General features: G+C 66.9%; 53 protein-coding genes (1 of these 53 running past the window's edge). 36 read left to right on the top strand and 17 right to left on the bottom strand.

Translation table 11 applies throughout. The features are described from left to right. Positions 1-285 precede the first annotated feature (285 nt). The 5 genes from AC3DET_RS17835 (at position 286) to AC3DET_RS17815 (ending at position 3,751) form a co-directional block, all read left to right on the top strand. Complete coding sequence (locus tag AC3DET_RS17835) at positions 286-504, top strand: hypothetical protein (RefSeq protein ID WP_488392492.1); 219 nt, start codon at positions 286-288, stop codon at positions 502-504. Positions 505-1,413: 909 nt separating this feature from the next. Beyond that, positions 1,414-1,764, top strand: a complete 351-nt coding sequence (locus AC3DET_RS17830; RefSeq protein ID WP_337732700.1) for a hypothetical protein — start codon at positions 1,414-1,416, stop codon at positions 1,762-1,764. A 69-nt stretch (positions 1,765-1,833) separates the two neighbouring features. Then, complete coding sequence (locus AC3DET_RS17825) at positions 1,834-2,271, top strand: hypothetical protein (protein ID WP_337732701.1); 438 nt, start codon at positions 1,834-1,836, stop codon at positions 2,269-2,271. A 64-nt stretch (positions 2,272-2,335) separates the two neighbouring features. Beyond that, a complete protein-coding gene (locus AC3DET_RS17820; protein WP_488392491.1) occupies positions 2,336-2,791 on the top strand; it encodes an Imm26 family immunity protein in 456 nt (151 codons plus the stop codon). A 690-nt stretch (positions 2,792-3,481) separates the two neighbouring features. Next, on the top strand, positions 3,482-3,751 hold the full coding sequence (locus AC3DET_RS17815) for a DUF2798 domain-containing protein (RefSeq protein WP_337732703.1): 270 nt from the start codon (positions 3,482-3,484) through the stop codon (positions 3,749-3,751). A 300-nt stretch (positions 3,752-4,051) separates the two neighbouring features. Here AC3DET_RS17815 and AC3DET_RS17810 read toward each other — a convergent pair whose 3' ends face one another. Continuing rightward, entirely contained in the window at positions 4,052-5,209 is a 1,158-nt protein-coding gene (locus AC3DET_RS17810; RefSeq protein WP_337732704.1) for an NAD-dependent epimerase/dehydratase family protein, read from the bottom strand. After that, entirely contained in the window at positions 5,206-6,246 is a 1,041-nt protein-coding gene (locus AC3DET_RS17805; protein WP_488392490.1) for a Gfo/Idh/MocA family protein, read from the bottom strand. Before AC3DET_RS17805 ends, AC3DET_RS17810 begins: the two co-directional genes overlap by 4 nt. A gap of 121 nt (positions 6,247-6,367) precedes the next feature. Between AC3DET_RS17805 and AC3DET_RS17800 the strand changes: the two genes are divergently transcribed. Together AC3DET_RS17800 and AC3DET_RS17795 are read left to right on the top strand one after the other, a co-directional pair. Then, complete coding sequence (locus AC3DET_RS17800; protein ID WP_488392489.1) at positions 6,368-6,793, top strand: hypothetical protein; 426 nt, start codon at positions 6,368-6,370, stop codon at positions 6,791-6,793. Positions 6,794-6,880: 87 nt separating this feature from the next. Further along, positions 6,881-7,273, top strand: a complete 393-nt coding sequence (locus AC3DET_RS17795) for a Na+:solute symporter (protein ID WP_488392488.1) — start codon at positions 6,881-6,883, stop codon at positions 7,271-7,273. Between the two features lie 22 nt (positions 7,274-7,295). Here AC3DET_RS17795 and AC3DET_RS17790 read toward each other — a convergent pair whose 3' ends face one another. Beyond that, positions 7,296-7,964 (bottom strand): response regulator transcription factor, encoded by a 669-nt coding sequence (locus AC3DET_RS17790; RefSeq protein ID WP_192203304.1) that lies wholly within the window; start codon positions 7,962-7,964, stop codon positions 7,296-7,298. A 116-nt stretch (positions 7,965-8,080) separates the two neighbouring features. Continuing rightward, positions 8,081-10,024 (bottom strand): acetate--CoA ligase, encoded by a 1,944-nt coding sequence (gene acs / locus AC3DET_RS17785; RefSeq protein ID WP_337732708.1) that lies wholly within the window; start codon positions 10,022-10,024, stop codon positions 8,081-8,083. Between the two features lie 321 nt (positions 10,025-10,345). On the opposite strand from acs, the gene AC3DET_RS17780 reads away from it, so the two are divergent. From AC3DET_RS17780 to AC3DET_RS17770, 3 genes are all read left to right on the top strand, one after another. Further along, complete coding sequence (locus AC3DET_RS17780; RefSeq protein WP_488392487.1) at positions 10,346-11,731, top strand: DcaP family trimeric outer membrane transporter; 1,386 nt, start codon at positions 10,346-10,348, stop codon at positions 11,729-11,731. Positions 11,732-11,742: 11 nt separating this feature from the next. Next, positions 11,743-13,404, top strand: a complete 1,662-nt coding sequence (locus tag AC3DET_RS17775) for an MFS transporter (RefSeq protein WP_488392486.1) — start codon at positions 11,743-11,745, stop codon at positions 13,402-13,404. A gap of 123 nt (positions 13,405-13,527) precedes the next feature. Then, on the top strand, positions 13,528-13,908 hold the full coding sequence (locus AC3DET_RS17770) for a tautomerase family protein (RefSeq protein WP_446539530.1): 381 nt from the start codon (positions 13,528-13,530) through the stop codon (positions 13,906-13,908). A 6-nt stretch (positions 13,909-13,914) separates the two neighbouring features. Here AC3DET_RS17770 and AC3DET_RS17765 read toward each other — a convergent pair whose 3' ends face one another. Then, positions 13,915-14,247: an EF-hand domain-containing protein gene (locus tag AC3DET_RS17765; RefSeq protein WP_488392485.1), complete on the bottom strand. Its 333-nt coding sequence runs from the start codon at positions 14,245-14,247 to the stop codon at positions 13,915-13,917. A 120-nt stretch (positions 14,248-14,367) separates the two neighbouring features. Here AC3DET_RS17765 and AC3DET_RS17760 point away from each other — a divergent pair, with 120 nt between their 5' ends. From AC3DET_RS17760 to AC3DET_RS17745, 4 genes are all read left to right on the top strand, one after another. Continuing rightward, the gene (locus AC3DET_RS17760; protein ID WP_446539541.1) at positions 14,368-15,201 is read left to right on the top strand and encodes an ABC transporter ATP-binding protein; all 834 of its coding nucleotides are present in this window, start codon (positions 14,368-14,370) and stop codon (positions 15,199-15,201) included. Further along, positions 15,194-16,021: a bifunctional DNA-formamidopyrimidine glycosylase/DNA-(apurinic or apyrimidinic site) lyase gene (gene mutM, locus AC3DET_RS17755; protein WP_192203250.1), complete on the top strand. Its 828-nt coding sequence runs from the start codon at positions 15,194-15,196 to the stop codon at positions 16,019-16,021. Before AC3DET_RS17760 ends, mutM begins: the two co-directional genes overlap by 8 nt. Before the next feature lie 83 nt (positions 16,022-16,104). Further along, positions 16,105-16,671, top strand: a complete 567-nt coding sequence (locus tag AC3DET_RS17750) for an ECF-type sigma factor (RefSeq protein ID WP_142122751.1) — start codon at positions 16,105-16,107, stop codon at positions 16,669-16,671. A 24-nt stretch (positions 16,672-16,695) separates the two neighbouring features. Further along, positions 16,696-19,500, top strand: a complete 2,805-nt coding sequence (locus tag AC3DET_RS17745; RefSeq protein WP_488392484.1) for a serine/threonine-protein kinase — start codon at positions 16,696-16,698, stop codon at positions 19,498-19,500. Positions 19,501-19,506: 6 nt separating this feature from the next. On the opposite strand, the gene AC3DET_RS17740 is transcribed toward AC3DET_RS17745, so the two are convergent. Continuing rightward, the gene (locus AC3DET_RS17740; protein WP_337732715.1) at positions 19,507-20,130 is read right to left on the bottom strand and encodes a thymidine kinase; all 624 of its coding nucleotides are present in this window, start codon (positions 20,128-20,130) and stop codon (positions 19,507-19,509) included. 31 nt (positions 20,131-20,161) lie between these two features. Further along, a complete protein-coding gene (locus AC3DET_RS17735) occupies positions 20,162-20,869 on the bottom strand; it encodes an SEL1-like repeat protein (protein WP_337732716.1) in 708 nt (235 codons plus the stop codon). 97 nt (positions 20,870-20,966) lie between these two features. Between AC3DET_RS17735 and AC3DET_RS17730 the strand changes: the two genes are divergently transcribed. The 3 genes from AC3DET_RS17730 to AC3DET_RS17720 are packed head-to-tail and all read left to right on the top strand — an operon-like array spanning position 20,967 to position 23,797. Beyond that, positions 20,967-22,943 (top strand): UvrD-helicase domain-containing protein, encoded by a 1,977-nt coding sequence (locus AC3DET_RS17730; RefSeq protein WP_488392483.1) that lies wholly within the window; start codon positions 20,967-20,969, stop codon positions 22,941-22,943. Between the two features lie 58 nt (positions 22,944-23,001). Then, positions 23,002-23,388, top strand: coding sequence for a hypothetical protein (locus AC3DET_RS17725; protein WP_488392482.1), 387 nt, complete (start codon positions 23,002-23,004; stop codon positions 23,386-23,388). A gap of 34 nt (positions 23,389-23,422) precedes the next feature. After that, complete coding sequence (locus AC3DET_RS17720) at positions 23,423-23,797, top strand: VOC family protein (RefSeq protein ID WP_488392481.1); 375 nt, start codon at positions 23,423-23,425, stop codon at positions 23,795-23,797. Positions 23,798-23,813: 16 nt separating this feature from the next. On the opposite strand, the gene AC3DET_RS17715 is transcribed toward AC3DET_RS17720, so the two are convergent. Genes AC3DET_RS17715 through AC3DET_RS17705 form a run of 3 tightly spaced genes read right to left on the bottom strand, consistent with a single transcriptional unit; the run spans position 23,814 to position 25,891 of the window. Continuing rightward, complete coding sequence (locus tag AC3DET_RS17715; RefSeq protein WP_488392480.1) at positions 23,814-24,752, bottom strand: hypothetical protein; 939 nt, start codon at positions 24,750-24,752, stop codon at positions 23,814-23,816. Beyond that, the gene (locus tag AC3DET_RS17710) at positions 24,727-25,254 is read right to left on the bottom strand and encodes a phospholipase effector Tle1 domain-containing protein (protein ID WP_488392479.1); all 528 of its coding nucleotides are present in this window, start codon (positions 25,252-25,254) and stop codon (positions 24,727-24,729) included. Before AC3DET_RS17710 ends, AC3DET_RS17715 begins: the two co-directional genes overlap by 26 nt. A gap of 16 nt (positions 25,255-25,270) precedes the next feature. Beyond that, complete coding sequence (locus tag AC3DET_RS17705; RefSeq protein WP_488392478.1) at positions 25,271-25,891, bottom strand: hypothetical protein; 621 nt, start codon at positions 25,889-25,891, stop codon at positions 25,271-25,273. Between the two features lie 159 nt (positions 25,892-26,050). Between AC3DET_RS17705 and AC3DET_RS17700 the strand changes: the two genes are divergently transcribed. Then, complete coding sequence (locus AC3DET_RS17700) at positions 26,051-26,593, top strand: DinB family protein (RefSeq protein ID WP_488392477.1); 543 nt, start codon at positions 26,051-26,053, stop codon at positions 26,591-26,593. A 3-nt stretch (positions 26,594-26,596) separates the two neighbouring features. On the opposite strand, the gene AC3DET_RS17695 is transcribed toward AC3DET_RS17700, so the two are convergent. Further along, positions 26,597-27,250 carry a YceH family protein gene (locus AC3DET_RS17695; protein ID WP_488392476.1) on the bottom strand — a complete coding sequence of 218 codons (654 nt, stop codon included), beginning with the start codon at positions 27,248-27,250 and terminating at the stop codon, positions 26,597-26,599. Positions 27,251-27,367: 117 nt separating this feature from the next. Between AC3DET_RS17695 and AC3DET_RS17690 the strand changes: the two genes are divergently transcribed. The 4 genes from AC3DET_RS17690 (at position 27,368) to plsB (ending at position 33,008) form a co-directional block, all read left to right on the top strand. Further along, positions 27,368-28,276: a 5'-nucleotidase, lipoprotein e(P4) family gene (locus AC3DET_RS17690; RefSeq protein ID WP_488392475.1), complete on the top strand. Its 909-nt coding sequence runs from the start codon at positions 27,368-27,370 to the stop codon at positions 28,274-28,276. Continuing rightward, complete coding sequence (gene pyrF / locus AC3DET_RS17685) at positions 28,273-28,998, top strand: orotidine-5'-phosphate decarboxylase (RefSeq protein ID WP_488392474.1); 726 nt, start codon at positions 28,273-28,275, stop codon at positions 28,996-28,998. Before AC3DET_RS17690 ends, pyrF begins: the two co-directional genes overlap by 4 nt. A 257-nt stretch (positions 28,999-29,255) precedes the next feature. Next, positions 29,256-30,197, top strand: a complete 942-nt coding sequence (locus AC3DET_RS17680) for a hypothetical protein (protein ID WP_488392473.1) — start codon at positions 29,256-29,258, stop codon at positions 30,195-30,197. Positions 30,198-30,323: 126 nt separating this feature from the next. Then, the gene (gene plsB / locus AC3DET_RS17675) at positions 30,324-33,008 is read left to right on the top strand and encodes a glycerol-3-phosphate 1-O-acyltransferase PlsB (RefSeq protein WP_488392472.1); all 2,685 of its coding nucleotides are present in this window, start codon (positions 30,324-30,326) and stop codon (positions 33,006-33,008) included. 86 nt (positions 33,009-33,094) lie between these two features. Here the strand turns inward: plsB and AC3DET_RS17670 are convergent, their stop codons facing one another. Further along, complete coding sequence (locus AC3DET_RS17670; protein ID WP_192203264.1) at positions 33,095-33,814, bottom strand: N-acyl amino acid synthase FeeM domain-containing protein; 720 nt, start codon at positions 33,812-33,814, stop codon at positions 33,095-33,097. Between the two features lie 276 nt (positions 33,815-34,090). Next, a complete protein-coding gene (locus tag AC3DET_RS17665) occupies positions 34,091-34,324 on the bottom strand; it encodes a YdcH family protein (protein WP_225591212.1) in 234 nt (77 codons plus the stop codon). Positions 34,325-34,347: 23 nt separating this feature from the next. Here AC3DET_RS17665 and ttcA point away from each other — a divergent pair, with 23 nt between their 5' ends. The 4 genes from ttcA (at position 34,348) to AC3DET_RS17645 (ending at position 37,952) form a co-directional block, all read left to right on the top strand. Further along, positions 34,348-35,271: a tRNA 2-thiocytidine(32) synthetase TtcA gene (ttcA, locus tag AC3DET_RS17660; protein WP_488392471.1), complete on the top strand. Its 924-nt coding sequence runs from the start codon at positions 34,348-34,350 to the stop codon at positions 35,269-35,271. Between the two features lie 162 nt (positions 35,272-35,433). Beyond that, the gene (locus tag AC3DET_RS17655) at positions 35,434-36,336 is read left to right on the top strand and encodes a recombination-associated protein RdgC (protein ID WP_488392470.1); all 903 of its coding nucleotides are present in this window, start codon (positions 35,434-35,436) and stop codon (positions 36,334-36,336) included. Between the two features lie 81 nt (positions 36,337-36,417). After that, on the top strand, positions 36,418-37,206 hold the full coding sequence (locus AC3DET_RS17650; protein ID WP_488392469.1) for a YgjP family zinc-dependent metalloprotease: 789 nt from the start codon (positions 36,418-36,420) through the stop codon (positions 37,204-37,206). Positions 37,207-37,352: 146 nt separating this feature from the next. Then, positions 37,353-37,952: a hypothetical protein gene (locus AC3DET_RS17645; protein ID WP_488392468.1), complete on the top strand. Its 600-nt coding sequence runs from the start codon at positions 37,353-37,355 to the stop codon at positions 37,950-37,952. On the opposite strand, the gene AC3DET_RS17640 is transcribed toward AC3DET_RS17645, so the two are convergent. Next, positions 37,953-38,798 carry an alpha/beta fold hydrolase gene (locus AC3DET_RS17640; protein WP_488392467.1) on the bottom strand — a complete coding sequence of 282 codons (846 nt, stop codon included), beginning with the start codon at positions 38,796-38,798 and terminating at the stop codon, positions 37,953-37,955. Further along, positions 38,795-39,757 carry a ferrochelatase gene (gene hemH, locus AC3DET_RS17635; RefSeq protein ID WP_488392466.1) on the bottom strand — a complete coding sequence of 321 codons (963 nt, stop codon included), beginning with the start codon at positions 39,755-39,757 and terminating at the stop codon, positions 38,795-38,797. The genes AC3DET_RS17640 and hemH overlap by 4 nt, the downstream gene beginning before the upstream one ends. Positions 39,758-39,928: 171 nt before the next feature. Here hemH and AC3DET_RS17630 point away from each other — a divergent pair, with 171 nt between their 5' ends. The 4 genes from AC3DET_RS17630 (at position 39,929) to tatC (ending at position 42,339) form a co-directional block, all read left to right on the top strand. Continuing rightward, entirely contained in the window at positions 39,929-40,786 is an 858-nt protein-coding gene (locus AC3DET_RS17630) for a lipid-binding SYLF domain-containing protein (protein ID WP_488392465.1), read from the top strand. Positions 40,787-40,870: 84 nt separating this feature from the next. After that, positions 40,871-41,092 (top strand): Sec-independent protein translocase subunit TatA, encoded by a 222-nt coding sequence (gene tatA / locus AC3DET_RS17625; RefSeq protein WP_062353690.1) that lies wholly within the window; start codon positions 40,871-40,873, stop codon positions 41,090-41,092. A gap of 24 nt (positions 41,093-41,116) precedes the next feature. Further along, complete coding sequence (tatB, locus tag AC3DET_RS17620; RefSeq protein ID WP_446539509.1) at positions 41,117-41,587, top strand: Sec-independent protein translocase protein TatB; 471 nt, start codon at positions 41,117-41,119, stop codon at positions 41,585-41,587. Continuing rightward, positions 41,584-42,339, top strand: a complete 756-nt coding sequence (tatC, locus tag AC3DET_RS17615; RefSeq protein ID WP_488392464.1) for a twin-arginine translocase subunit TatC — start codon at positions 41,584-41,586, stop codon at positions 42,337-42,339. The genes tatB and tatC overlap by 4 nt, the downstream gene beginning before the upstream one ends. 36 nt (positions 42,340-42,375) lie before the next feature. On the opposite strand, the gene AC3DET_RS17610 is transcribed toward tatC, so the two are convergent. Then, a complete protein-coding gene (locus AC3DET_RS17610) occupies positions 42,376-43,257 on the bottom strand; it encodes a BPSS1780 family membrane protein (RefSeq protein WP_488392463.1) in 882 nt (293 codons plus the stop codon). 32 nt (positions 43,258-43,289) lie between these two features. Next, the gene (locus tag AC3DET_RS17605; protein ID WP_446539508.1) at positions 43,290-44,015 is read right to left on the bottom strand and encodes a glutamine amidotransferase; all 726 of its coding nucleotides are present in this window, start codon (positions 44,013-44,015) and stop codon (positions 43,290-43,292) included. Positions 44,016-44,098: 83 nt separating this feature from the next. On the opposite strand from AC3DET_RS17605, the gene glyQ reads away from it, so the two are divergent. From glyQ to AC3DET_RS17575, 6 genes are all read left to right on the top strand, one after another. After that, entirely contained in the window at positions 44,099-45,028 is a 930-nt protein-coding gene (gene glyQ / locus AC3DET_RS17600) for a glycine--tRNA ligase subunit alpha (protein ID WP_446539507.1), read from the top strand. A 145-nt stretch (positions 45,029-45,173) separates the two neighbouring features. After that, positions 45,174-47,270 carry a glycine--tRNA ligase subunit beta gene (gene glyS, locus AC3DET_RS17595; protein WP_488392462.1) on the top strand — a complete coding sequence of 699 codons (2,097 nt, stop codon included), beginning with the start codon at positions 45,174-45,176 and terminating at the stop codon, positions 47,268-47,270. A gap of 545 nt (positions 47,271-47,815) precedes the next feature. After that, the gene (locus AC3DET_RS17590; RefSeq protein ID WP_488392461.1) at positions 47,816-49,600 is read left to right on the top strand and encodes an autotransporter assembly complex protein TamA; all 1,785 of its coding nucleotides are present in this window, start codon (positions 47,816-47,818) and stop codon (positions 49,598-49,600) included. Positions 49,601-49,680: 80 nt separating this feature from the next. Next, positions 49,681-53,427 carry a translocation/assembly module TamB domain-containing protein gene (locus AC3DET_RS17585; RefSeq protein ID WP_488392510.1) on the top strand — a complete coding sequence of 1,249 codons (3,747 nt, stop codon included), beginning with the start codon at positions 49,681-49,683 and terminating at the stop codon, positions 53,425-53,427. Between the two features lie 5 nt (positions 53,428-53,432). Then, positions 53,433-54,485, top strand: a complete 1,053-nt coding sequence (locus AC3DET_RS17580) for a winged helix DNA-binding domain-containing protein (RefSeq protein WP_488392509.1) — start codon at positions 53,433-53,435, stop codon at positions 54,483-54,485. Between the two features lie 73 nt (positions 54,486-54,558). Further along, on the top strand, positions 54,559-56,192 hold the 5' portion of the coding sequence (locus AC3DET_RS17575) for a S46 family peptidase (RefSeq protein ID WP_488392460.1). It continues 511 nt past the right edge of the window; 1,634 of the gene's 2,145 nt are visible here — the first part of the coding sequence; the start codon lies at positions 54,559-54,561; its stop codon lies beyond the right edge, outside the window.

The raw sequence follows: 56,192 nt of genomic DNA, 5'->3' as shown, positions 1-56,192 counted from the left end.
GACGCCCCCGGCTCAGAGAGAGACCCGTTCCTTCTGGCATTCGTGGCTGCCATTCTTGCGTATCCTGCCCCGGTGGCTCTTGGCAACATCATGTTTTGGACCAAGAGAAATGTGGCTACTATTCGCTCACTTCGCAATTGGACTCTTGTATCCTCCACGGGCCCAGTTGCCACTGCCCTGCTCGGCGCTCTCAACTTCTCACGATGAGTGCTTCCGTAGCGCCTAACAATTCATTCAAGCCGAACCCGCTTCGCGGGTCGGCTTAATTCCGGTGTTAGGTGCGCAATGGCAACTCCCACCATCAAAGAGCAGAGCCCTGAGGTGTTGGCGTCATTGCCGCTCGAAGATCTGAACCGAGAGATCAATCGCTGCGTGTATGGCTACACCAACGGGGGCACTTCGCAGGGACGCAAGTCATTCTTCAAGCGCCTCGTCATGCTTGAGCAAATTCGGGAGAACACTCACGGCATTCCAGCTAAGCAACGTGCGTTCCGGGTGCGTTGACCAGATGCGCGGGCTCTGCGGTTGGTGCGCACCTAACAATTCGTTCAAGCCGATGCCGCTTCGCGGCACGGCTTAACTCAAGCGTTAGGCGTCACATGAAACTCTCGCGGGGCACTTGGACAATCACAGCATGGCTGCTTCTGGCTGGAGCCTGCATTATTGCGTTCTCTGCAAAAGATCTCGGCCTGCCCCCATCATTGTGGTGGTGGACCGTTCTCGCCTTCATTACAACGATTTCTGGCCGAGAGTCCTATAGCCCTAGAGGCAGTTCCTCAAATGAGAGGAGCTTTTCAAAGGTGGCGTTCTGGCTGGGAGTTGTTGTTGTTCCGATAGGTGTCTTCGTAACAATGACGTGACGCCTAACAATTCATTCAAGCCGAACCCGCATCAGGTTAGCTAACTTCGGTTGGTTCTAGGTACTATCGGCTTCGGTGCCGGTCCAGTGCGGGTCGGCTTAATTCAGGCGTTAGGGCCTTCATGGCACTTTCCTTCTTAGCCAACCTGTTAGGCCACCGGCTTCGTGCCGGTAATCGGGTTCGGTTAGATGGCGGCTACGACATGGAGCCGAAATGGCTCAATGGCCGGATCGCCCACTTCGGGGAGTGCGTCGGTTTCATCCAAGGCGAGAACGGTCAATCTGCTGCGCTCATCCGGCTAGATGAGCCGGTCACCTCTAACGGAGTCACAGGATCGCACTTGGTTCTACGCCTCCGTTACGTTGGCGCTCGCTGGGCCAACCGAGAGACCGTGCACCTTGAGCTGTTCACCTCGCCTCCCGCGTCATTACAAGATCCCTCTACTCGCGGCGTGTGGATCGAGTCTCATGCCAGCTATCACGTAGAGGGCCCTAACAATTCATTCAAGCCGAACCCGCTTCGCGGGCCGGCTTAATTCTGGCGTTAGCCCTCAATGGATACTCGCGCTGCAATCCTTTCCAGGCTCGCCCGCTTTGAAGAGCCATCCGCCCCACTCATCGATGAGCTTCGATCCATGGGCTGGGATTGGTCTGATGAGCCGCTGCTCATACTTACGGCAGAGCACTTCGTTAGTGTTATGGACCGCTTCTTGTCTGACCGACTTACCGCCGACCAGCTTGAGGAATGGGCCGAGAATCTTGAACAGCGCGAAGATGTAGGATTCGCGTCAGAGAAGAAGGAACTCCTGGATGACCTGCTATTTTGCTTGGCTAATCCATCAATCAACTACGAGATCACTCAAGAGATCATCCACCAGCTTAGGCAGCGCTTGCTTGAGGGCTAACAATTCATTCAAGCCGAACCCGCTTCGCGGGTCGGCTTGATTCAGGCGTTAGCACTCACTGGAGGTTTCATGCGTTCTTTGGTCGTCATTGCCGCTGCGCTTCTTATCTGCGCCTGCTCAACCGTTCCGACCAACTCAAAAGGCTGGATCGAGCCTATCGACGCAATTCGCGCGGCAAACGATGACCCAAGAAACGGCGTGCGCGGTGAGTTCATCATCACCGTCAAAGCACTTGACTCCTATCCGGAGCGATCTTTCCTGAACTCTGAGAAAGACTATCGTGATCAACGGAACCTCACTATCCGCATGCCAACTTCAGTGGTTCCAAAGCTTGAGCAACGCCTTGGCGTCAAGTTCCAAGATCTCAAGAATCGCAGGCTTGTCGTTCTCGGTGTTGCAAAGCGTAACCGCATAGACTTCGTGACTGATGGCAAACCGACTGGAAAGTACTACTATCAAACTCATGTGCAAGTAGACAGCGCCACTCAGATCAAGTTTGCGGAGTGAGTGCTAACAATTCATTCAAGCCGACGCCGCTTCGCGTGTCGGCTTAATTCAGGTGTTAGGCCCCTTGGGGAGAAGACTGCTCAAACCTGAAATTGGCGATGTCTTTGCCATCCCGCTGCCCGACGGCGATCAAGCTCTCGGACAGGTTGTTGCTTGGGTCGAGGATCTCGGAGCTGTTGGATGCGCCTTGTTTGATCATACACATCGTCCGTCCCACCCGGTACCACCATTGGGCCAGCCTAGTTCCGTAGTGCTTTCGACCCCAGACCTGCTTCAACGACGCTATTGGCCGATTCTAGGCAATCGCCCTGTGATGGTTTCAGCCGATCATCTAACGTGGGAGGGCTTCCGTGATGTCCATTGGGTCGGCGTCTCGATTCAGGGCTCCGGTATCATCCGCCAGTTCATGGAGGCCTATCATGGGTTCAGCCCCTGGGACGCGATGGCAGACCCTGATTACTTCACCGAGCTCCTCATTAAACGAAAAATGCCACCAGGTGCTTATGTGGCCGGAGCCTAACAATTCATTCAAGCCGAACCCGCTTCGCGGATTGGCTTGATTCAGGCGTTAAGTGCCATGGGAAAGGTTGCCCGCAACTGGATCGAACACACCCAGGACTGGCGCGATGAGCCGATGGCCTACTGGGTTCACTTAGAGCTGGGCGGTGCCGCATGGCGTGCGTCTGAGTCATACAGCCCGCCGGCCCCTAGAGCCGAGGATCGCAACGGCTACACCGTGCTTTGCGTGGAGTCACAGGGTTTTGTTTTCCGCTTCTCCTCCGCTGCACAGCTTGCCGAGTGTGTCGATGTCCTTGGGCGCAAGCCCCTTCCGACATCGCGCCGCCTGTCCGCTATTCGCGGTGGCGGGCACGGCCCCAGCAGTCACTGGCTCAGCCGGTTGCCTGGCCATATCAAGTCCCCCAAGATTCGACAACGTGCCGTGGAGGATCTCCGCTCAGTGATCTCGGCCATGGCACCTAACAATTCATTCAAGCCGGACCCGCTTCGCGGGCCGGCTTAATTCTGGTGTTAGGCCGCTCTTGCCAAGACGCGCCGCCACTCCTAACATTTCCTCCGCCATCGCGGTTCTCGCGGTCGGCCGTAAGCGTTCACGTCAACCAACGCGCCCATCATCTCCGGCATTGCCGGGGCTGTTTACCCGTTCACGGGTAAAAGGCGCCTTTGCTTGACCGGATCCAGGAGATCACTCATGAACGCTTCAAACAAATCCACCGTCCTCTTTGGCATTCCCAAACTCCCCGCGCGCTACGGCTCGCTGGTCATGCCTCTGCTGCTGTCTATCCTAATGACCTGCATCGTGTCCTTGGTCAGCACGTTCAAAAGCATTGGCATGTCGCCTCAATTCGCGTCCAAATGGCTTGCGGCCTGGGGTGTCTCGTGGCTGATCGCCTTTCCGGTATTGCTGTTGGTACTGCCTATAGTTCGCAAGGTAACCGCAGCACTCGTGCGAGCGGCCTAACAATTCATTCAAGCCGACGCCGCTTCGCGGCGCGGTTTGATTCAGGTGTCGGGCGCCGTAAAAACCTGTCCCTTCACTCAAGTTGGAAGCGTAGCCTTCGGCATTGGTCCTGGCGCCTCAGCTGCGCTCATCGGTAAGCCGCGCTCCCAGCACGCCAACCGCGCCGGCCAGATGGAGTTTTACTATGGTTCGGCCCTTGCTCCACAGCAGGTCTCATTGCACGCAGCAGTGAATCCAGCGTCGAACAGGAAGTCGATACCCACCATCACTGCAGTAGCCGGAAGCCCGGCTATCTCCAGATCAAACGATCCGCGCGAAGCGCATCCACTCGCCCGTGCGCCGGGCGCCGAGTTCGAACGAGTGGGTGGGCGTCCAACCGAGCCGGGTCCTGGCCAGATCATTCGATACCCATGACCGGTACGCTTCGCGCACGACGCGACCCTCGCTGGGCATCCGCAGTGCCGGTACATCGTCGGCCGGTGTTGCGGTGCTGCGGCGCTGCAGCCGGGACTTGATCATCATCTTCTGCTCGGCGGTGATCCGGCGGGCGACCATTTCCTTGGTGCCGCGGATCAGCTTGCCGACGGGCGGGATGGTGCCGAGCTGGGCGTGGAAGGCCGGCGAGGCGGCGAGGCGGATCGCGGCGGTGACGCTGTCGCGCGCACGCGGACGCTTCGCCTGCCAGTAGCGGGCGATCTCATCGAGCGAGTAGTCATGGAGGGTCTTCTCTCCCTCGACCATGCCGGCGAACGTGGTGATGAAGTCCCCCCAGGTCATGCGGGCATCACCGTTGATCAGGAACGCCGCGCCGACCGCGTCGTCGCGCTCGAGCGCCGCCATGATCGCCTCGCAGACATCGTCGACGTACACCGCGTTGCAGATGCCCCGGCCGCCATCGATCAGGCTGATCCGGCCCGCGCGCGCATCCTGGACGATCGGCGTGACGAAGAAGCTGTAGGGCCCGTAGACGATGGTGGGACGGAGCACGACGGTCTCCAGCGCGCCCCGCTTACCGGCTGCCACCACCACGGCCTCGGACGCCGCTTTGGCATCGGAGTAGGCCTCGTTCCATCGCTGGATGGGCGCGGTGGCCTCGGTGAGCACGTCCAGCTTCGGCGACGGGCCATGCACGGCCATCGAGCTGATGTGGACGAAACGACGGACACCGGCACGCGTGCAGGCCTCGATCAGCTGCGTGGCCTGCGTCCTGGCGCTCTCGTCGTCGCCGTGGGCAAGGTTGACGACGGCGTCGCATCCTTCCACCGCCCGCGCAAGGCTGGCGGCGTCGAGCATGTCGCCCGCGACCAGCTCGGTATCCAGCCGGGCGATCCGCACGGCGCGCGAGAAGTCGCGGACCAGCGCACGGTACGGGAGCCGGTACTCGAGCGACAGGAGTTCGCACAGGCGCGAACCGATGAACCCGGTGGCGCCGGTGACGAGGATCTTGGTGGGCATCATGCCGAGGACTCCATGCGTGCCAGCCAGGGTTGCGCCATGGATGTGCGCCTCGCATACGCCGTCTCGATGACGGCGAGCGCGTGCAGCGCCGACTCCCCGGTCACGAACGGTGCGCGCCGCTCGCGGACCGCACCGACGAAGTCATCGAGCTGCGCGCGGTAGTGGCTGCGCCCGTCCCATCGCTTGGCGCACAGGATCTGCATCTCCATCGGACCACGCCGCGTGGTCCGGTGGAGGGTCAGGGTGCGGGGATCCGAGGTCGAAGCCTCGAGCGTGCCGCGCTCGCCCACTACCCGGATGCTGCGGCGCAGGCGGTGCGACCAGCTGAATTCCAGCCGCGCGGGCACCGGTCGTCCGCCGATCTGCAGGACGCCGGTCAGCTTCGCGTTGCTTTCGAAGCCACCGAATGCATCGTCCTCGTAAGCGATCCCGGTAAGGTCGCCGAAGAGCCAGAGCACCCGGTCGAGCAGGTGCACGCCGGTATCGAACAGTACGCCCCCGCCGGTCGCGTTGCGATCGAAGTAGCTGTTGCTCGCCATCGGCCAATCGAGCGGCGCGCCATCTTCGACGATCACCTCGCGGACTTCACCGATCTCCCCTTCCTCCACCAGGTCCGCGAGCCACCGGTTGTGCGGGAAGAACCGCATCATGAGGGCGACGGCGAGCACCCGCTCGGTCCTGCGCGCCGCCTCCACCATTTTCCGGCCGTCGGCGACCGTGATCGCCAGCGGCTTCTCGCACAGGACGTCGATCCCCATTTCCATCAGCTGGATCGCGACGGGTGCGTGGAAGCGCGGCGGGACGGCCACGATGGCGGCGTCGACCTTGCCGGCAAGCCCGGCGAGCTCGGTGGTGATCTCCGCCTCAACACCGCTGGCGCGCGCCGCATGCGTGGCGTTGCCGCGGTCGCGGTCGCAAAGCACGGTCACCTCGACCCGACGGTCCCCGATGATCACGGGCAGATGCGCCTCGCGCGTGATCGCCCCGCACCCGACAATGCCAAGCCGTACGGGCTGGTTGGAATCAAAGCTCGTCAAGGTCCCTCTCCGTGTCAGCACACTAGCGATACGTGAATTGGGCCATCGACCGGCCTTGCGGCGAACTGCGGTTCTCACCCGGCCAGGCACGCATGCCAGACGTCCGGCATCTACGATAGGCTTGATCCACCGCACCAAGGGGCCAGGCACGATGACGCCAGACAACCCGTATCAGGCGCCTGCATCGTCCGCCGCCCCCGGATCCACACGCGTACCGCGCCGATGGATCGCCATCGTGCTTTCCCTCGCGGCTTTCCAGACGCTGGTGGTGGCGCTCTATACCCCCACGACCCTCAGCCAACTCCGTGACGGCGGAATCAGCGTGCTGACCGCCATGGCATGGGCGTCAGCCAGCGGGCTGCTGGCGACCGGAAGTCTCGTCCTCATGGTTAGTCCACGCCTAGCGACCTGCCTGTTGTTCCTGGCGGCGGTGCTGAGCGCCTTGACGTATGCGCAATGGCGTCCTCCGTTCGTCTTCACCGGACTATTGGTGGCCGTCTGCGCCGCACTTGTCGGCTCCGTTTCCGCGCGATCCGCGAGGATCTGACCGCGCATCCGATCGGAGGGCGCCTACGCATGCTTTCGCTAGCGCTTCACGGTATCGTCGGCACGCCCTCGCAAACCGGTGCACTCCATGCTGATTTCCCGCAGGCAGGCCCTGACCACCGGCATGACCGCCATCGCACTGGTCATTGCGCTGCAGGCGTTCAACAGCGTTGGCTGTTACAGGCACACGTTGCCGACGTTCCTACAGGTGGTGGGCATGTTCGTGCTGGTGCCGTTGCTGCCCGCGCTGGTCTCGCTGCTGACGGCCAATCCGCTGCGGGCGGTGGGGGCGTGCCTGTTGTTCGCACCGTGGCTGGTGTTGGCGTACTACACCGATTGCGTACGGCCGTACCAGGGTGGCGGTGCGTCGATGATCTACGTGGCGGTACTGATGTGGGGCACGCCATGCGCGATCATCGGCGCGCTGCTTACGGGACCGGCGATGCGCCTGCTCGGCGTGTCGGTGGCGCCCCGTCGATAACCCGCGCGCACGCGTCGGCGCCCTACTCCGCTTCTTCCGGCGGCAACACGATGCCGTCCGGGTCCACCGCCAGGCGACCGGCCGCGAGCACGGCCTGGGTGCGGTTGGTGACGTGCAGCTTGCGCAGGATGGCGGTGACGTGCGCCTTGATGGTGGCTTCGGACACGCCCAGGTCGTAGGCGATCTGCTTGTTGAGGCGGCCGGCGCCGAGCATCTGCAGCACCTTGAACTGTTGCGGGGTGAGGTCGCGCAGGCGCTGCGCGGTTTCCTGTTCGTCCCGACTGGTGGCCGGTGCGTTGTGCGCCTCATCCGGCACCCAGCGCTCACCGTCGAGCACGGCACCGATGGCTTGGCCGATGGTGTCCGAATCGGCGGACTTCGGAATGAAGCCGAGCGCGCCGTGGTCCAGCGCGCGCCGCATCACCGCCGGCTCCTCGCGTGCCGACACGATGACCACGGGCAGCTGCGGATGCAGCGCGCGCAAATGCACCAGCGCATTGAAGCCGTGCGCGCCGGGCATGTTGAGGTCCATCAGCAGCAGGTCGGCATCCGGGTGCGCATCGACGAGCACGTAGAGCGCATCGACGCTGTCGGCTTCATGCAGCTTCACGCCCGGCATCACGCGCTGCACGGCGCCACGCAGCGCTTCGCGGAACAGCGGGTGGTCGTCGGCGATCAGCAGGGTGGGCATGGCGGTGCGGTCCATCGTGGGGGAAGGGTAATCCGTGGGGTGCGTGCTGCACAGCGGCGGGCGTCACATGCCCGCAGCTGCTGGCCCGCCGCCTCCCCGCGACGGGCCGGTCGTGCCTACTTGACCTTGCGTTCGGCCACCAGCGATTCCACCACCGACGGGTCGGCCAGCGTCGAGGTGTCGCCCAGCTGCTCCGGCGCGTTCTCGGCGATCTTGCGCAGGATGCGGCGCATGATCTTGCCCGAGCGCGTCTTCGGCAGGCCCGGCGCCCACTGCAGATGGTCCGGCGTGGCGATGGGGCCGATCTCCTTGCGCACCCAGGCCACCAGTTCCTTCAGCAGTTCGTCGCTCTGCGCTTCGCCGGCTTTGAGGGTGACGTAGGCGTAGATGCCCTGGCCCTTGATGTCGTGCGGAAAACCGACCACCGCCGCTTCGGCCACCTTCGGGTGCGCGACCAGCGCGCTTTCCACTTCGGCGGTGCCGATGCGGTGGCCGGACACGTTGATGACGTCATCGACGCGACCGGTGATCCAATAGTAGCCATCGGCATCGCGGCGGCAGCCGTCGCCGGTGAAGTAGGTGCCTGGATAGGTGCGGAAATACGTGTCGATGAAGCGCTGGTGGTCGCCGTACACGGTGCGCATCTGGCCCGGCCAGGAATCCAGCAGCACCAGGTTGCCTTCGGTGGCGCCTTCCAGCTGCTCGCCATTCGCATCCACCAGCGCCGGCCGCACGCCGAAGAACGGCAGCGTGGCCGAGCCGGGCTTGAGGTCGATGGCGCCGGCCAGCGGCGTGATGAGGATGCCGCCGGTCTCGGTCTGCCACCACGTGTCGACGATGGGGCAACGCGAATCGCCGACGGTCTCGTAGTACCAGCGCCAGGCTTCCGGATTGATCGGCTCGCCCACGCTGCCCAGCAGGCGCAGCGAGGCACGCGAGGTCTTCTTCACCGGTGCCTCTCCCTCGCGCATCAGCGCGCGGATGGCAGTGGGGGCGGTGTAGAAGATCGTGACCTTGTGCTTGTCGATGACGTCCCAGAAACGCGACACGTTGGGGTAGTTGGGCACGCCTTCGAACATCACTGCGGTGGCGCCATTGGCCAGCGGGCCGTAGACGATGTAGCTGTGGCCGGTGACCCAGCCCACGTCGGCGGTGCACCAGTAGATGTCGTCCTCGCGCAGGTCGAACACGGCTTCGTGCGTGTACGCCGCGTACAGCAGGTAGCCGCCGGTGGTGTGCAGCACGCCCTTCGGCTTGCCGGTGGAGCCGGAGGTGTAGAGGATGAAGAGCGGATCCTCGGCGTTCATGCGCTCCGGCTCGCACTCGGCCGGCTGCGCATCGACGACGGCATCGAACCAGCGGTCGCGCGGCATCTGCATGTCCACCGCGCCGCCGGTGTGGCGCACGACCAGGACGGTCTCGACGGAGTTGGTGCCGGGCAGCTTAAGCGCGGCATCCACGTTCGCCTTCAGCGGTACTTTCTTGCCGCCACGCAGGCCTTCGTCGGCGGTGATGATCAGCTTGCTGCCGCAGTCGGCCACGCGGTCGGCGATGGAATTGGGCGCGAAGCCGCCGAACACCACCGAGTGGATGGCGCCGATGCGCGCGCAGGCCAGCATGGCCACGGCGGCGTCCGGGATCATCGGCAGGTAGATGGTGATGCGGTCGCCCTTCTGCACGCCCAGCGCACGCAGGGCGTTGGCCAGCTTGCAGGTGCGCTCGTACAGCTCGCGATAGGTGACGCCGTAGGACGGCGTGTCGGGACCGTCGGGCTCGAACAGCAGCGCGACCTTGTCGCCGCGCTCGGCCAGCTGGCGGTCCAGGCAGTTGACGCTGGCGTTGAGTTCGCCGTCGGCGAACCAGCGGATGTGGAAATCGTCCAGGGCGTAGCTGACGTCCTTGATCCGGGTCGGCTTGGTGAACCAGTCGAGGCGTTCGGCCGCCTTGCCCCAGAAGGCCTCGGGATCGTCGATGGATGCCTGGTAGTCGCGCTGGTACTGCTCGCGCGTGATGCGCGCGCTGGCGGCGAATTCCGGCTTGACCGGATAGAGATCAGTCATGAGGTCCTCCCGGGACATTCCTGTGAAGCGTCGATTCTGAAGCATGGACGAAGACCGGGCGAGGCGACGGAGGTACGTCGTGCGGTGCATCCGGCACGCCGAGTTTGACGCATACGGTCGTGCGGCATCGCAGCATCCGGCTTAGACAATGGTCGTAAAGCGGCCATGCGCTCCCTGCGACCGATCGCCGCACCCCTTCTGTGGCAAGGGTTTGCCTTCCCGACAGTGCGATTAAGACTAATGGCGAATAGGCGCTGCCGGCGCGCAGGCGCAAGTCTCCGTCAGCCGCGCAACGCGGCCATCAACCTTTCGGGAGGGGTTATGACCCAACGTTCCGCACTCATGGCGCGACGGCCACTGGCCGCTGCGCTTTTCGTCGCCCTCATTGCGCCGGGGATGGCGTTCGCACAGACCGCCAAGGAAAAAGCGCTGGAGGCCCGCGTGGCCGACCTTGAGCGGCAGGTCCAGCTGTTGCTGTCCGCGCAGCAGCAGCAACAGACCCAGATCACCACCACGCAGGAACAGGTGACGCAGGTGCAGGCCAAGCAGGCCACGGCACCGGCCGCCGTGCCCGCCGGCAAGCAGCCGATCCAGAACACCACCATCCTGACCGCGGCCAACCCGGGGAGCACGTTCTCCTATGGCGGCTTCATCAAGATGGACGCGATGGCCACCGACACCAGCGACGGCCGCATCGCCGATGGTTCGTCGGGCCGCCTGTTCTACGTGCCCAGCACCATCCCGGTCGGTGGCCCGACCGCCGACGGCGGCGATGCCTATGCCGACTTCCACGCGCAGTTCTCGCGCTTCTGGCTGAGCGCGGACCATGTAACCGAGGGCGGCGACAAGCTCAAGGGCTTCGTCGAGATGGACTTCTTCGGCGGCGGCAGCAACGCGCTGGCCGGCAACGAGACCGCCACCAACACCTACGCCGTCACCCTGCGCCATGCGTATGTCAGCTGGAACAACTGGCTGGCCGGCCAGACCTGGTCCAACTTCATGGACGCGGCGGCGCTGCCGGATGCGGTGGACTTCGTGGGCCCGACCGACGGCACGATCTTCGTGCGCCAGGCCCAGCTGCGCTACACCAAGGGTCCGTGGTCGTTCTCGATCGAGAACCCGCAGACCACCGTCACCCCGTACCTCACCGGCGCCCGCTTCAACAGCGGAGACAACGCCGCGCCGGACGTCACCGCGCGCTGGCTGACCAAGGGCGACTGGGGCCACTTCACCGTCGCCGGCATGGTGCGCCAGTTCAAGGTCGCGGACGAAACCGACACCGGCGGTTCGGTAAGCGTGTCGGGCAAGTTCAACCTGGGCAAGAGCGACGACATCCGCTATGCGGTGAATGCCGGCCAGGGCATCGGCCGCTACCTGGCGTTCGGCGTGGGCAGCGACGTGGTCACCGAGGCCGATGGCGACATCAGCGCGCTGGATGGCTACGGCGGCTTCGTGGCATGGCGCCACGTGTTCAGCCCGAAGATCCGCACCAACCTGATGTACTCCGCCTCGCACTTCGACAACGACGCCGCGCTCACCGGGTTCGGCGTCACCGAGCGCACGCAATCCATGCACGCCAACCTGATCTACTCGCCGTTCCCGAAACTGGATATCGGCGCGGAGCTCATCTACGGGCAGCGTTCGCTCGAGGATGACCGCGAGGGCGACCTGAAGCGTCTGCACACCACCGTCAAATACACTTTCTGAGGGGAAACCACATGAGTTCCACGACTGTGCAGCATTCGGCGTCGGGCGAGCTGACGAAGGGCCACAAGAAGGTCATCTTCGCCTCCAGCCTCGGCACCGTGTTCGAGTGGTACGACTTCTATCTCTACGGCTCGCTGGCGGTCATCATCGCCAAGCAGTTCTTCAGTGGCGTCAACGAAACCACCGGCATGATCTTCGCGCTGCTGGCGTTCGCGGCAGGCTTCTTCGTGCGTCCGTTCGGCGCTGCCTTCTTCGGCAGCCTCGGCGACCGCATCGGCCGCAAGTACACCTTCCTGGTCACCATCCTGATCATGGGCATCTCGACCTTCCTGGTCGGCGTGCTGCCCAACTACGCGACGATCGGTTTCGCCGCGCCGGTGATCCTGATCATCCTGCGCCTGGCGCAGGGCCTGGCGATGGGTGGCGAGTACGGTGGCGCAGCCACCTACGTGGCCGAGCATGCACCGGCCGGCAAGCGTGGCTTGTACACCGCGTTCATCCAGACCACCGCCACGCTGGGCCTGTTCCTGTCGCTGGCCGTGATCCTGGCCTGCCGCCTGACCTTGGGCACCGAGGCATTCGAGGACTGGGGCTGGCGCATTCCGTTCCTGGGCTCGATCGTGCTGCTGGGTGTGTCCGTGTGGATCCGCCTGCAGCTGGCCGAGTCGCCCCTGTTCCAGCAGATGAAGGCCGAAGGCAAGGGCTCGAAGAAGCCGTTCCGCGACAGCCTGCAGGGCGGCAACCTGAAGCTGATGCTGCTGGTGCTGTTCGGCGCCACCGCCGGCCAGGCCGTGGTGTGGTACGGCGGCCAGTTCTACGCGCTGTTCTTCCTGCAGAGCATGATCAAGGTGGACCCGACGGTGTCGTACCTGCTGATCGCCGGTGCGCTGCTGCTGGCCACGCCGTTCTTCCTGTTCTTCGGCTGGCTGTCGGACAGGATCGGTCGCAAGAAGATCATCATGGCGGGCTGCCTGCTGGCCGCGCTGACCTACTTCCCGATCTTCAAGGGCATCACCCACTACGCCAACCCGGCCATCGAGGAAGCCCGCACGTCGTCGCCGGCCGTTGTCGTCGCCGACCCGGCCACCTGCAGCTTCCAGTTCGATCCGGTCGGCATCCGCAAGTTCACCAGCTCGTGCGACGTGGCCACGGCTGCGCTGACCAAGGCCGGCGTGCCGCATGAAATCCAGCCGGGTCCGGCGGGCGAAGTGGCCAAGGTCCAGGTCGGTGGCGCCGCTGTGGCGTCGTTCGAGGCGGCGGGCCTGTCGAAGGATGACCTGAAGACGAAGTCGGGCGAGTTCGGCGCCGCGCTGAAGGGTGCGCTGACCAGCGCCGGCTATCCGGAGAAGGCGGACACTGCGCGCATCAACATCCCGATGACGCTGTTCCTGCTGTGGGTGCTGGTGATCTACGTGACCATGGTCTACGGCCCGATCGCCGCGTACCTGGTGGAGCTGTTCCCCACGCGCATCCGCTACACCTCCATGTCGCTGCCGTACCACATCGGCAATGGCTGGTTCGGTGGCTTCCTGCCGGCGATCTCGTTCGCCTTGGTCGCGGGTACGGGCAACCTGTACTACGGCCTGTGGTATCCGATCGGCATCGCGGTGATGACGCTGATCATCGGCACGCTGTTCCTGCGTGAGACCAACCACGTCGACATCACGAAGTGAACGCTCCTCCCCCGCCGGCCCCTCCAGGGCCGGCAACCCGGACGCCGGCCTTCGTGGCCGGCGTTTTCTTTTTGGGTGCTTTCGCGGATGTAAGCTGACCCTCCCGCCACGAGGGCAGGCGCCATGCCACTGATCACCCTGACCATCCGCAAGCCCAAGGACGACGCATTCAAGTCATCCGTGCTGGACGCCGTGCATGCCGCGCTGGTGGCCTCGGGCGTGCCCACTACTGATCGTTTCCAGCGCGTGCTGGAACTGTCGGCGGAGGATTTCCGCTACGACCCGACCTATCCGGATGTCTCCGGTGCACGCGACGAGGACTTCGTGCTGATCGAAATCCTGTGGTCGGCGGGACGCAGCGTGAAAGTGAAGAAAGCGCTGCTCGCGGATCTGATGCAGCGCCTGGCCGCTGCCGGCAGGAATCCGGAGAACGTGATGGTCTGCTTCAAGGAAACCACATGGGAGAACTGGGCGTTCGCAGGCGGACGCCTGATCCATACGTGAGGCGGATCAGCGCGGCGGCGCAGCGAGTTCCTTCTCGCTCAGGAAGCCGTTGCCGTCCGCATCCTGCCGCCTGAAGCGGTCGGCAAGCTGCGCCAGGTGCGCCGCGCGGGTGATCGGCTTGCCGCGCCCGCCCGGCAGTTCCTCCACGGACAGCACACCGTCGCGGTTGCGGTCCATGCCGTCGAAGGCGTAGCTCATCCAGGCCTGGTATTCGGCCAGGCTGACGCGCCCGTCGAGGTCGGTGTCCATGCGTGCGAGGTAATCGCCGGTGGCGGTGACCTGGGCCAGCACGGGCAGGGGCACGACGGTGAGCAGGAGTGCGGAAAGGAACAGGCGCATGGCGGCATTGTAGGGCGACCGGCCGTGTGGGCGCGCACGCGGTCAGCCCCGCCATCGGGCGGCCCTCGTCGGTCGCGGATATTGGGGTACGCTGCACCGGCATTCGACCCCCGCCCCATGATGAACCTGCCAGCGTCCACCTCTGCGGCCACGTTCGCCGCGCCCCTGTTCGAACTCGATCGCGCCACGGTGGTACGCGGCGCCACGCGCGTCCTGCACGACCTGTCGCTGAGCATCCCGCTGGGCCAGCACACGGCCCTCCTCGGTCCGAACGGCTGTGGCAAATCGACGTTCATCAAGCTGATCAATCGCGAGTTGTATCCCCTGGCACGCGAGGGCGACGCGCCGGTGAAGGTGTTCGGCCTGCGCCGCTGGAACGTGAACGAACTGCGCAACCGCCTGGGCCTGGTCACCAGCGACCTGACCCGCGACCTGCAGCAGATGCCGTACCTGCGCGTGGAGGACGCCGTGGTGACGGGTTTCTTCTCCAGCTTCGCAGTCCCCCCGCACCGGCAGGTGGATCCCGGCATGCGCGCCCGTGCACGGCACGCACTGGAGCAGGTGCGCGCGATCCCGCTGGCCGACCGCCAGGTGGCGGAACTGTCGACGGGCGAGATGCGTCGCGTGCTGATCGCGCGGGCGCTGGTGCACGAGCCGGACGCGCTGCTGCTGGACGAACCCACCGCCGGCCTCGACCTGGTCGCACGGCAGCACTTCCTGGACCTGATGCGCGGCCTGGCACAGCGCGGCATCACCCTGGTGCTGGTGACCCACCACATCGAGGAGATCATTCCGGAGATCGACCGCGTGCTGCTGCTTCGCAACGGCACCGTCCACGCGGACGGCGACCGCGCCACGACGCTGACGGACGCGCAACTGAGCCAGACCTTCGGCGGACCGATCCAGGTGCGTCACGAAGGCGGCTTCTACAGCGCGATGCCCGCCCATGCCTGAGCTGCCCGAGGTCGAAACCACCCGCCGTGGCCTGGCGCCCCACGTGGAGGGCCGCCGCATCCAGGCGGTGACGTTGCGCAGGCCCGACCTGCGCTGGCCGATTCCCCCGGAAGTGGCGCGCGAACTGCCCGGCCAGCGCATCGATGCCGTGCGGCGCCGTGCGAAGTACCTGCTGATGGACACCGCCGCAGGCAGCGCGGTGCTGCACCTGGGCATGTCCGGCAGCCTGCGCGTGCTGCCGGCCACCACCCCGGTCGGCGCGCACGACCACGTGGACATCGCGCTGGACGGCGAACGTGGCAGGTCCGGCCGCGTGCTGCGCTTCACCGACCCCCGCCGCTTCGGCTGCCTGCTGTGGCAGCCCGTCGGCCAGGTGCATCCGCTGCTGCAGGGGCTGGGGCCGGAGCCGTTGTCGGACGCATTCGACGGCGACTACCTGTTCGCGCTCAGCCGCGGCCGACGGGCGCCCGTCAAGACCTTCCTGATGGACCAGGCCGTGGTGGTGGGCGTGGGCAACATCTACGCGGCGGAAAGCCTGTTCCGCGCCGGCATCTCACCGCTGCGCGCGGCCGGCAAGGTGTCGCGGGAGCGCTACGTGGCGCTGGCGGCGGCCGTGAAGGACATCCTCGCCTATGCCATCACCCGCGGCGGGACCACGCTGCGGGATTTCCTCGATCCGGACGGTGCACCGGGGTATTTCGAGCAGGAACTGTCGGCGTACGGCCGGGGCGGCGAAGCCTGCCCGCGCTGCGGCCGGGCGATGAAGCAGGCCACCATCGGCCAGCGGACCACGGTCTGGTGCGGGTACTGCCAGCGCTGACGACCCGGGCGGGCCCCTGCCACGATCACGTCCTGTGAGAGAAATGACGTTATATTCGCGCCCTTGGCTCGTGGGGAAGACGGATGGCCGACGCACCTGACATCACCTTGTGGCTGGACTCGGCCCGGAGCGGCGATCGCGCCGCGCTGGACCGCGTGCTGGCCACGCTGTACCAGGAACTGCACACCATGGCGCGCCGCCAGCTGTCTGGCCAGCACGGCTACACGCTGGATGCGACCGCGCTGGTGCACGAGTCCTACCTGAAGCTGCTTGGCTCGACCGGCACGGCCAAATTCGAGGACCGCGCGCACTTCTTCGCCTACGCCGCCTCGTCGATGCGCAGCGTGGTGGTGGACTACGCCCGCAGCCGGCTGGCGCGCAAGCGCGGCGGCGACCTCAAGCGCGTGGCGGACATTCCCGAGGAAGTGGAAGGCAACCTGCGCCTGGACGAAGACATGCTGGCGCTGAACGACGCGCTGGAGAAGTTGGCTTCCGCCGACGAGCGCCTGGCGCAGGTGGTGGAGATGCGCTATTTCGCCGGCCTGTCCGAGCTGGAGATCGCCGAGCTGCTGCAGCGCTCCGAACGCAGCATCCGGCGCGACTGGCAGAAGGCGCGCATGTTCCTGCTGTCGGTCATGCAGGACAGCTGAGACCCGTACTGCGCGCCCCCTGCGATGGACGCCGAACGCTGGCAACGCCTGTCCCCGCTGCTGGACGTCCTGCTGGAGCTTGACCCGGACGCGCGCGCGCAACAGCTGGAAATCCTGCGCGCCGACGATCCCGACGCCGCCTGCGAACTGGAAAAGCTGCTCGCCCTGGAAGAAGAAGGCGACGACTTCATCGACCAGCCCCTGGTCGACAAGCCGGGCCAGCTGAAGCCCGGCATGCGCGTGGGGCCCTACCAGCTGGAATCGATGCTGGGCGAAGGCGGCATGGGCATGGTGTGGCTGGCCTCGCGCGCGGACGGCCTGTACCAGCGCCGCGTCGCGCTGAAGCTGCTGCGCCCCGGCCTGGCCGATCCCAACCTGCGCCTGCGCTTCACCCGCGAACGCGAAATCCTCGCGCGCCTGGAGCATCCCAACATCGCGCGCCTGCTGGACGCCGGCATCGGCGGCGAAGGCCAGCCGTATCTGGCTCTGGAATACGTGGAAGGCGTGTCGATCACCGACTACTGCCTCGCCAACAACATCGGCCTGGACGCCCGGCTGACCCTGTTCCTGCAGATCTGCGCGGCCGTCAGCCACGCGCACGCGAACCTGATCGTCCACCGCGACCTCAAGCCCTCCAACATCCTCGTCACCCCCAATGGCGAGGTGCGCCTGCTGGACTTCGGCATCGCCAAGCTGCTCGACGATCCGGAGCCCGCCCCCGTGCATCCGCGCACCGAGGTGCGCGCCTTCACCCTGCACTACGCGGCGCCGGAGCAGGTGCGCGGCGAGCTCGTCACCACCATGACCGACGTGTACTCGCTGGGCGTGGTGCTGTACGAACTGATCGCGGACACCAAGCCCTACCGCCTGCGCCGGCAGACCGACGCCGAATGGGAGCAGGCGATCCTCGCCGTCGAACCATTGAAACCCTCGGTGGCGACGCTGCGTACCACCGATGGCAGCCGCAGCCGGTGTCCGGATGCCCGCCGCAATGCCCGCAGGCTGGCCGGCGACCTGGACAACATCGCGCTGAAGGCCTTGCAGAAGGCACCGGAGCAGCGCTATCCGTCCGTCGAAGCGATGTCGCAGGACCTGCGGCGGCACATCGAGGGGCGCCCCGTGCTGGCGCGTCCCCAGAGCATGGGCTATCGGCTGCACAAGTACCTCATCCGGCAGCGCTGGACACTCGCCTTCGGCGGGCTGGCGGCCGCGGTGCTGCTGACCGCGCTGGCGGTGAGCATCTGGCAGGGCCGCCAGGCGATGCGCGAGGCGGCGCGTGCGCAGGCCATGCAGAACTTCGTGATCGGACTGTTCGACAACGCCAGCGCGTCGCAGCAGGGCAACACCTTCGATGCGCGCGAACTGCTGGCGGCCGGCGAACGGCGCGGCGCTCGCGAACTCGCCAACCAGCCGCGCGCCCAGGCCGAGCTGCTGGGCGTGATCGCCCGCCTGCGGCTGGGCCTGGGCGACTACCACGAATCGCTGGCGCTGCTGGAAAAGCAGGCGCGGGTACTCGCGACGACCAACGATGCGCCCGACAGCCTGCGCCTGCAGGCCGCGACCCAGCACGGGCGCGTGCTGCGCCTGCTCGGGCGTTCGCGCCAGTGCGTGCAGGTGATGGCACCGATGGAGGCGCGGCTGGCCTCGCTCGATTCCCGATTGCCGCTTCCGGTAGCCGAGTTCAGGTCGCAGAACGGACGCTGCCGTGCCGATGCAGGCGAGAAGCAGGTGGCGCGCCAGATGTTCGACGGCTCGCTGGAGATCCGCCGCAGCCTGAAGGACGAAGCGGGCGTTGCGGAAAACATGCGCGACCTGGCCCAGCTGGATGTCGAACTGGGCAACGCCGATGCCGGCGCGCGCGGCTACCGTGCCGCACTGGCACACCTGCAGGCACACGGCCATGCACGTCATACGCTGGCCATCGAGATCCAGCGCAGCCTGGCGTTGCTGTACCGCAACCGCGGCGATACGGATGCGGCGCTGGCCTCGTTCCAGCACGCACGTGAGCTGTCCGAGGACATCCACGGCGCGCGCCATCCGCTCACCCAGGCCCTGCGCCGCCATATCGCAGCCGTGCAGGTCGACCTGGGCCGGTTGCGCGAAGCCGACGAGGAACTCCGCCGCCTGCACGCGATGACGCTGGAGTCGCTGGGCCCGCAGCATCGCGACACGGCATCGAGCTGGAACTCGATGGGCATCATCGCCTGGGAGCGCGGCGACAACGACACGGCGGTACGCAATGTCGCCCGGGCCGTCGCCATCTGGCGCAGCAACGAGAGCCTGCAGATCCTGCCCGGTGGGCTGTTCAACTACGGCATGGTGCTGCACAGCGCCGGCCGCCACGACGAGGCGCTCGCGGCACTGGAAGAATCGCGGCAGATGCGGGTGACGACCATCGGCGCCAGCCATGCGCTGATCGGCGAGACGGACCGCATGATCGGCGAAGTGCTGGCGGCCAAGGGCGACCTGCGGGGCGCCAGCGAACGCTTCGACCGCGCCGTGCGCCTGACCCGCGTGGGCTTCGGTCCGGAGCATCCGCGCACCTGGTTCGCCGAATTGTCCATGGCCCGCCACCAGACGCGGCTGGGGCGGCCACAGGACGCCATCGCCTCGCTGGAAGGACTGACGCGCCACGAGGGCGGCGGCAGCGAAGCGCCCAAGCTGCGCTGGCTCGCACGGGCCTATCTGGCCGAAGCGCGTTGCGGCATGGGCGAGAAGGAGCGCGCGCGTCGTGAGCTGGATGCCCTCGCGGGAGAACTGCGCAGCGCGCTGCCCGACGGCGGCATCATTCCGCGCGAAGTCGCCGACCTGCGCGCCGCCTGCCGTTGAGGCCGTTCACTCCAGCGGCAACCCGGGCTGCTGAGGATCGATGCGCCCCTCGCCGCGCGCGATCTTCTTGAACTCCGCGCGGCTGACCGACACATAGCGTTCGTTGCCGCCGATCTCCACCTGCGGCCCATCCTGCACGGCGAGCCCCTGCTCGTTGACCCGCACGGTCATGATCGCCTTCTTGCCGGTGTGGCAGATGGTCTTGATCTCGCTCATCTCGTCCGCCCAGGCCAGCAGGTACTGGCTGCCTTCGAACAACTCGCCGCGGAAATCGGTGCGCAGTCCGTAACACAGCACGGGGATGCGCAGCGCGTCCACCACTTCGCTGAGTTGCCAGACCTGCGCGCGACTGAGGAACTGCGCTTCGTCCACCAGCACGCAGTCGAGCTTGCCGTGCGCGGCGATGTCATCGCGAATCAGGCGCTCGAGGTCATCCTCGCGCTCGAACGCCACCGCATCGGCACGCAGGCCGATGCGCGACGCCACCACGCCGGCTCCCGCACGGTCATCCAGCCGCGGAGTCAGAATCGCCACGCGCATGCCGCGCTCGCGATAGTTGTGCGCCGACTGCAGCAGCGTGGTGGTCTTCCCGGCGTTCATCGCCGAATAGTAGAAATAGAGCTTGGCCATGCCGCCATTGTAAAACGGGCGGGCTTCCCGCTTATCCGCCTTCGGGCGCCTTCACCGGCTCCACCTCGCCCACGTCGACCTTGCCCCTCATGGGCGCCTTCCAGATCGCGTCCTGCAGCCGCCAGTAGTGCTCGGGCTGCCAGTACTTGCGGTCGTAATACTGGTCGCCCCGCACCGTCATGCCGGTGCCGGCCAGCGGCCCGGTGTGGGGAATGATGGTGAGGTTGCCCACGTAGCCGACGCGGCTGCCGGTCATGCTGCGCATGGCCCGCCGCAGGATCTTCTCCAGCCGCGGCTTGGCCGCCTCGTCGCCGTATTCGGCCAGGATCGCCTGCCCGCGCTCGATGGCCTCCTTGCGCTGCACGTCGTCCAGTCGCGCCCAGTAGACCTCGCGCTGGGCGAGGAAGTCCGGATAGAGCCGCTCGGCCGCGATGTCCATCCATGCGTAGGCGATGGCGCGATCCTGCGCGACGCCGGTGCCCTGCCAGTACATGTCCGCGATGATCGCCTGCGAGGGCTTGTCGGCATGGAAAGCCGCGCGCTTGAACCGTTCCAGCGCGCCGGCATAGTCCTGCCGTTCGTAAGCGCGCGCGCCCTCAGACCGCCAGCGCAGGTCCGGGTGCGCGGCCAGGAAGCCTTCGGTCAACACCGCCTGATCGAGCTTCGGCTCCTGGGCCGTCGCCGGCCGCATCGGCAACAGGGCCACCATGACCAGCACACAGCAACGGAGGGCATTCATGGCGATACGCCTGCATCCGGAAGCCTGGAGTGTCGACATGCTAGGAGAAGCAGGGCGCCGTTGTCTGTAAACTGATGGCCTACGCAGAAGTACTCCCATGCACGGTCTCAACCCCCCCCAATGCGCCGCCGTCCTTCACAGCAAGGGCCCCCTGCTCGTGCTCGCGGGCGCCGGCAGCGGCAAGACGCGCGTCATCGTGGAGAAGATCGCGCACCTGATCGCCGGCAACCATTTCCCGGCGCGCCGGATCGCGGCGATCACCTTCACCAACAAGTCCGCCAAGGAAATGCGCGAGCGCGTGTCCAAGCGGATCAAGGGCGACGCGGCCGAAGGGCTGACCATCTGCACGTTCCATGCGCTGGGGCTGAAGTTCCTGCAGATCGAACACGCGGCGGTGGGCTTGAAGCGCGGCTTCTCCATCTTCGACGCAGACGACGCCAACGCACAGGTCAAGGACCTGATGTACGGCGCCAAGCCCGACGACGTGGAAGCGGCGAAGAACCTGATCTCCCGCGCGAAGAACGCCGGCCTGTCGCCCGAAGAGGCCCTTGCCGAAGCGCGCACCAACCGCGAGAAGGAAGCCGCACTGCTGTACCAGCGCTACCAGGACCGGCTGACCACGTTCAATGCGGTGGACTTCGACGACCTGATCCGGCTGCCGGTGCAGGTGCTCGAGAACAACCCCGACATCGTCGCCGCGTGGCGGGAGCGCATCGGCTACCTGCTGGTGGACGAATGCCAGGACACCAACGACGCGCAGTACCGCCTGCTCAAGGCCATCGCCGGCGAGCGCGGCGACTTCACCTGCGTGGGCGACGACGACCAGAGCATCTATGCATGGCGCGGCGCGAACCCCGACAACCTGCTGCAGATGGCGAAGGACTACCCGGCACTGCAGATCGTCAAGCTGGAGCAGAACTACCGCTGCAGCAACCGCGTACTGCGCGCGGCGAATGCGCTGATCGCCAACAACCCGCACGAGCACCCCAAGAAGCTGTGGAGCGACCAGGCGGATGGCGAGCGCATCCGCGTGTGGGAATGCCGCGACAACGAGCACGAGGCGGAGAAGGTGGCCGCCGAGATCTCGTTCGTGCATGCGTCCAAGAGCGCGGCGTGGAGCGACTTCTGCATCCTGTTCCGCGGCAACCACCAGTCGCGCGCGCTGGAGAAGGCGTTGCAGCTGCTGCGCATCCCCTATCACCTGACCGGCGGCACCGCGTTCCTGGAGCGGCAGGAAGTGAAGGACGCGATGTCGTGGCTGCGCCTGCTGGTCAATCCGGACGACGACGCGGCCTTCCTGCGCGCAGTGCAATCACCGAAGCGCGAAGTCGGTGCGACCTCGCTGGCGAAGCTGGCCGAGATGGCGCAGCACGCGCACCTGCCGTTGTCGCGCGCAGCCGAGTCGATGGGCGCGCTGAAGGCGCTGCCACCGCGCGCAGCCAACGGCCTCAGTGCCTTCGTCGACATCATCCGCGACCTGCGCCGGCATGCCGAGGAACTGCCACCGGCCGACCTGGTGCGCCGGTTGAGCGAACGCTCCGGCCTGCTCGCCGACCTGCGCGCGCAGTGCAAGGACGAAGCCTCGTTCCAGCGTCGCCGCGCCAACCTGGACGAACTGGCGGACTGGTTCGAAGGGGGCCCGCGTGGCAGTTCGGCCGGCGACCTCGCCGCCCAGCTCGCGCTGCTGTCGCGCAACGACAAGGACGACGGCGGCAACCAGGTGCGCCTGATGAGCCTGCATGCGGCGAAGGGACTGGAGTTCCGCTACGTCTTCATCGTCGGTTGCGAGGACGGCACGCTGCCGCATGAGACCAGCGTGGAGGAAGGCAACCTGCAGGAGGAGCGGCGCCTGATGTACGTGGGCATCACCCGCGCGAAGGAACAGCTGTGGCTGAGCCACAATCGCGAGACGCGCCGCTTCGGCGAACGTCTGCGCCTGCAGCCCAGCCGCTTCATCGACGAACTGCCGGCCGACGAACTCCAGCGCGATGGCGCCGATCCCGCCGCCGACGCGGAACGCAAGAAAGAACGGGCCAGCGCCGGCCTGGCGGCGATCCAGGCGATGTTCGACTGACCCACGCCCCCCGCGCTTGCGCTACGCTGCGCGGCATCGCAGGCAGGCGGAGCGCGACATGACACGCGACAGCAGGATATGGCGGTGGGTCGGATTCCTGATCGCCTTCGTCGGCGTGGGCTTCCCCTACTGGCAACTCGCGCCGGAACTCGCCGGCTTGCCGCGCGCCCTCTACGGTCCAGGACTGGTGGCGGTCGGCGCGGTGGCCATGCTGCTGCGCGCATTCGGCACCGGACGTTTCCTGCCGCTGTGGCTGCTGATCGCGATGGCAGTGCCGGCCGCGGTCCTCGTGCGGCTCGGACTGGATGCCCGCCATGGCGTGGAAGGCCCCGGCCTGGCCGTCGCCGATGTGGCCGTGGGTCTCGGGCTGGGATTGGCAACGGCCCTGGTCGGCATGCTCATCGGCAGCCTCTTCCTGCTGCGCAGCAGCCGGCGCCCCGGGTGATGTCTTCCCCTCGACTTACTGACAGGGCTTGCCGATGACACCGCACCTGTCCGAGATCCGTCAGATCGCGATCACCGTCAGCGATGTGGAGGCCGCGCTGGGCTTCTATCGCGATGCACTGGGGCTGGCGTTCCTGTTCCAGCCCGCAGCACAGCTGGCATTCCTCGATGCCGGCGGCGTACGGCTGATGCTGACCACGCCGCAGGGCGCCGGTGCGGTGGGCGCGAACTCGATCCTCTACTTCACGGTGCAGGACATCGTCTCCACCCAGGCGGCGCTGGTCGCGCGCGGCGCGACGGAGGAGCGGCCACCGCAACTCGCCGCACGCATGCCGGACCACGAACTCTGGACCGGCTTCCTGCGCGATCCGGACGACAACCTGGTGGGGTTGATGGAAGAGAAACGCTGACCCGCGCCTGGCGCGCTCAACGCACCAGCGCGGGCGGTTCGCGGGCGGGTTCTGCGGGTGGCGGCTGTGGGGGCGCCACGTGCAGCGGCTGCTCCTCCCTCGCCGCCAGTTCCCTCGCGACATCCGCCTGGAACTGACGGGCCCACGGGCCACGAAGGTATTCGCTGACGACCGCCGACATCGGGTCACCGCCGTTTGCTGCTCCTGCCCGGGACGCCCGCTGCACGATCTCATTCAGCCCGGGCCAGGCGGACCGATCCCCTGCGTGGTCAACATCAGCGTCCCCAGCCTGCCCGGGCGCCCGCAACGATGGCCCGGTACGGCGCTCGACCCGCGCATCGAGCGCCTCGTCGATCGGCTCCTTGCGATTGCAATCGTCGACCACGCCGCGCCGGCATATATGCCCGGGCGCGAGATCGTCCAGGTGATCACGCGCGCCGTCCCGGTCGTAACCGCGCGTGCCGTACAGGCCCCCCATGTGCTGGTCGGAGCGGTGGATGACGAACTGTGCTGCGTCCTCGGGAACGGGTCGTTTCTCCAGATAGGGCCGGTCACTCAGCCGGTTGAGGAACTCCACGCCGAGATTGAAGCTCAGCGTGCCGAGGCCGTTGCGCTGATACGTGTCGCCGATGTCGCTATGGCTGCCCGCCACCCATGCGTTGTAGTTGCGATGGTCTTCACTGAAACCCGACGGCACATGCTCGCTGGATGGGAAAAGGTCGCGGCGCTCATGTTGTGCCGTGATCTGCAGTGTGGACAGGGTCGAAGGTGGCAGCCGCCGATCATGCTCCTCCACGCCCGTACCGACGGGGTCCAGCAGCAGGGCTACCTGCAACGTCCTGCCGGGTTCGACCAGCAGCGGACGGTCGGCGTACCGGATGCGTGTGACGAGCTCCTCATCGTCGCGCTCGACCTGCGCACCCAGCGGGTCACGGATCCCCCGCTCGTGCACCATGCTGCAGGGCGGCAATTTCCTCCGCCCCGCGACTGAACCCGACACCTGCGATCCGGATCTGCGCTTGGGGATCTTCTTCGATCCATTTCTTGGCCTGCAGGCAGAGCTGCAGATAGGCTGTCTCGACCCGCTCGTCGAAGCTATGGCCGAAGCGGCCGTCCGACCACTTCTCCGGCAGTTTCAGGAGCCCATTTTGGGTGTAGGTGCCTTCGACGTAGCCTGTCGCAATGTTGCGGACCCCCTCGTCCTCAAGCGCCCTGAGCTGAAGATGGATCTTCGCTACGGCGCTCCAGCTCTCCTGCTTGTCGTCGAACAGACTGTTCCCGGTTCCATCCATCGCCGCAACATAGAGTCGCTCATGTGGTCGGTCGCTGTGCAGCAGCACTGGAATGCGCATGTGCCCAACATCATTCTCCGCTGCATCATAGCTGTCGCGGCCGACTTCACCTGCCAGTTCCACGTCCACGCCACCATCGCGGCGGCCTGACTGACTTGAACCCATGACGAGCACTCCTTGCTCAGTAGGTGCGACTGAATACCTTGATCAGATCATCGCGGAAATCACTATGAGGGCGATCCAGGAACCGGGGCTTCTTCAACGCAATCATGTCCCGCATGTACACATTGATGGTGCGGTCGTTGACTTCGAGAATGATCCCGGGCGTTCCGCTTGATGCCGGATCCAGCGCATCCTCCCGTGCAACATGGTGGCGGATAAGCTCATCCTTGAAGATCTCGCCGATATCGATCTCCGCCTCAAGCGGGGTCCCGTCCCTCGATCGCCACGTAACTTTGGCGGGCGGCGGAAAGTTGCCGATGGGTCCCATGCTTGCTGTCATGTTGTCGGGATACCGCGACCCCAGCGCTTCGGATGAAGACTGCAACTTCGCCTCGGGATCATCGGCGCGCACCCTGCCGCCATACACCACGCGACAGCCATACGTGCTGTACGTCGACACACTGAACCTGTGTGCCCTGAACTTCAGCGGCCACTCCGCCCCCACATTGCTGTACCCGCCTTCCGGCGATTCCGTGGGAGCACTGGAAGGTGGTGGTGTGGACATGGTGGCGTGGCATCCTGTCGTGGCAACGGAGATCAGCGCGCTGGTAGCGAAGCTCCGGAGAAGGCGTCGTTCCATGATGGCATTCCTAGCCTGTCGGCGATGCCGACGTTAGCGTGGGTTGGCGGTGCCTGCAATCATCGCTGGAAGATATTCACATGAACCTGCTCTCTCATTTCCCGCGCGCCAGATGTGCGATCAATGCGAAAGCAGGAATGTGAGAAGTACGGGAGAAACATGCACATGGCGAGCGATGCACGACTGACACTGCTGGCGTCGTACAACCAATGGATGAACCGGCGCCTGTACGATGCGGTGGCGACATTGCCGCATGACACGCTGGCTGCGGATCGTGGCGCCTTCTTCGGCTCCATCCTCGGTACGCTCAACCATCTGGTCGTCACCGACACGATCTGGCTCAAGCGGTTCGCTGCTGCGCCCGGCGCTGCCGCAGTGCTTGCGGCGCTGGACGACACGCCGATGCCGACGGCGCTGGATGCCATGCCGTACCAGACGCTTTCCGTGCTGCGCGAGCGGCGCGATTGGCTGGACGCCATGATCCTGCGATGGGTGGGCACCCTCACGCCGACGCAGTTGTCAGCCCGCCTGACCTATGTCAACACGAAGGGAACGGCCTTCACGCGCAGCGCCGAAGGCCTGCTCACGCACCTGTTCAACCACCAGACCCATCACCGTGGGCAGGTCACCACGCTGCTGTCGCAGGCAGGCGTGGATGTGGGCGTGACCGATCTGCTGGCGCTGGTACCGGAAGAAGGCTGACGCTCAGCTTTCGCGCGTCGCAAGCAGGCCGGCCAATTGTTCGCGCAAGGCGGCGACCTCGCCCTCCAGGGCCGCGACGCGTGCTTCGAGTTCTGCATTCGCGGGTTCGCCAGCGAGCGAAGCCGACGGCAGCCGTGCCGCGATCGCCGCCACGTCCACCGGTCCACTGAGCAGATGCATGTAACGATCTTCCCGCTGGCCGGGCCCGCGCGGGATCTGCACGACCAGCGCAGGCTCGCGCTGGATCAGGCGTTCGAGGTGATGGCGCACGTCATCGGCATCGGCGAACTTGCACAGCCGCTCACTGCGCGCGAGCAGTTCGTGCACGGTCTGCGCGCCGCGCAGCATCAGCAAGCCCAGCAGCACCGCCTGCTGTTGCGGAATGCCGAAGAAGGCCGCCGTTCGATGCTCGTAGCGCTCGGCGCGCGAGGAGAACACCTGCTTCGCCAACCCCTTCTGCTCCAGCTGACGCAACGCGTGGTTCACCGCGCCATGGTCCAGCGCCATGACCGGATCGCGCGCGGTCTTCTGGTTGGCCGCGACCTGCGCGGCGTTGACCGTCAGCGGATAGGTCTCCGGCGTGGTGGCTTCCTTCTCGATCAGGCAGCCCAGCAAACGGGCCTCGGCGGCATTCAGTACGGGCGCGGTGTCTTCCATGGGGAAACAGTTGTCGGATGCGAGGGCGTGCAGGATAACCCGTGTCCCGGACGGCGCCGGACACCGACTGCAACACAGGTCCGCTAGAATCCACGCACCTAGAAGACCGGATTGCCCATGCGCGTTTCCCTGCTCGCCGCCGGCCTGGCGGCTTCGTTGCTGACCCTGTCCGCGTGCAAGCGCACCGAACCCGCAGCTGCGCCCGCCGAAGCCACGGCACCCCCCACGGCCACGACACCGGCGAAGCCCACCGGCGCGCACGACAACCTCAACGCGGTGGCGTGGGTGCAGACCTCGGTGGAATACCGCGCCATCACCACCCAGACCTTCCGCGCCGCTGCCGATCACCTGGATGCCGCACTGAAGGAAAAGAACTGGGATGCGCTGGTGCCCGACGAGCGCGGCAACGCCGCCACCGGACTGAAGCCGGCCGTGGTGATGGATGTGGACGAGACGGTATTGGACAACTCGCCCTACCAGGCCCGCCTGATCCGGGACGGCAAGGAATACGACGAGATCAGCTGGGACCAGTGGGTGGCCGAGAAGAAGGCCAAGCCGCTGCCGGGCGTGGTGGATTTCGCCAAGGCCGCTGCCGAGAAGGGCGTGACCATCCTGTATATCTCGAACCGCGCCGTGCACCTGAAGGAGGCCACGCTGGCCAACCTGCGCGAAGCGGGCCTGCCCGTGGCCGACGACAGCGTGTTCCTCGGCCTGGGCACGGTGCTGCAAGGCTGCGAGCAGAACGGCAGCGAGAAGAACTGTCGGCGCCGCCTGGCCGGGCAGCAGTACCGCGTGCTTATGCAGTTCGGCGACCAGATCGGTGACTTCGTGCAGGTGGAAGCCAACACCCGCGACGGCCGCCAGGCCTTGTTCGACGAATACGACGACTGGTTCGGCGAGCGCTGGTGGATGCTGCCCAACCCGACCTACGGCTCGTGGGAGCCGGCGCTGTTCAACAACGCCTGGGACCAGCCACCCGCCGCACGCACGCAGGCCAAGCGCGACGCGCTGGATTACGCGCCGTGAGTCCGCGTGGCCCGGTCGCGCTGACCGCGCGCGAGCGACTGATCTTCGCGCTGGACGCACCCTCCGGCGCCGACGCGCTGGCCTGGGTGGACCGCTTGGGCGATGCGGTGCAGTTCTACAAGATCGGCATGGAGCTGCTGGCGAGCGGCGACTACTTCACCGTGCTGGACGAGCTCGCTCGCCGCGACAAGCGCGTGTTCGTCGACCTGAAGTTCTTCGACATCCCCGCCACCGTGGCCGGCGTGATCCGTGGCCTGTCGCGCTGGCCGGTGACCTACGCGACCATCCATGGCTGGCACGCCGGGATGATGGAAGCCGCCGCCGAGGCCCGGGGCGGCGACCTGCGGCTGCTCGCGGTGACCGTGCTGACCTCGATGGACGGCGGCGACCTGCGCGCCATGGGCATCGCCAGCGATGATCCGGCCAGGATCGTCGTCCAGCGCGCGCTTGCGGCGCAGGGTGCCGGCATCGATGGCGTGATCTGCTCCGGCCAGGAGGCCGGCATGATCCGCGCCGCCACCGGTCCCGATTTCTCCATCGTGTGTCCCGGTATCCGGCCGGGGGGGCCGGCAGGCGACGACCAGAAGCGCACCGTCGGCGTGGCCGAAGCGTTCGCGCTGGGCGCGGACGCGATCGTGGTGGGCCGGCCGATCAGCAAGGCGAGCGATCCGCGCTCGGCAGCCGAGGCCATTCAGGTCGAGATCGTCCAGGCACTCCAATAAAATCAATAAGATAAATCAAGTTATTTCAGGTATTGCCTTAGCATTCGGGCGCAGGTAGGCTGTGCGCATCCGGCCTTCGGCCGGAGATGTGCCACAACACTTCGTCCTCCGGCTTCGGTCGGACTTCAGGAGGTCCGCGGCGTCGCAAGACACCCGGCCTCCTTTTTTATTGCCCGCAAGGCAAGTTGCGACGGCCATGCTTGCCGCTCTCCCCCGACTGACGTGAAGATGCGGGAAGACTGGGGAGTCACCGCATCATGTCCACGCCGTCCGCGTCCCTGCTACGCGCGCTGGCCGCCTTCGGGCTGTCGCTTGTCCTGCTGGCCGCCTGCAAACGCGAACCCGAAGAGCTGGCCGGCGCCGCCAGCGAACCCGCCGCCGCCGTGCGCCAGTTGGCAACCCACCTGCAGCGCAACGACCTGGTGGCCTTCGCGCGCGACGCCGTTCCCGCTGACGTGCATGCACGGTTGGACGCTGCCTGGCGACAGGGCCACAGTCGCTGGCCGCTGACCGAGCTGCCACTGGACGACAAGCTGGTGCCGATGCTGGCCGCGCTGGCCGCAAAGGATTCGGAAAAGACGCTGCAACGCAGCTTCGACCGACAGTTCGGGCGGCAGGACCGGGACCTGAAGGAGGCCGCGCGCACGCTGGGCCTGTTCGGCGTGCAGTACGTGAAGAACGAAGGCGACTACACGCAGGAAGAACGCGACCACTACGCGCAGGTCATCGCCGCGCTGGGCGAGTGGGCGCAACAGGCGCCCTTGGGCGACCCGGCGCTGGCACGGACCACGCTGGCCCGGCTCGCACCCGCCGCCCGCACCAGCGGCCTGACCAGCGAAGACGCCCTGAGCCAGGCCGGCATGCAGGCCAGCCTGCAGCGGCTGACGCCCTTCTTCATCGAGACCAAGGCCAGCTTCGCCCGCTACGGGCTGCCCCTGGATGCGACCTTCGCCGACCTGCGCACCGGCCTGGTCGAACAGAAGGGCGACACCGCCACGGTGCGGATCCACTATCCGTTGGCCGAACGCGAGATCGACACCGTGGTCAGCCTGACCCGGCGCGGCGGGCAGTGGTACCTGACCGACTACCTCCGCCATGCCGAGGGCGTGCTGAAGGCAGTGCCTGCGCCTCCGGTCGCGCCACCTGCAATCGATACCCCTCCGGGCCCGCCGCCGGGCAGTGGCGGCCCGACGCCCTAGGCAGTGGCATCCGCGCACCCGGGAACCCTGTTGCCGTCGCAGGGCCCACCTGGCCGGTCCCGATGGACAGAGGGCGCCTGCCTGAACCTGTAACCGCTTCCCAGCCGGTCACGGGCGTGCGCCATAATGCGCCGGATGCCTGAACAGAATCCCCTGCCGTTCCCGGACGCCCCGAAACCGACGCCGCCGGAGAAGACCCCGGGTGCGACGGACCCCGCCGCGCCCGGAAACACCCCGGACACCCAGGTGGTCGCCGATGCGCCCGTCACGGCGGGTGTCCCGATGACGCCGCCCGCCCATCGCCAGGCCAAGCGGCCGTTGTGGGCGCGCCTGCTCGGCCGAGTGGCCGATCCGTGGCTGGCACTGAACATCGAACCCGAATCGCCGGGTGGCCTGCTGGACGGACGCCCGGTCTGCTACGTGCTGGAAGACTACGGCCTGTCCAATGCGCTGATCCTGGACCGCGCCTGCCGCGATGCCGGCCTGCCCTCGCCCTTGGTACCGCTGCCGGTCGGCGGCAACCCGCTCGGCCGCAAGCGCGCCTACGTGGCGCTGTCGCGCCGCAACGCCAGCACACTGATCCCCGACCAGGTCAGCGCCAAGACCCATTCCGGTTCGCTGGCCAAGCTGTTGCAGGCGCATCGGGCCAACCCCGGGCTGGACGTGCAACTGGTGCCGGTGTCGATCTTCGTCGGCCGCGCGCCGGACAAGCAGAGCGGCTGGTTCTCGGTGCTGTTCTCCGAGAACTGGGCCATCGTCGGCCGCTTCCGCCGCCTGCTGGCGATCCTGCTCAACGGCCGCGGCACCATCGTGCGGTTCGCGCCGCCCGTCTCGCTGCGCGGCACGGTCGATGAAGGCCTGGAACCGGAACGCACCGTGCGCAAGCTGTCGCGCGTGCTGCGTACGCACTTCCACCGCATCCGCGAAGCCATCATCGGCCCCGACCTGTCCACGCGCCGCCTGCTGGTGGACCAGGTGCTGGCCGCCGAACCGGTGAAGGAAGCCATCGTCGAGCAGGCACGCCGCGACAAGTCCAAGCCCGAGGACGCGTGGAAGAAGGCGCACGCGTATGCCTGGGAAATCGCCGCCGATTACTCCAACCCGGTGGTCCGCTCGGCCAGCTTCCTCCTGAGTCACGTCTGGAACCAGATCTACGACGGCGTGCTGGTCCACCACCTGGACAAGTTCAAGGAAGCCGCGCCCGGCCACGAAGTCGTCTACGTGCCCTGCCACCGCAGCCACATGGACTACCTGCTGCTGTCGTACCTGCTGTACGAACGCGGCATCGTGCCGCCGCACATCGCGGCGGGCATCAACCTCAACCTGCCGGTGGTGGGCACGCTGCTGCGCAAGGGCGGCGCGTTCTTCATGCGCCGCAGCTTCCGCGGCAACCCGCTGTACTCGGCGGTGTTCACCGAATACGTGGCGCAGCTGGTGTCCGGCGGCTACTCACTGGAATACTTCATCGAAGGCGGACGCTCGCGCACCGGCCGGCTGCTGCCGCCGAAGGGCGGCATGATCTCGATGACGCTGCGCGCGTTCCTGCGCCAGCCGCGCAAGCCGGTGCTGTTCCAGCCGGTCTACATCGGTTACGAAAAGCTGCTCGAAGGCACCAGCTACCTGGACGAACTGAGTGGCAGGCCGAAGGAAAAGGAATCCATCTGGGCCGTGCTGTGGGGCATCCCAAAGGTGTTGCGGCAGAACTACGGCCAGGTGGTGGTGAACTTCGGCGAACCCATTCCGTTGAACGACGCCCTGGCCAAGTACGCGCCCGAGTGGGACGGCACGCCGGTGGGCGAAGAGGAAAAGCCCGCGTGGCTGTCCGAGATCGTGGATGCGCTGGCCCAGCAGATCCAGGTCAACATCAACCGCGCCGCCGACGTGAACCCGATCAACCTGCTGGCGCTGGCGCTGCTGTCCACGCCCAAGCACGCGATGGGCGAAGCCGACCTGATCGCTCAGATCGAACTGTCCAAGACGCTGCTGGCGGAACTGCCGTATTCCGACCGCGTGACCGTCACCCCGCACTCGCCCGACCGCATCATCTCCCATGCCGAGGAGATCAACATGCTGCAGCGGATCAAGCATCCGCTGGGCGATGTGCTGAGCGTGGACGACGATACTGCCGTCTTGCTGAGCTACTACCGCAACAACGTGCTGCACCTGTTCACGGCCTCGTCGTGGATCGCCTGCTGCTTCCAGAACAACCGCCGCATGAGCCGTGCCGGCGTGCTGCGCCTGGGCCGCACGCTGTATCCGTTCCTGCAGGAAGAGCTGTTCCTGCCATGGAGCGAGGACGAGTTCGCCGAACGCATGGAACGCACCATCGAGGTGTTCATCCGCGAGGGCCTGCTGCAGCAGGTCAACGACGACGATGGTGGCATCCTGGCGCGCAGCGCCGGCCAGACCGACGAAGTGTTCCGCCTGCGCGCGATCGGCCACTCGCTGCAGCAGGCGTTCGAGCGCTACTACATCGCCATCTCGGTACTGGTGAAGAACGGCCCGGGCACGCTGGGCGCCGCCGAGCTGGAGAGCCTGTGCCAGCAGGCCGCACAGCGCCTGAGCCTGCTGTACGCGCCCGCCGCGCCGGAATTCTTCGACAAGACCCTGTTCCGCGGCTTCATCCAGAAACTGCGCGAACTGAAACTGGTGTGGCCCGACGAGAACAGCAAGCTGCTGTTCGACGAACGCCTGGACGCCTGGGCACGCGACGCCAAGGCCATCCTCGGCCGCGAACTGCGCCACACCATCGAGAAGGTCAGTCCGGAAGCCGCCAAACCGGCCGAGCCGACACCGACGCCGCCGGACTGAGGTCCTGCTACCGGAAGCTGATGGTCATGCCCGCCGCATCATGCGGGAGCTGACCAGCCGGTTTCGTTTCCGCATGGCGGCGCCGCTCAGGACACCGCATTGAACGAGCGCGTCAGCCATGCCTTCGCCGGCAATGCGCGCGAGGGATCGCGTATCAGGCGGTGCAGCGGCGAGCCGCATTCGGACAGATAGGGCTCGTCCTCGATCACCAGCACCATCCGCAGCAGGTCCACGCCGCCCGGCAGGATGGCCGGGGGCAGGTACTCGCGGAAGCCATAGTGCTCGAACACATCGTGCAGGAACGGCTCGCATGCCAGCAGACAGAACTGGATGCGGTTTTCCTGCGCCCAGCGGTACGCCTCTTCCATCAACCGGTCCACCACCGGCTTGCTGCGCTGGTCGGCCTGCACGGCGAAACGCGTACCCACCGCGACCTGCGCCAGGGGCCAGGAGCGCGCGAAGGCGTCGATCTGGAACAGGCTGCCGTACTCCACCTGCACGGCCAGCGGCGCGAAGTCGTGCAGGCGCAGGGTGGCGATCGCCTGCGTACCTTTTTCCACCGCCAGCGTGGTGCCGCACGCGTCCAGACCGTCGGTGACACGCTTGCTCCGGTCGCCGAACTGGCCCCGCTCGTGGAAATACACCTCGCGCCGCAGGCGCGGCACGTCGCCCAGGGAATCGCCCGGCGCGAAGCGATGCGTGCGCAGGCCCAGCCCGGCCATCGCCTCGTCCGCCGACGCTGCCACCAGTCGTGCCTCGCGGGCCGACGATGGCGTGCGGTGATTGAACGGTTTGTCCTGCTCCATGCCACTCCCTCGCCCCGGCGCCGGAGGCGCACGCAGCCAGTCATTGGGAACCGCGGCGCCGGCAGGACGGCAAACGGTCAGTCGTAGGGAAAACCCCCACGCCGGGAAATCAAGCAAGCATCGGGCCAACTGTGCCGATCGCCCCGGAAGGGAACCACGGGGGCCACGGACGGGTATTTCAGGCTTCTGGCGACCCCGACGTGCGGGACGCACGCGTCCGCGCCGGCAGGGGGTGACGCACAGCGTCAGATCCGGGCTGTCGCGCGGCGCGCGGGCTCAGGCCGGCTCGTCGGGAATCAACGCGCTCTCCAGCCGCGCGATGCAGTCCTTCAGCCACAGCTTGCGCTTCTTCAGGCGCTTGATCGCCACCTCGTCGGCGTCGGCATCATCCACCAGGCGCGCAATCGCCTCGTCCAGCTCGCGGTGCTCGAGCTTGAGTTCGGTGACCTTCTGGGTGATGTCGGCGGGGTTGCTGATCTCCACGCGGCGAGCGTACACCGGCGGCGGCAAGGGCGTCACCGCACCCCGGTACAATGACGTCCATGAGTACCGTCCTGCCCTTGCCCGACCCCGTCCTGCGCCGCCCTGCCGCCGATCCGCGCCGCGCCGCGCACGAACAGGGCAAGCTGGCCAAGCGGTTGCGCCGCCAGGTGGGCCAGGCGATCGCCGACTTCGGCATGATCGAGGAGGGCGACAAGGTCATGGTGTGCCTGTCCGGAGGCAAGGACAGCTACACGATGCTGGACATCCTGCTGCAACTGCAGAAGAAGGCGCCGGTCAGCTTCGAACTGGTCGCGGTCAACCTGGACCAGAAGCAGCCGGACTTTCCCGAGCACGTGCTGCCGGAATACCTAGAACGTGCGGGCGTGCCGTACCACATCATCGAGCAGGACACGTATTCGGTGGTCAGCCGGGTGATCCCGGAAGGCAAGACCATGTGTTCGCTGTGCTCGCGCCTGCGCCGTGGCGCGCTGTACAGCTACGCCGAGGAGAACGGCTTCACCAAGATCGCGTTGGGCCATCACCGCGACGACCTGGTGGCCACGTTCTTCCTGAACATGTTCTTCCACGCCAAGCTCTCCGGCATGCCGCCCAAGCTGCTGTCCGACAACGGCAGGCACGTGGTGATCCGCCCGCTGGCCTATGTGCGCGAAGACGACATCGCCCAGTACGCCGAGGCGAAGGCATTCCCCATCATCCCCTGCAACCTGTGCGGCAGCCAGGAGAACCTGCAGCGCAAGCAGGTCAAGAGGATGATGGATGCGTGGGAGCGCGAGACGCCCGGCCGCATCGAGACCATCGCGCGCGCGCTGGGCGATATCCGCCCGTCGCAGCTCAGCGATCCGAACCTGTTCGATTTCCTCTCCCTGGGCCACCGCGACGGCGCCGCCTTGCCCGATGCGCAGGCATGGCTGGCGGGCGAACCGCACCCCACCTCGGCGGACGAGGACACCTGACCTCGCCACACGCCCGCCGTCATCCTGGCAAAAGCTGGATCCTTGCAGTTGCGCTCCAGCGGGCTGACGGACAGCAGAAGCAGAATGGATCCCGGTCTTGGCCGGGACGGCGGGCAAAGCAACAACGCGCATCCCCCTCATTTACCGGACCCTGATTCCCTGATGTTCTTTCGCAACCTGACCCTGTTCCGCTTCCCGACTTCGCTGGATTTCTCCCAACTCGACGAACTGCTTCCCGAAGCCGTACTCAAGCCGGTCGGCCCACTCGAACTGTCCTCGCGCGGTTTCATCTCGCCGTTCGGCCGCAATGACGACACGTTGTCCCACCGCATCAACGACGCGATCTGGCTGAGCGTGGGTGGCGAGGACAAGATCCTGCCCGGCGCCGTGGTCAACGACCTGCTGCAGAAGAAGCTGCAGGAAATCGAGGCGAAGGAAGGCCGCAAGCCCGGTGGCAAGACCCGCAAGCGACTGAAGGACGACCTGCTGCATGAACTGCTGCCGCGCGCCTTCGTCAAACCCTCGCGCACCGACGCGCTGATCGACCTGGAGCACGGCTTCATCGCCGTCGATGCGTCGTCGCGCAAGACCGGCGAGAACGTGGTGTCGGAAGTCCGACGCGCGCTGGGCAGCTTCCCCGCGCTGCCGCTGAATGCCGAAGTGGCGCCGCGCAGCGTGCTGACCGGCTGGATCGCCGGCGAACCGCTGCCGGAAGGTCTGTCGCTGGGCGAGGAGTGCGAGCTGAAGGACGCGATGGAAGGCGGCGCGGTGGTGAAGTGCCAGAACCAGGACCTACAAAGCGACGAGATCGCCAAGCACCTGGACGCCGGCAAACAGGTCACCAAGCTGGCGCTGGTGCTGGACGACCACGTGTCGTTCGTCCTCGGCGAGGACCTGATCGTGCGCAAGCTGAAGTTCCTCGACGGCGCGGTCGACCAGCTCGAGAACACCGAGCACGACGACCTGCGCGCCGAACTGGATGCCCGCTTCGCACTGATGTCCGGCGAAGTGAAGCGCCTGTTCCTGGTGCTGGAGCACGCGCTCAAGCTCAGCAAGGCGGATTGAGCCATCCAGGGAAGCGGGATCGGGTGCGGCTGAATCGCATCCGCCACCTCCAGCCCGCGCATGCCCACTACAATCGTGGGCATGCCTTCGCTGCACTCTCTCCTGATCGCCCGCGCGCCACGCAGCGTCGAACGGGACACCATCACCCTGGAACTCGATGACGGACGCATACTGGACGTGCAACGCGTCCGTGATCCGCGCGCGAAGCGCCTCAAGCTCAGCGTCGACGAGCGCGGTGCGCGCCTGACGCTCCCCCTGCGCGCCAGCCTGGTGGCGGGAGACCGCTTCCTGCAGCAACACCGCGACTGGCTCGCAGCGCAGCTCACCCGGCATGCGCCGGACGACGGGGACGACACACTGGTGCCCGGCCAGACCGATCGCCTGCCGCTGCGGGGCGAGTATCTGCCGCTCCAGTGGCATGAGGGCCGTTACGCGCGCATCGAGCGGGTCGGTGATGCGCTGCACATGCACACGACGTCGCGGACCAGTGCTACCAGCCTGCAGCGCACCCTGCGTGCCTTCTATGAAGCGCAGGCGCGGGCCGACATCGGCCGCTGGCTGCCCGGTTATCTGGCGGGATTGCCACGCGCACCCCGGCAGATCCGGCTTAAGACCATGTCGTCCCAGTGGGGCTCACTGGCTCCCGACGGGACGCTGGCACTGGATCTGGCCCTCGTGCTGGGGCGGCCTTCGGCGTTCGAATACGTGCTCGTCCACGAGCTGTGCCACCTGCTGCAGGCCAACCATTCGCCGGCCTTCTGGCAGGAAGTGGAAGCGCGCTTCCCCGCCTGGCGCGACGAGCGCGCCTATTTCCATGCCGAGGGCCGCCGCCTGAAAGCACGACTGCACAGGCTGCTGGCCACCCCCTGACACCGGCCTGCGAACCCGCAGACGTCCGGCGCCGATGTCCGGAATGAGACATGCATCACGAATCAAGAAGACATGCCGGAGATGGCAGGTCCCGCACGGAGAGCGGACCTGCACTCCGGCACCTCGTCTTCTCCGGTACCCGCTCAATGACCCGTCCCGCCCCCTCGCGCGCGATTCCCGCGACCCCGGCCGCAACCGCACCAGTCCGTCAGGCCGACACCGTGGCCTCGCTGAAAGCCTTTTCGCTGTACGCCATGCCAGGTTCGGAAACCGCCACCAGCCTTGCCGCGCGGCGCGCGCTGATGAGCCGGAAGGGTGTATCCGTGGAGGAGATCAGCGTGCGGGCGCGGGAGCGTCGGCACGCGGCCAGCCAGATCCAGCGATTCGACCGCCGCGCCAGGCTGCTGGCATTGCTGGTGCCCGCCGCTGCGGCACTGGCCTGGGTTGGCAGCATCCAGAACTCCCTCCCCACCTTGTTGGCCGGCTACGTCGTGTTGGCGCTGGCGGCGGTGGCGCTGCTCGCGCGGCTCACGCGCACGCCGGACGCCGCACGCCTCCCACTCGAGCAGTACTATCTGCCGGACGAGCAGCTGGCCAGCGCGGAAGACATCACCCTCCTGCGGCGACTGGCCCAGCAGGATCCCGAGCTCGACGCGGTCACCACGGCGTGGTGGCGCAGTACCGCGCCGATCCGCAAGGGCGACATCCGGCTGGCGCTGGATTTCCAGCGCGCCAAGCGCGGCTGATCACTGCCGCAGGAACGCCAGCATCCGTGCGGCGACCGCCGCCGGATCCTCCATGTGCAGGTGATGGGTGCCCGCCAGTACATGCAGGCGCCCATCGGGCAGCAGCGCGGCGCGCTGTGTCCGCAACGGTTCCGGGAAATAGGCTTGCGGCGGGTCCGCATAGATCACCGTGGTGGGGCACGCGATACCGGCCACGAGACGCGCCAGCTGCGCCTCGGAAAGGCGCTGCGGCGTAGGCAGCGTCAGGCGCGGATCGCTGCTCCAGACGAAGCCGCCCTCCACGGGCCGGACGCCGCGCTCGACCAGCAACCTGGCGGCAGGCTCGCTCAACTGGTTTGCCTGCATGCGCGCGCGGACCGGCGCGGCCAGGTCGGCGAACACGCGCAGTTGCTTGCCCGGCAGCGCGCGCGCCGCGGCAATGGCTTCGCGCCATCGGTCGGCCGTGCGCTCGACGGTTTCGGCCAGCCCGCCCAGGGCCTCGATGGCTACCAGCCGGCGAACACGATCCGGAACCGACGCGGCCACCAGGCTCGCGATGCCGGCACCCATCGAGTGACCTAGCAGCGAGAACGTGTCCCATCCCAGCGCATCCGCGATGTCGAGCACGGCATTGACCGCCACGCCGCTGGTGTACTCCGCTCCCGGCGCCAGATGCGCACTGCGGCCGTGGCCCGGCAGGTCGGGCGCGGCCAGTTGCACCCCGGGCAGGTGGGCGGCCAACGGAATGAAGCTCGCCGCGTTGTCCAGCCAGCCATGCAGGGCGAGCACGCGCGGGCCATCACCGTCGCCACGAAGTCCCGTGATCCGGCCCAGCGGAATGTCGACCTCGAACTCGCGCAACATCATGCGGGGGTGCCGACAGCGCGCTGCGCGAGTGCCGCCAACGCATCGGCATGGGCAGGATCGTCATTCAGGCAGGGCAGGTAGCGCAGCTCGCCACCGGCATGCGCGAACTCCTCGGCAAAGCCGATCCCCACCTCCTCCAGCGTTTCCAGGCAGTCGACCGCGAAGCCGGGGCACACCACGTCCACCTTGCGCACGCCGCGCGCAGCGAGTTCGCGCAAGGTCACGTCGGTGGCAGGTTCCAGCCAGCGTTCCTTGCCGAAGCGCGACTGGTAGGTCAGGGTCCATTCGTCGTCGCGCAATCCCAGCGCCTGCACGATGGCGTGCGTGCTCGCCTGGCAGCGTTGCGGATACGGATCGCCATTGCGGGCAAGCCGCAGTGGCAGTCCGTGATACGAGAACAGCAGGTGCTCGCCGGCACCGTTCGCCCGCCGCCACTGCCGGATCGATGCCGTCACGGCCGCCAGCCAGCCGGGGTCGACCGAGTAGTCCTCGATGAAGTGCACCTCCAGCCCTGCGGCTTCCCGGGTGACCACGTCGCGCACGGATTCGGTGGTGGTGGTGGAGTACTGCGGATACAGCGGCAGCACCACCACGCGCTGCACTCCGGCGGCACGCATCGCCTCCAGGCGCGCACGCACGGAGGGCTGCCCGTAACGCATCGCATCGACCACGTGCCAGTCAGGCAGCCGCGCCTGCACCGCTCCGGCCAGCCGACGGGTATAGACGGCGAGCGGCGAACCCTCCGGCATCCAGATGCTCGCGTACTTCGCCGCCGCCTTGGGACCGCGCAGGGGCAGGATCAGGAAATGCAGCAGCGGGCACCACAGCCAGCGGGTCAGCTGGACCACGCGATGGTCGTGCAGGAACTCGGACAGGTACCGGCGCACGGCGGGCGCCGTCGGCGCTTCCGGGGTACCGAGATTGACGGCGAGCAAGGCGGTGGGAGAGGTATCGGGCATCCCGTTATTGTGGCAGAGCCGTGCACGCACACCGATCCGGAAATCCCAGTGCGACGATCAACCTCGCGAACCGCGGCGAGCACCGTCCAGCGTCAGTGGCGATTCATCCATTCACGCCTATTTTCAAGCGATTGCAGTAACTTGCTGCCAATCCGCTTCTGGAGCCCCCCAATGAACCGCACGTCCCGCCGTCTGCTGCCGCCCACCGCCCTCGCGCTCGCCGCCGCCCTGTTCGCCGGGCAGGCCATCGCAGGTCCGAAGGAGGACGAGCGCGCGAACAACGCGGTGCGCGTGCTCAACGAAATCCAGCGCATTCCGGAGAACGGCATCCCCGACAAGCTGCTGGACGAAGGCAAGGCCATCATCGTCATCCCGGACACGCTGAAGGCGGGACTGGTGATCGGCGGCCGTCGTGGCCACGGTCTGATGTCGGTGAAAAGCGCCGATGGCAGCTGGTCGCAGCCGGTGTTCGTCAAGCTCACCGGCGGCAGCATCGGCTTCCAGGCCGGCGTGCAGTCTTCGGACGTGGTGCTGGTGTTCCGCAATGACCGCTCGCTGGACTCCATCGTCAATGGCAAGTTCACCCTGGGTGCGGATGCCGGCGTGGCGGCGGGTCCGGTGGGCCGCAACGCCAGTGCCGCCACCGATGGTCAGCTGAAGGCCGAAATCTGGTCGTGGTCGCGCGCGCGCGGCCTGTTCGCCGGCGTCGCACTGGATGGCGCCGTGCTGCAGATCGATGACGAGGCCAACACGTCGGTCTACGGCAGCGCCGCGACGCCACGCGCGATCTTCGAGAGCCGCGCCGGCCAGCCTTCCAGTGCCGTGGTCGGCTTCCGCGACCAGCTGGAAGAAGTCACCGAACTCGCGCGGGGCAACCGCGGCACCACGGGGACGACCACGCAGGTGGCGGCCTCCACGCCCGCGCCCGTCACCGCACCGGTCGTGGTGGAAGCCCCCGCGCAGGCGCAGGGCTTCGAGCCGGTGCAGGACGGCGAAGTCCGCACCGAACCGCTGGACGGCAACCCGTAACGGAAGTAATGGGCGGTGGATCGCCATCCCGGCGGTCCGCCTGCGCTATCCTGAGCGCCCCGACTTTTCCTGCGAGTACACACCATGGGCGGTTTGAGCATCTGGCATTGGATCATCGTGCTGGTGGTCGTGTTGCTCGTCTTCGGGACCAAGCGCCTGCGCAACGCCGGCCAGGACCTGGGCGAGGCGGTCAAGGGCTTCAAGAAGGGCATGAAGGACGACGACAAGCCGGCCGGCCAGTTGAACGACCAGTCGCGCACCGATGAATCCAGCGCCGCCAAAGAGCGCGACCGCGACGCCAACTGATCGCGCGGCATCGCGGCTGCGGCCATGTTCGACATCGGTTTCAGTGAACTGCTGGTCATCGCGATCGTCGCGTTGATCGTGCTGGGCCCCGAGCGCCTGCCCAAGGCAGCGCGTTTCGCCGGCCTGTGGGTGCGGCGCGCGCGCGCGCAGTGGTATTCGGTGAAGGACGAGCTGGAACGCGAACTCGCCGCCGACGAACTGAAGCGCAACCTGCAGGACGCCAAGGACGCGATGCGCGAGACCGAACAACGCATCCGCGACAGCGCCCGCGAAACCGAACAGCAGTTCGAGGAAGTGCGCCAGGCCGCGCGCGACGACGCGAAAGCGTTGCATGACGACGTTGCATCGGCGATCACGCCACCCGCGCTGGCAAGGCCGCCGGCGGCGACCGGAGAGGTGCCTGACGCTGCCGACACGCCCGCCGGTACGGATGCCACCGACACGCCCGAGACGGGCACCACGCCCGACCTGTTCCCGCCGAGGGAGACGCGATGAACCGCGAATCCTCGAACCAGGAAGCCGAAAGCAGCCTGATGGAACACCTGCTGGAGCTTCGCACGCGGCTGGTGCGCGGATTGGCGGGCACGGGGGTCATCCTGCTGGCGCTGCTGCCCTTCGTGCGCCAGCTCTACGACCGCCTGGCGCAGCCGTTGATTTCGCAGCTGCCGGCCGGACAGGCCGCGCAGATGATCGCCAGCGACCCGACCTCGGGCTTCTTCGCGCCGATCAAGCTGGCTTTCTTCACCGCCCTGTTCCTGTCCTCGCCGTGGCTGCTCTACCAGGCGTGGAGCTTCGTCGCGCCCGGGCTGTACAAGCATGAGAAGCGGCTGGCGGTGCCGTTGCTGGTGTCGGCCATCGTGCTGTTCTATGCAGGCTGCGCGTTCGCGTATTTCCTGGTGCTGCCCAGCGTGTTCCACGCACTGACGGTGTTCACGCCGGACATCGTGACGCTGGCGCCGGACCCGGCGAAGTACCTGGACTTCGTGATGGTGATCTTCCTGGCCTTCGGCGTGAGCTTCGAGCTGCCGGTGGCGCTGGTGATCATGGTGTTGCTGGGCTGGGTGACACCGCAACAACTGCGCGAGGGCCGCGGCTACGCGATCGTCGGCGTGTTCGTCGTCGCCGCGCTGATCACCCCGCCGGACGTGGTGTCGCAGCTGATGCTCGCCATTCCCATGTGCCTGCTGTACGAACTGGGCATCATCGCGGCGGGTTGGCTGAAACCGAAAGAACAATCCGCATCGTAGGGCGGGCCCTGGCCCGCCGCATGGCGATGTCGAGGCTCAGACTTCGATCCTGGTCGGCGCCACCGATGCACCCGGAGCGACCGCGCCCTCGCCCAGCATCTGCCGCCATGCTGCGTACGCCGCACCGGCCAGCACCGGCATCACCACCGCCATCAGGGTGAACTGCCACAGCCCCATCGCGATGGTCGCGCCCACTGCCAGCGCCAGGATCGAGGCCACGAGCAAGGAGCCGATGCCGACCGCGAAGATGGCGATCCCCGCCAGCAGGTAGAACACCAGCATCGCGGCCCAGTTGTGCAGGCAGGCGCGCAGGCTGTTGCGCATGGCCTCCATGACATGGGTGCCCGAAAAGAGGATCTGCGGCGAGGCGATGAAGGTCATCCACTTCACGGCCACGAAGACGATCGCCACCAACAGCAGCCACAACAGCAGGCGACCGGCAGGCAGGCCTTCCACCAGGGAAGGATCGGGTTGGCCCCCGGCTTCGGCGATGGTCTGCATCTTCTGGTAGACATCGGCCAGATGCTGCAGTTGTTCGGTGCCCACCAGTACGAACAGCAGCGCGCCCATCACCAGGGCCGCGAGCAATTGCGGCAGCAGGGTGGCCAACAAGGCCGGCGCATGGCCGTCGCGCACGGGCTGCAGCAGGTTGGAGGGCCGTGCGGCGCGACCCTGGTCAACCTCGCGCACCGCCCACAGCATGCCGGCGAAGAACAACGGACCCGCCAGTACGAGCAGGAACTGCATGGCCAGCGTCATGGCCGGCAGCGACACCGCCACCAGCATCACGCCCATCGACAGCAGGCCCCACAGCACGGCCAGCGTGGCCAGCGGCACCGGCGCGCGCTTCAGCAGCGCGAAGCCCGCCAGCAGCCATTCCGCGCCGGCACTGGCCGGCACCTTGTTGATCGTCGACATCGGGGTTCTCTGGAGAGGGTGCAGCGGTGGACTCAGCGCGCGTGCAGGCCACGCGCATGGCGGACGAACCGCCGCAATAGTTTGCGGGCTTGCGGCGCCGCCGTCACGCTGCGGGCGATGCTGCCGGGGCAACGGCCTTCGCTGCGCAGGTGGTCGGCGCGGGCATGCACGTAGCCGCGCATGTGGTGGGTGGCGAATTCGGGATGGAACTGCACGCCCCAGGCGTGGTCGCGCCAGCGGAACGCATGGCAATCGTCCTGCTCGGAACGCGCCAGCACGGTGGCGCCTTCCGGCGGCCGCGCCACGGTCTGCACATGGGTGGCGTGGGCGGTGAACTTCAGCGGCAGCGCGCCGAACAGCGGGTCGTCCTGCGCCTGCGGATGCAGGTCGATGTGGACGGTGCCGGATTCGCGCCCGGCCGGGTTGTAGGCCACCTCGCCGCCCAGCGCGTGCGCCAGCAGCTGATGGCCGTAGCAGATGCCCAGCAGCGGCAGGCCTTCATGGGCCGCGTCGCGCAGCCAGTCCGCACTGCGTTCGCTCCAGTCGGCCCGGTCGGTGACCATCGCGGCCGAGCCGCTGACGATGACGCCGGCAAAACCTTCGCGACGCGGCAATGCGTCGCCCCGCTCCACGTTCGCCACCACGGTTTCGTCCGCCTCCAGCCCGGCCGCCACGCGGATCCAGTGCGGGAAGCCGCCATACCGTCGCATCGAGCGCACCGGCTGGCCGGTTTCAACGATGAGGAAAGGGGCTTTCACGGCGGCATCCACGACGGCAAACATCAGCGGGAAAAGGGCTTGCCCGTATACTAGCCCGCTTTTCCGCAGTGCACGATAAGTCGATGACCGGACAGACAATTTCACCGGCAACTTTCCAGGGCCTGACATTCCAGAACCTGATCCAGACGCTGAACCAGTACTGGGCCGACCAGGGCTGCGTGCTGATCCAGCCGCTGGACCTGGAAGTGGGCGCCGGCACCTTCCACCCGGCCACGTTCCTGCGTGCGCTGGGGCCGGAGCCGTGGAATGCCGCCTACGTGCAGCCCAGCCGCCGCCCCACCGATGGCCGCTACGGCGAGAACCCCAACCGCCTGCAGCGTTACTACCAGTACCAGGTGGTGATGAAGCCCAACCCCGACAACATCCAGGAGCTGTACCTGGGTTCATTGAAGGCGCTGGGCATCGATCCGCGCGTGCACGACCTGCGCTTCGTGGAGGACAACTGGGAATCGCCGACGCTCGGCGCCTGGGGCCTGGGCTGGGAGGTGTGGCTCAACGGCATGGAAGTCACCCAGTTCACTTACTTCCAGCAGGCCGGCGGCCTGGAATGCCGCCCGGTGCTGGGCGAGATCACGTACGGGTTGGAACGCCTGTGCATGTACCTGCAGAACTGCGACAACGTGTATGACCTGGTGTGGACGGTCGGTCCGCAGGGCGTGGTGAAGTACGGCGATGTGTACCACCAGAACGAAGTCGAGCAGAGCACGTACAACTTCGAGCACGCCGATGTGGCTGAGCTCTTCCACCGTTTCGACGCGTGCGAAAAGGAAGCGCTGAAACTGGTCGACGTGGGCCTGCCGTTGCCCGCCTACGAGCAGGTCTGCAAGGCCAGCCACAGCTTCAACCTGCTGGATGCGCGCCGCGCCATTTCCGTGACCGAACGCCAGCGCTACATCCTGCGCGTGCGCAAGCTGGCGCAGGCGGTGGCCGAGGCGTACTACGCGCAGCGCGAGAAGCTGGGGTTTCCTGGTTTGAAGAAAGAATCCGCTTGAAGCCCCTCTCCCGTCGGGAGAGGGGTTGGGGAGAGGGTCCGGCGACACCCGGATGGTTGACTGCCACGGACTCCGCCGTACCCTCATCCGCCCTTCGGGCACCTTCTCCCACTGGGAGAAGGGAACAACTCAAGGTTGCATGCACATGAGCGAACAAAAATCCCTGCTGGTCGAACTCGGCACCGAAGAGCTGCCGGTCAAGGCGTTGCCCGGGCTGGCGCAGGCGTTCTTCGACGGCGTGATCGCCGCGCTTGAAAAGCGCGGCATCGGCTTCGAGCGCGGCGATGCCAAGCCGCTTTACACGCCACGCCGCCTGGCGGTGCTGTTGCCCGCCGTGGACGTGGAACAGCCAGAACAGAAGTCCGAAGTGCTGGGCCCCTATCTCAACATCGCGCTGGACGCGAACGGCGCGCCGACCAAGGCGCTGGAAGGCTTCGCCGCCAAGGCCGGCATCGACTGGACACAGCTGGAGCGCACTACCGACGGCAAGGGTGAGCGCTTCGTCCACCGCGCGGTGAAGCCGGGCGCGAGGACTGCGGACCTCCTGGCAGAGATCGTGCGCGAGGCGCTGGCCGCCATGCCGATCCCCAAGCCGATGCGCTGGGGCGACCACGACTACGCATTCGCACGGCCGGTGCACTGGCTGGTGCTGCTGCTGGGCAAGGACGTGGTGGAGGCCGATGTGCTGGGCGTGACGTCCGACCGCATGAGCCGTGGGCACCGTTTCGAACACGACAAGCCGGTGTGGATCGGCAACCCGGACGATTACGTGGACGCCCTGCGCGGCGCCCGCGTGCTGGTCGATCCGGAGGAACGCCGCACGCGCATCGTCGCCGACGTGCAGAAGGCCGCCGCACAGGCCGGCGGCAGCGCGCGCATCACCGACGACAATCTGGAACAGGTGATCTGCCTGACCGAATGGCCGACGGCGGTGCTGTGCAGTTTCGAATCCGCGTTCCTGGCCGTGCCGCAGGAAGCGCTGATCGAGACGATGGAGATCAACCAGAAGTTCTTCCCGGTGTTGAGCGACGGCGGTAAGCTGACCGAGCACTTCATCGGCATCGCCAACATCGAATCGCAGAACGTCGACGAAGTGCGCAAGGGCTACGAGCGCGTGATCCGTCCGCGCTTCAGCGATGCGAAGTTCTTCTTCGACGAGGACCTGAAGCAGGGACTCGTATCGATGGGCGACGGCCTGAAGACCGTCACCTACCAGGCCAAGCTGGGCAGTGTCGCCGACAAGGTCGCGCGCGTGGCGGCGTTGGCCGAAACCATCGCCGCGCAGGTCGGCGCCGATCCGGCACAGGCGCGTCGCGCCGCGGAACTGGCGAAGAACGACCTGCAGTCGCGCATGGTCAACGAGTTTCCCGAGCTGCAGGGCATCGCGGGTCGCCACTACGCTCTCGCCGCGGGCGAGCCGAAGGAGATCGCGCTGGCCATCGACGAGGCCTACCAGCCGCGCTTCGCCGGTGACGACATCGCGCTGTCGCCGCTGGGCAAGGTGCTGGCGATTGCGGAGCGGCTGGATACGCTGGCCGGTGGATTCGCCGCTGGGTTGAAGCCGACCGGCAACAAGGATCCGTTCGCGTTGCGGCGGAATGCGCTGGGATTGGCAAGGACGGTGATTGAGAGTGGGTTCAATGTTTCGATCAAGGAATTGATCGCGAAGGCCGTGGACGCCATCGGCCCGCTGCCGACCGGCAAGGACGGCGCAACTGCCACGGCGGACGCGGACGAACTCTACGACTTCATCCTCGATCGCCTGCGCGGCTACTACGCCGACAAGGGCGTTCCGACCGCGCACTTCACTGCGGTGGCGGAACTGAAGCCGGCGTCGCTGTACGACTTCGACACGCGCCTCGACGCCATCGGCACGTTCGCCACGCTGCCGGAAGCCGAAGCTCTCGCCGCCGCCAACAAGCGCATCGGCAACATCCTGAAGAAGGCCGACATCGCCATCCCGCATGCGATCGACCGCGCACTGCTCACCGATCCGGCGGAAAGTGCGCTAGCCGAAGCGGTGGAAGCCGTACTCGGCGAGACCGACGAGGCCCTGCACCACCACGACTACGTCACCGTGCTGAACCACCTCGCCCGCCTGCGCCCGCAGGTGGATGCGTTCTTCGACAGCGTGATGGTCAATGCCGACGACCCGGCCGTACGCGCGAACCGGCTGGCCCTGCTGAAGCGCCTGGCCGACCGCTTCCGTGCAGTTGCGGCGATCGAGCATCTGTCGAACTGAGCCGCGTTTCCTTCTCCCGCAGATGCGGGGAGAAGATACCCGGAGGGCCGGCCCCGTACTTGAGACGGGGGCGGATGAGGGACCGAGCGCTGTACCCCATCAGGCGCAGCACCATCCCCCCTCCATTCACCCCTCACCCGCCTTCGGCACCCTCTCCCCGCACACGGGGAGAGGGAATCAAACTTCACGGATCCTGGATGCGCCCGGACTGCAGCGCCGCCTCTCGCGCATGCCATATCGTCCCCTTCTCCCCGCGTGCGGGGAGAAGGTGCCCAAAGAGCCTGCTCCGTACTGGATACGGGGGCGGATGAGGGGCGCTCTTCGCGCCGACCCTTGCAGCGCAGCCACTGTCGGCTGATCGAACACCGGATGTCTGCGGAAAACTTCCTTTTCCCACAGTGCCTGAATCAAGGCAGTTGCTCGCCCCGCATGCGGGGCGAGGGATCATTCCACATACGCCAACAGTGTGACTTCTCGTGAACCACGACTCGCGCAACGGCCGCACCCCTTCACCCCGCTTAACCCTCACCGGTTATCCTGCCCGCATGCGTCGACTCCCTTGCTTCGCCACCGCCGTGGTCCTGCTTGCCGCAACCGGTCCGGCCTGGGCCGCGGCCATCGTCGACAAGGTGCAGATCGAAGGGCTCGACAACGAGCTGATGATCGAGAACGTCAACACCGCGCTGTCGCTCAACGATTCGCTCGGCAAGCGGCTGGGCGAGTCGCGTCTGGAATACCTGCTGGGTGAAGCCGTCGCTGAAACGCGCGAAGCGCTGGAGCCGTTCGGCTACTACTCGCCCACCATCACCGTGGATGCGCCGCGCACCGAAGGCGCCAACGACGAGCGGCTCACCATCACCCTGCGGATCGCCCTTGGCGAGCCCGTCCGCGTGCGTGGACGCGACCTGTCCATCGAAGGCGAAGGCGACGACGACCGCTACCTGAAGGAAGACCTGGACGCGTTCGCGCCGAAGGTCGGCGAGGTCTTCGACCACACCACCTACGAAGCCAGCAAGCTGGTCATCGTGCGGCGACTGGCGGATCGCGGTTACTTCGATGCCGACTTCACCCACCGCCGGGTGGAAGTCACGCGGGCCGAACACGCCGCCGACATCGCGCTGGGCTGGGTCAGCGGCATCCGTTATGACATGGGGCCGACCACGTTCCACCAGGACAAGTTCGATCCGGGCCTGCTGGACAAGCTGGTGTACTGGGAAGAAGGCAGCTACTTCCACCAGGGCAAGCTGGATCGTCTGCGCGAATCGCTGGTCGGCCTGGACTATTTCGCGAACATCGACATCCAGGCCAACCCCGACAAGGCCGTGGACGGACGCGTGCCGGTCGACGTGAACCTGGAGTTGGCCAAGCGCGACATCTACACCGCCGGCGTGAGCTACGGCACGGAGAGCGGGCCCGGTATCCGGCTGGGGCTGGATCGCCGCTACGTGAATTCGCGCGGGCACAAGCTGTCCACGCACCTGGACTACGCGCAGAAGCGCAAGACGCTGCTGACCCAGTACCGCATCCCCGCGTTCAAATGGCTGGACGGCTGGTACACCGTCGGCGTGCAGGCCAGCGACGAACAGACCGACTACATCGACCTGCGCCATGTCGAATTCACCGGCAGCCGCAGCGGACAGGTCAGCGAAGACTGGACTGCGGTGGCGTCGATCCACGCGTTGCGCGAACGCTGGCGTTATGTCGAAGACGATCCGGTCACCGGCCTGCCCGACACCACCGTGCAGTACGCGACCTTCACCTACCCCTCGCTGCGCGCGGACTACACCAACTCGCCGGTCGGCTCGAACCGTCCCGACCAGCTGGCCGGGTCCATCCTGCTGCGCGGCGGCGTGGATGGCGCGGGCTCGGATGCGAACTTCCTGCAGTTCCACATGCGTGCGCGCTGGTCGCAGCGGTACAAGACCAACAGCGCGCTGATCGTGCGCGGCGAGTATGGCCATACGTTCACCAGTTCGCTGGTGGCGATGCCGCCGTCGCTGCGTTTCTTCGCCGGTGGCGACCGCAGCGTCCGCGGCTATGCGTGGCGCGAAGTCGGCCCGCGCCGTGGCGACTACGCACTGGGCGCGAAGAACGTGGTCACCGGCAGCGTGGAGTACGAGTTCTATCCGAAGGGCGGCCCCTACGGTGGCGCGGTGTTCGTGGATACCGGCAGCGCCTTCGACGGCACCCGCCCGGACCTGAGCACCGGCATCGGCGTGGGCCTGCGCTGGCGCTCGCCGGTGGGGCCGGTGCGCCTGGACGTGGCGCACGGGCTGAATGATCCGGATTCCAGCTTCCAGATCTACCTCAATATCGGGACCGATCTGTGAAGAAGCGCGTACCCGACAACCTGACGCCGGAAGAGCGCGACGCCCGCATCGCCGAACTGCGCGCGCGCCGCAGGGCACGCATGCGCACGCTGGCGATCCGCAGCGCCATCGGCACCGGCGTACTGACGCTGCTGCTGTGCATCGGCCTGTACTGGTTGCTGCAAACGGTCGCGGGCCGCGACATGCTGCTCGCGCAGATCAAGGCACGGCTGCCGGCCGACGCCTCGCTGGAATACCGGGAAGTGGACGGCCCGATCGCGGGCCCGCTGACGCTGCGTGGCGTCGACTTCCGCTGGGACAGGATCCGCTTCACCGCCGACGAGGTCTACCTGGAGCCGGACCTGCGCCCGCTGCTCGGCAAGCGCCTGCGACTGGATGTGCTGAAGCTGCGCGGTGCGATGCTCGATGTGCCGGAAAGCGACGAACCGTTCGAGCTGCCGCACTGGCCCGACATGCTGCCGCAGATCGAGATGCCGCTGGCGATCCAGGCCGACCGGCTGGAGGTGGACCGCTTCCTGATCCGCCAGAGCGGGCAGCCCCTGATCGACATCGCGCATGCGGGCGGCGGCATCGATATCGGCGACGGCTACGTGCATGCGGAGAAGCTGGCCATCGCGAGCGATCGCGGCACCTTCGGCGTGCACGGCCGTTACGAACCCCGCGACGGTTACGACACCGACCTGACGGCCACCGGCGTGTTCGCGGCCGCTGCCGGGCGCACCCCCGCCCGCATCGGACTGGTCGCGCGCGGGAATCGCGCCCGCATGAACGTGGGCATTTCCGGTGCCGCGCCCGCGCCGTTGCGCGCCACGCTCACGCTGCGCGGCGAAACCCGGCCGACATGGACCCTCGCCGCGAAGACGGAAGCACTGGACCTGTCGTTGCTCGGCGTGATGGAGGACAGCACGCCCGTCTCTTTCGACCTGGCGGCCAAGGGCGCGGGCGGTGCCGCGGACCTGCAGGGCACCGTGCAGCAGGGCGACATCGCCGTGGTGATCGAACCTTCGCACGCGCGCATCGACGGCGAAGTCCTGACCGTGGAGCCGCTGGCGATCCGTGCGTTCGACGGCTATGCCGCGCTGCGGGGTCGCGCGGACTTCACCGTGCCGGAGAACCCCGCCTTCCGTTTCGCGGTGAACGCACGCGGCCTGCGCTGGGGCACGGAAGCGGACAGCATGATCGGTGCCGAGGGCGATTTCGGCGTGGCCGGCAAACTGGAAGCATGGGCCGCCATCGGCAAGGCCACGCTGACCCGCGGCGACGACAGCGCGGTGGTGGAGTTCGATGGCCGTGGCAATGCCGAGCGCGTGCAGTTGCAGAAACTGCAGGCACGCATGCCCACCGGCACGCTGGACGCCACCGGCATGGTGGGCTGGTCCCCCGTGCTGGACTGGGACGTGAAGGCGACGCTGGCCGGTTTCGATCCGGGCTACTTCGCTGCAGGCTGGAAGGGCAACCTCTCGGGCGCACTGGCGTCGAAGGGACGCCAGCGCGAGGACGGCCAGTTCCAGGGCACGCTCGACGTGCCGAAACTCACGGGCCGCCTGCGTGACCGCGCGCTGGAAGCACGCGGCACGTTCGCGCTCGACGGCAACGCCGGTGAAGGCGAGCTGGACCTGTCGCTGGGTGGTAGCCGCGTCGCCGCGCAGGGCAAGGTCGGCGACACCCTGGATATCGATGCGACGTTCCGCCCGCTCAACCTGGCCGACCTGCTGCCCGATGCCAGCGGCACCCTGGCCGGCACGCTGAAACTGACCGGCGCGCGCACGGCACCCACCCTCAATGCCGACCTCGGCGGCGACAGCCTGCGCTGGAACGACTGGAGCGCGGGCAGTCTGAGCCTGCGCGGCAACCTGCCCTGGCGCAGCGGCAATGGCGAACTCACCCTGCAGGGCAGCGCCGTCGACGTGGGCACCGTCCTGGACAGCGTGCAGATCAGCGCGCGCGGCGCGGTGGAAGACCTGCGGGTCGACGGCGATGCACGCAATGCGATGGGGGCGGTGGCGTTGTCGGGCAGCGCACGGAAGCGTGGCGCCAACTGGCAGGGCACGCTGGATACGCTGCGCATCGCGCCGTCCAAGGGCAACCCGTGGACGCTGCGGCAACCCGCACGCTACGCGCAGAACGGCAGCGCGTGGACGTTGTCCGAGAGCTGCCTGGGCTCCGACATCGGCGGCGCCCTCTGCGCCACCGCCAACTGGCCACGGCAAGGACTGGTGGTGCGTGGCGAAGCGCTGTCGCTGGCCCTGGTGCAGCCCTGGTTGCCGCCCAGCAGCGGGCGACCGCTGACGCTGCGCGGCGAGTTCACCCTCGACGCGACGCTGCGGCCCGCCGGCAATGCATGGCAGGGCGAAGTGCACCTGGCCTCGCTGGATGGCGGCCTGAAGATGGGCACGAGCGCCCGCGGCGAGATCATCCGCTACGACAACTTCACCTTCGATGCCGACTTCAACCCGCAGCGCATCCAGGGCCGGCTCGGTACCGGCTTCAAGGGCGACGGTTATGTCGATGCCACCTTCGCCACCGGCTGGGATGCGTTCGCGCCGCTCAAGGGCGACCTGTACTTCCACAACTCGCGCCTGTTCTGGATGGAACTGTTCTCGCCGGACCTGGTGCGCCCGCGCGGCAAGCTGGCCGGCCACATCGGCGTTGCCGGCACGCGGGGCCATCCGCTGCTGAGCGGCGAAGCCACGCTCACCGAATTCACCGGCGAGTTGCCCGCGCTCGGCGTGTCGCTGGCGGACGGCGGCGCGGAACTGGTCGCGCTGTCGGATGGCAGCGCGCGCATCGACGGCAGCATGAAGACGGTCTCGTCGACCGGCGGCACCGGGACCGGCGGCGTGCTCAACGTGTCCGGCACGCTTGGCTGGAACAACGACACCACGCCGCTGCAGTTCCAGGTGCGCGGCGACAACGTGCTCGTGGCGGACACCACCGACCTGCGCGCGGTCGCGTCCCCGGACATCCAGGTGGGCTTCGCCGACAACACCATCCGCGTGCGTGGCCAAGTGGGCATTCCTTCGGCCACCATCGACGTGGAGAAACTGGATGACGGCGTGTCCGCGTCGGAAGACGTGGTGGTGCTGGATCCCGCCGATCCCGAACGCGCGCCCAGTTCGCGACTGGACCTGGACCTCGCCCTCAAGGTCGGCGACGAGGTCAACCTGAAAGGCTATGGCCTGGAAGGCACGCTGGCCGGCACCCTGCACGTGCGTTCGCAGCCCGGCCGCGAGATGCTGGGCACGGGTCGCCTGGACGTGGACGGGCGTTACGAGGCCTACGGGCAGAAACTGCGCATCACCCGTGGCGAACTGACCTGGAGCAACAACGCGATCTCCGATCCGCGCATCAACATCCGCGCCGAACGCGAAGTGGTCAGCGCCAGCGTCACTGCCGGCATCGACGTCACCGGCCGCGCCAGCCAGCCGCGCGCCCGCGTCTGGTCCAATCCGTCGATGTCCGAATCCGAAGCGCTGGCGTACCTGGTGCTCGGCCGTTCGCTCAACACCGCCAGCAGCGACGAGAGCCGCCAGATCAACGCCGCTTCGTCCGCGCTCGGCGCGGGTGCGGGCCTGTTGGCATCGCAGCTCGGCGCGAAGATCGGCCTGGATGATGCCGGCGTGCTGGAATCACGCACGCTCGGCGGCTCGGTGTTCGGCGTGGGCAAATACCTGTCGCCCAAGCTCTACGTCAGCTATGGCGTCTCCATGGTCGGATCGGGCTCCGCGGTCACGCTGAAATACCTGCTGCGCAAGGGCTTCGACGTGGAGATCGAGTCCAGCACCACCGAGACGCGCGGCTCGATCAACTGGCGCAAGGAAAAGTAGGCGTGATGCCGTCCCTGACGGCCCGCCGCCTGCAGCGGCACGGCATCGCGGCACCGATGGCGACGGATCCGGCCGATGCCGTCCGCCGCATGGGGGCAATGCAGGCGCAGGACTATGCGGCATCGCTGTGGGCCATCGGCCTGCGCACCCGCGGCGCGACGCGCGCAACGGTGGAAGACGCCATCGCGTGCGGCGAGATCGTCCGCACCTGGCCGATGCGCGGCACCCTGCACTGGCTCGCGCGCGAGGACGTCCGCTGGATGGTGGCATTGCTGGCACCCCGCGTGCAGGCCGCGAATGCGGCACGGATCGCGCGCGATCTCGGATTGGATGCCTCCACGCTCACGCACGGTCGACGCGTGCTGGAACAGGCATTGAAGGAAGGCGTGCCCGTTACCCGCTCCGACCTCTATGCCTGCATGGAGGCAGCCGGCATTCCCAGCGGCGGCCAGCGGGGCCTGCATCTTCTGAACTGGCTGGCGCATGAGGGCGTCATCTGCCAGGGGCCGCGCCATGGCAAGCAGCCGACGTTCGTCCTGCTCGATGCATGGGTGCCACCGAGCGCACCGCTGACTCGCGACGAAGCACTCCGGCAGCTGGCACTGCGCTATCTGCAAGGGCACGGGCCGGCGACAGCGGCCGACCTGGCATGGTGGTCGGGACTGACGCGCAAGGAGGCCATGCAGGCCCTTGCATCCGCCGCATCCGCGCTGGTGCAGGAAACGCATGACGGGACGACGTGGTGGTCGCATGCCGATGCGGCTGCGCCTGCGCGCTCGAATGCGGTGCATCTGTTGCCGGCATTCGATGAATATCTCATCGGCTACCGCGACCGAACGCCCGTGCTGGATGCCGCACACACACGGCGCGTGATCGGCGTGAACGGCCTGGTCAGCGCAACGGCGATCATCGGTGGCCGGGTGGCCGCGGCATGGAAACGCGATGCGGCCGGCGACGACATCACGCTCGCTCCCCTGCGTACCCTGAGCGAGGCGGAACACACCGGCATCCGTCGCGCGGCGCAGCGACAGCACCACTTCCTCGACGCCGCGCGCTGATCATTCGATGGCTCCCGGCATTGCCGCATCCCGGCTCTGCCGATATCGTCGCAGTCCTCTCCGCCGGAGCCTGATGATGCGCCGCCGACTCTCGACCTCCGCCCTCGCCCTGGGCGCCGCCCTGTCCCTGCCCGCCCATGCCGACGAAGGCATGTGGATGCCCTCGCAGCTGCCGCAACTGGCCAAGCCGCTGCGCGAGGCCGGCTTCAAGGGCAGACCGCAGGCGCTGGCCGACGTCACCGCAGCCCCGCTGAGCGCGGTGGTGCGCGCAGGCGGCGGCACGGGCGCATTCGTCTCACCGGACGGATTGATCCTGACCAACCATCACGTCGCGTACGGCGTGATCCAGTACAACAGCAGGCCCGAGCGCAACCTGATCGACGATGGCTTCACCGCCGCCGATCGTGCCGGCGAACTGCCGGCGAATCCGGACTTCCGCGTCCTGGTGACGGTGGGTTACGACAAGGTCACGGACGCCGTACTGAAGGATGCGGCCGGCAAGACCGGGCGGGCGTACTTCGATGCCATCGATCGCGCCAGCAAGGCCATCGTCGCCGAGTGCGAGAAGGAAGGCGGCGTGCGTTGCAGCGTGGCGAACATGTACTACGGTACCGACTTCTACCGCATCCGGCAGCTGGAACTGCGCGACATCCGCCTGGTCTACGCGCCGCCGCGCGCGATCGGCAACTATGGCGACGAGATCGACAACTTCATGTGGCCGCGCCACACCGGCGACTTCACCCTGCTGCGCGCCTACGTGGGCAAGGACGGCAAGCCGGCCGCCTACAGCGCCGACAACGTGCCCTATCGCGCGCCAGCGCACCTGCCGTTGGCGAAAGACGGCCCGAAGGCGGGCGACTACGCCATGCTGGCCGGCTATCCGGGCACCACCTACCGCCACCGCACTGCCGCCGAGTTCGACGAACAGGTCAACTGGATGCTGCCTGCGCGCGTGGCCGTGTTCGACCAGCTGATCGATGTCGTGGAAACGGCCGGTGTCCGGGATGCCGACGCGAAGACGCGGTACGCCGCACAGCTGCAGTCGCTGAAGAACAACCGCAAGCGTGCCGCCGGCGAGCTGGAAGGTCTCCGCCGCAGCGATGCGGTCCGCGTCCGTGCCGACGACGAGCGCGACATGCTCGCCACCGAGGCGGCCGCGAAGGAACGGACGGACATCGATGCATTGAATGCGTCGATCGCCGACGGTTCGGCCGTGCGCGAACGCGAGCTGGTGCTGGCCCTGTTCGGTTCCCAGTCCCAGCTGATGCGCGCGGCGATCACGCTGGAACGGTTGCGGGTGGAATCCGCCAAGCCGGATGCCGAACGCGAGAGCGGCTACCAGGTGCGCGACCACGCCCTGATCGAAGGCCTCCTGAAACAGGTGCAGCGCCGCTATGCGCCGGACGTGGAGAAAGCCCTGCTCACGGTGCTGCTGACGCGCTACCAGCAACTGCCGGATGCGCAGCGGCTGCCGGGCTTCGATGCTGCCTTCGGCCGCACGCCGGCCGCATTGAAGCACGCGCTCGACACGCTGTATGCCGGCACGAAACTGGGCGACGAAGCCGAACGCCTGTCGCGTTTCGCTGCTGCACGGGAAGGCAAGCCGATGGCCGCCGATCCGCTGATCGGCCTCGCCGCGAAGCTGGTGCCCGTGCAACTGGCGCTGGAGCAGGAGCGCAAGACCCGGGAGGGCGAGCAGCTGCGCCT

The organism is Pseudoxanthomonas sp. 97-1-1, from assembly GCF_057773125.1.
This window is presented reverse-complemented; position numbering and strand designations above follow the sequence as displayed.

What these genes read in the sequence shown, in the direction of transcription:
- AC3DET_RS17780 (WP_488392487.1), top strand. Translation starts at nt 10,346, where the DNA reads ATGACCCAACGTTCCGCACTCATGGCGCGACGGCCACTGGCCGCTGCG.
- AC3DET_RS17585 (WP_488392510.1), top strand. Translation starts at nt 49,681, where the DNA reads ATGCGCACGCTGGCGATCCGCAGCGCCATCGGCACCGGCGTACTGACG.
- AC3DET_RS17830 (WP_337732700.1), top strand. Translation starts at nt 1,414, where the DNA reads ATGGATACTCGCGCTGCAATCCTTTCCAGGCTCGCCCGCTTTGAAGAG.
- AC3DET_RS17730 (WP_488392483.1), top strand. Translation starts at nt 20,967, where the DNA reads ATGCACGGTCTCAACCCCCCCCAATGCGCCGCCGTCCTTCACAGCAAG.
- hemH (WP_488392466.1), bottom strand. Translation starts at nt 39,757, where the DNA reads ATGCCCGATACCTCTCCCACCGCCTTGCTCGCCGTCAATCTCGGTACC.
- AC3DET_RS17710 (WP_488392479.1), bottom strand. Translation starts at nt 25,254, where the DNA reads ATGGGTTCAAGTCAGTCAGGCCGCCGCGATGGTGGCGTGGACGTGGAA.
- tatB (WP_446539509.1), top strand. Translation starts at nt 41,117, where the DNA reads ATGTTCGACATCGGTTTCAGTGAACTGCTGGTCATCGCGATCGTCGCG.
- AC3DET_RS17695 (WP_488392476.1), bottom strand. Translation starts at nt 27,250, where the DNA reads ATGGAAGACACCGCGCCCGTACTGAATGCCGCCGAGGCCCGTTTGCTG.
- AC3DET_RS17705 (WP_488392478.1), bottom strand. Translation starts at nt 25,891, where the DNA reads ATGGAACGACGCCTTCTCCGGAGCTTCGCTACCAGCGCGCTGATCTCC.
- AC3DET_RS17775 (WP_488392486.1), top strand. Translation starts at nt 11,743, where the DNA reads ATGAGTTCCACGACTGTGCAGCATTCGGCGTCGGGCGAGCTGACGAAG.
- AC3DET_RS17580 (WP_488392509.1), top strand. Translation starts at nt 53,433, where the DNA reads ATGCCGTCCCTGACGGCCCGCCGCCTGCAGCGGCACGGCATCGCGGCA.
- AC3DET_RS17790 (WP_192203304.1), bottom strand. Translation starts at nt 7,964, where the DNA reads ATGCCCACCCTGCTGATCGCCGACGACCACCCGCTGTTCCGCGAAGCG.
- AC3DET_RS17795 (WP_488392488.1), top strand. Translation starts at nt 6,881, where the DNA reads ATGCTGATTTCCCGCAGGCAGGCCCTGACCACCGGCATGACCGCCATC.
- AC3DET_RS17700 (WP_488392477.1), top strand. Translation starts at nt 26,051, where the DNA reads ATGCACATGGCGAGCGATGCACGACTGACACTGCTGGCGTCGTACAAC.
- AC3DET_RS17750 (WP_142122751.1), top strand. Translation starts at nt 16,105, where the DNA reads ATGGCCGACGCACCTGACATCACCTTGTGGCTGGACTCGGCCCGGAGC.
- mutM (WP_192203250.1), top strand. Translation starts at nt 15,194, where the DNA reads ATGCCTGAGCTGCCCGAGGTCGAAACCACCCGCCGTGGCCTGGCGCCC.
- glyQ (WP_446539507.1), top strand. Translation starts at nt 44,099, where the DNA reads ATGACCGGACAGACAATTTCACCGGCAACTTTCCAGGGCCTGACATTC.
- AC3DET_RS17650 (WP_488392469.1), top strand. Translation starts at nt 36,418, where the DNA reads ATGCCTTCGCTGCACTCTCTCCTGATCGCCCGCGCGCCACGCAGCGTC.
- plsB (WP_488392472.1), top strand. Translation starts at nt 30,324, where the DNA reads ATGCGCCGGATGCCTGAACAGAATCCCCTGCCGTTCCCGGACGCCCCG.
- AC3DET_RS17610 (WP_488392463.1), bottom strand. Translation starts at nt 43,257, where the DNA reads ATGTCGACGATCAACAAGGTGCCGGCCAGTGCCGGCGCGGAATGGCTG.
- acs (WP_337732708.1), bottom strand. Translation starts at nt 10,024, where the DNA reads ATGACTGATCTCTATCCGGTCAAGCCGGAATTCGCCGCCAGCGCGCGC.
- ttcA (WP_488392471.1), top strand. Translation starts at nt 34,348, where the DNA reads ATGACGTCCATGAGTACCGTCCTGCCCTTGCCCGACCCCGTCCTGCGC.
- AC3DET_RS17825 (WP_337732701.1), top strand. Translation starts at nt 1,834, where the DNA reads ATGCGTTCTTTGGTCGTCATTGCCGCTGCGCTTCTTATCTGCGCCTGC.
- AC3DET_RS17640 (WP_488392467.1), bottom strand. Translation starts at nt 38,798, where the DNA reads ATGATGTTGCGCGAGTTCGAGGTCGACATTCCGCTGGGCCGGATCACG.
- AC3DET_RS17670 (WP_192203264.1), bottom strand. Translation starts at nt 33,814, where the DNA reads ATGGAGCAGGACAAACCGTTCAATCACCGCACGCCATCGTCGGCCCGC.
- AC3DET_RS17815 (WP_337732703.1), top strand. Translation starts at nt 3,482, where the DNA reads ATGAACGCTTCAAACAAATCCACCGTCCTCTTTGGCATTCCCAAACTC.
- AC3DET_RS17655 (WP_488392470.1), top strand. Translation starts at nt 35,434, where the DNA reads ATGTTCTTTCGCAACCTGACCCTGTTCCGCTTCCCGACTTCGCTGGAT.
- AC3DET_RS17770 (WP_446539530.1), top strand. Translation starts at nt 13,528, where the DNA reads ATGCCACTGATCACCCTGACCATCCGCAAGCCCAAGGACGACGCATTC.
- tatA (WP_062353690.1), top strand. Translation starts at nt 40,871, where the DNA reads ATGGGCGGTTTGAGCATCTGGCATTGGATCATCGTGCTGGTGGTCGTG.
- AC3DET_RS17810 (WP_337732704.1), bottom strand. Translation starts at nt 5,209, where the DNA reads ATGATGCCCACCAAGATCCTCGTCACCGGCGCCACCGGGTTCATCGGT.
- AC3DET_RS17835 (WP_488392492.1), top strand. Translation starts at nt 286, where the DNA reads ATGGCAACTCCCACCATCAAAGAGCAGAGCCCTGAGGTGTTGGCGTCA.
- tatC (WP_488392464.1), top strand. Translation starts at nt 41,584, where the DNA reads ATGAACCGCGAATCCTCGAACCAGGAAGCCGAAAGCAGCCTGATGGAA.
- AC3DET_RS17765 (WP_488392485.1), bottom strand. Translation starts at nt 14,247, where the DNA reads ATGCGCCTGTTCCTTTCCGCACTCCTGCTCACCGTCGTGCCCCTGCCC.
- AC3DET_RS17725 (WP_488392482.1), top strand. Translation starts at nt 23,002, where the DNA reads ATGACACGCGACAGCAGGATATGGCGGTGGGTCGGATTCCTGATCGCC.
- AC3DET_RS17690 (WP_488392475.1), top strand. Translation starts at nt 27,368, where the DNA reads ATGCGCGTTTCCCTGCTCGCCGCCGGCCTGGCGGCTTCGTTGCTGACC.
- AC3DET_RS17645 (WP_488392468.1), top strand. Translation starts at nt 37,353, where the DNA reads ATGACCCGTCCCGCCCCCTCGCGCGCGATTCCCGCGACCCCGGCCGCA.
- AC3DET_RS17740 (WP_337732715.1), bottom strand. Translation starts at nt 20,130, where the DNA reads ATGGCCAAGCTCTATTTCTACTATTCGGCGATGAACGCCGGGAAGACC.
- glyS (WP_488392462.1), top strand. Translation starts at nt 45,174, where the DNA reads ATGAGCGAACAAAAATCCCTGCTGGTCGAACTCGGCACCGAAGAGCTG.
- AC3DET_RS17745 (WP_488392484.1), top strand. Translation starts at nt 16,696, where the DNA reads ATGGACGCCGAACGCTGGCAACGCCTGTCCCCGCTGCTGGACGTCCTG.
- AC3DET_RS17590 (WP_488392461.1), top strand. Translation starts at nt 47,816, where the DNA reads ATGCGTCGACTCCCTTGCTTCGCCACCGCCGTGGTCCTGCTTGCCGCA.
- AC3DET_RS17715 (WP_488392480.1), bottom strand. Translation starts at nt 24,752, where the DNA reads ATGGTGCACGAGCGGGGGATCCGTGACCCGCTGGGTGCGCAGGTCGAG.
- AC3DET_RS17680 (WP_488392473.1), top strand. Translation starts at nt 29,256, where the DNA reads ATGTCCACGCCGTCCGCGTCCCTGCTACGCGCGCTGGCCGCCTTCGGG.
- AC3DET_RS17630 (WP_488392465.1), top strand. Translation starts at nt 39,929, where the DNA reads ATGAACCGCACGTCCCGCCGTCTGCTGCCGCCCACCGCCCTCGCGCTC.
- AC3DET_RS17735 (WP_337732716.1), bottom strand. Translation starts at nt 20,869, where the DNA reads ATGAATGCCCTCCGTTGCTGTGTGCTGGTCATGGTGGCCCTGTTGCCG.
- AC3DET_RS17720 (WP_488392481.1), top strand. Translation starts at nt 23,423, where the DNA reads ATGACACCGCACCTGTCCGAGATCCGTCAGATCGCGATCACCGTCAGC.
- AC3DET_RS17760 (WP_446539541.1), top strand. Translation starts at nt 14,368, where the DNA reads ATGAACCTGCCAGCGTCCACCTCTGCGGCCACGTTCGCCGCGCCCCTG.